This window comes from Frischella perrara (genome assembly GCF_000807275.1).
Classification (GTDB): Bacteria; Pseudomonadota; Gammaproteobacteria; order Enterobacterales; family Orbaceae; genus Frischella; species Frischella perrara.
Window position 1 is genome coordinate 2,191,519 of the sequence record NZ_CP009056.1, and the last position, 57,671, is coordinate 2,249,189.

Below are 57,671 nucleotides of genomic sequence, written 5' to 3' on the forward strand. Positions count from 1 at the left end.
GCAATCATTTATTCAAGAAGTGAATGGCTCAATTGACTCTCAATTTCAAAAAGATTGGGCGCAATCTGCCTATCAATATCGCTACCAATTAGTTGATCCCATCACGCTACACAGAATAGAAAGTGATAGTCAATTATCATGGATATTAAGTCAGCTCTATTCACCATTTAGTGGATTAACAACCAATGAACTTGTCCATGATCCATTACTTATTACGCGTTCCACCCAACTAAATCAACTTAGTCAAAAAAGTCATTTGACCGTCAAACATAATTGGCTTACCGCTGAGGATGAACATAATAATACATGGTATATGATTTATGCTGAATTAAAAGGTTCATCTTTTGATATGAATCAATCTCAGCATATTGTCGAACAATTAAACACATTAGCCGATTCACTGCAACGACAATGGTCAGACACGGAAATTATCAAGCGTGGTGTTTTATTTTATAGCCACGCAGCAAGTACTCAAGCTAAACAAGATATCACTACTATCGGTAGTCTATCCATTTTAGGTATTATTGCTTTAATCATTCTTATATTTCGCTCAATCCGCCCCATTTTATTAACGCTGCTCTCTATCACTATTGGTATTGTTTGTGGCGCGGTCGCTGTGTTGGCTATATTTGGTGAAATACATATCATTACGCTAGTAATGAGTACCAGTATTATCGGTATAGCTATTGACTATGCACTGCATTATTTAACGGAACGCCTGTTATATGGTAATCAAGAATCACCATGGCAAAGCCTTAATAAACTCATCAGCACCCTAGTTATTGCGTTAATAACCAGTTTGTTGGCTTATTTAATTTTGCTGTTTACTCCATTTCCGGGATTAAAACAATTAGCCACATTTGCTATTTTTGGTTTGATTGGGGCATTTTTAACTGTCGCATGTTGGTATCCTTTTTTAGTGCAGCGATTACCGACCAGACGAAATATTGCCGAACCTTTTTTCGCCAAATGGCTCGCGCTTTGGCAAACACGTAGTATGCAATTTTCAATGACTTTATTAGCCTTGCTTTTTATTAGTCTAGGTTTATCACAACTCAAAATTGATGATGATGTCGGTCAATTACAAGCTTTACCAACCGATCTCTATCACCAAGAACAAAAAATGATTGAGATCACCAAACAAACCAACGATCAAAAATGGTTTATCGTTTATGGACAAACTGCTGAACAAGCATTGCAACGTTTAGAGGCTTTTCTACCCTTTTTAAATCAAGCTAAAGAAAATGGATTGATGGACGACTATCAAACCATTAATTTACCTTCTCAACAGCAACAGCGATCTAATATTGCTAGCATAAAACAGCATGCTCCCGTGGTTATTGAGGGGTTGCAACGATTAGGCATTACACCGTCAGAACAGTTATTAACGATGACTGATGATAATTTAATGTCGCCAACTCAATGGCTTGCAAGTCCCCTTAGTCAAGGGCGGAAATTACTTTGGTTAAGTTTAGAAAACGAACAAAGTGCCATACTTATTCCAATTAGTAATATTCAAAATATCACTGAATTAAAAAAGCTAACCAATACATCACAAGGTGTACAGTGGTTAGATCGTAGACAAGATTTTAATGATATGTTTACGAGTTATCGACAACATTTGAGTCAATTACTTGCGATAGCTATTACAGTGATCTGCTTAAGTTTCATCTATCGCAATTGGAAATATGGCATAAGAATAGCTTTAAAAAGTACTTTACCTACCTTATTGTCAGTAGGAGCTTCATTGGCGATACTAGGATTAACACATCAATCTCTTAATCTGTTTTCAATGCTAGCTTTAATTTTAGTTATCGGTATCGGCATTGACTATACACTATTTTTGAGTAACGCTAAAAGTCAAACAACAGGGGCATTATTAGCGGTCTCAATGGCAGCTTTAACAACTTTACTCTCATTTGGTTTATTAGTGCTAAGCCATACCCACGCTATTGTTGGGTTCGGTTTGGTACTGACAGGGGGGATTTTTACGGCATTTTTATTTGCTCCGATCGGGCAACCACCTAATCAAATAAAGAAAATATCATCAACCTCGAAAAAATATAATAATTAGGTATAAACATGACAAAAATTCAAAACTTGCTAATAGGCTTTCTTATATTATTACTCTGCTCATGTATAAGTAAACCTAATAAATTAGAAACTTGGTTATCGAAAGGCGTTAAAGTCAATTTACCTGCCCCTCATTTAACCCAAACCTATCATGATCAACAATTACTGACTTTTAACTATAATGGTCAACAACATTCATTAATTGCAATGATTGACGCTGATAATCATTCACTCAATGTAATTGGTCTTTCAACCTTAGGTATTCGTCTATTTAAAATTGATTATCGTGATAATGAGATTAAAACAGAACAAAATATATTTATCAAAGAACTGCCACCTGCCTCACAAATTTTGTCAGATATCATGTTAAGCATCTATCCAGTTGAACAATGGCAAGCAGTTTTACCTATTGGTTGGAAGTTAATTGATGATAAACAACATCGAATTTTAGTGGATGATAAAAACCAAACTATTATCGAAATTAGTTATCTACCATCAACATCCTCACTTATTCGCAAACCTAATCATATTCACCACCATGTGTTTGGCTATCAAATTGCAATAGGTAGTATGGAGTAATCATTATGGTATATATTTCAGCATTAGGCGCAATTAATTCCTTAGGAAAAGATATTGACCAAATCCGTGAGACGTTAACGCATAACTATGATTCACCTCATTACTTAACCGAAGATAACCACTGGTTATTACATGAAAAAAGTTCATGGTTTGGCAAAGTTCATCATCCTTTACCAGAGCTACCCGATAATTTGGTAAAGTTTATAAGTCGCAATAACCGATTGCTTTACGCGAGTTATCTACAAATTGAATCAGAAATTCAATATGTTATTGAAAAATATGGTCGCCAACGAATCGCCGTGATTTTGGGAACCAGTACGTCCGGTATTCATGAGGGTGATTTAGCTGTTAAACATTATTTAACAACACAGCAATTACCCGACGGTTACTATTATAATCAACAGGAATTGGGTGATCCGGCTTGCTTTCTTGCAACATTACTCGATCTGCAAGGTCCTGCCTATACGATTTCAACCGCCTGTACTTCTAGCGCACGAGCAATTATTAGTGGAAAACGATTAATTGAAACAGGCATCGTTGATGCAGCCATTGTCGGAGGGGCAGATAGTTTAAGTCGTATGCCAATAAATGGCTTTGCTGCTCTAGAGTCAATTTCAGATAAACCGTGTATGCCCTTTGCTCAACACCGCAATGGTATCAACATAGGGGAAGCCGGTGCGCTGTTTTTACTCACTAAAGAATCAAACTGTGATATTGCCATATTAGGTATTGGAGAATCATCAGATGCATATCATATTTCAGCACCACATCCAGAAGGTATAGGAGCAGAAAAAGCCATGGCAATGGCTTTAGATAATGCTGGACTTAAGGCTAATGATATCGGTTATATTAATCTCCATGGCACAGCTACACCATTAAATGATCAAGCTGAAAGTAAAGCCGTATATCGACTTTTCCATCAATATAATACCGTTTGTAGTTCAACTAAACATCTTACTGGTCATACATTGGGAACAGCTGCGGCGACGGAATTAGTCATTAGCTATCTATTGTTAGAAAAAAATATACCACTACCACAACAAAGTTTCTTGCTTTCGCCATTCGATCCTAAATTGGATAAAATTGCCATCGTGACGCAAACAATGGAGCTTGAAAAACCCGTGATTATGTCAAATTCTTTTGCATTTGGTGGTAACAACGTCTCTTTAATTATAGGTAAGAAATAATGCAATACCAATTAGCAACAGACTATTTACCCCATGAAACACCCATGGTAATGCTCCAAGATGTTCATTTAGTAGATAATGAAAATTGTATTTGTAGCGTTCAAGTTAGTAATGAAAGTGTGTTAGCACCCTTTTTAAATAAGCAATCGGCATTACCTAATTATTATGCTATTGAGCTTATGGCTCAGACTATCGGTGTCTGGAACGGTTATCATGGACAAAAAACAAATCATAAAACACAATTAGGCATGTTATTAGGTGGTCGAGCAATTAAGTTGACAGTTTCTGAGTTCCCATTGGGTAGCTTATTGATCATTCATGCAAAATTAATATTACATGATAATAAATTAGCCAGTTTTGAATGTGAATTAAAAGTGGATGATATCTGCTTAGCTTCAGGTCGACTCAATGTCTATGAACCTGATGAATCAGAAATGGCAATGTTATTTGGCGAACACCGTTTAGGAGAAAAATAATGACAAAAACAGTTCTTATTACTGGAGCAAGTAAAGGAATAGGTAAAGCAATTGCTTGTCAACTGGCTCAAGATGGCTTTGATATAGTTATCCATTATCATAGCGACCAAAAAGGTGCTCAAGAAACCTTAAATACAATTGAAAAAAATGGTGGCAAAGGTCGTTTAATCTCTTTTGATGTAGCTAATCGTTTACAATGCCAACAAACTATTGAAGCTGATATTGAGCAACATGGAGCCTATTATGGTGTAATAAATAATGCGGGCATAATCCGTGATGGCGCCTTTCCAGCACTCACTGATAAAGATTGGTATGAAGTCATTCATACTGATTTAGACAGTTTTTATAATGTATTGCATCCATGTATTATGCCGATGATTGGACTACGCAATGGCGGGCGAATTATCGCTATCTCTTCGGTTTCTGGCATTGTTGGCAATCGTGGTCAAGTCAATTATAGTGCAGCTAAAGCTGGAATCATTGGCGCAACTAAAGCATTAGCATTAGAACTGGCTAAACGAAAAATAACCGTAAATTGCATTGCACCAGGTTTAATAGATACAGGAATTTTAGATATGGAGCCCATTGCATTACAAGAAGCAATGAAAATGATTCCATTAAGACGGATGGGCAATGTTGAGGAAGTCGCTGGATTAGCTAGTTATTTAATGTCCGACATTGCTAGTTATGTGACCCGTCAAGTCATTTCAATTAACGGAGGTATGGTATGAGTAAGCGTGTTGTTATAACTGGTATGGGAGGGATTACCGCATTTGGCAATGATTGGCAGACCATTCAAACTCGCTTAAAACAAGGTCAAAATGCAGTCAGATATATGCCTGAATGGGAAGTCTATGATGGTTTAAATACTAAACTCGGTGCCCCTATTGATGATTTCGTTTGTCCAGAACATTATACCCGAAAAAAAATACGTTCAATGGGGCGTGTATCATTAATGTCTACACGAGCAACTGAAATAGCTTTAGCACAATCGGGACTACTTGAGGAATCAGTACTTACAGATGGCAGAACTGGCATTGCTTTTGGTTCATCCACGGGTAGTACTCAACCCGTTGCAGCTTTTGCTACTATGCTAAATGAAAAACACACAAACAATATTACTGCTACTACCTATGTACAGATGATGCCACATACTACTGCGGTTAATACTGGACTATTTTTTGGTTTAAAAGGGCGTGTCATTACCACTTCAAGTGCCTGTACATCGGGTAGTCAGGCTATTGGCTATGCTTATGAAGCAATTAAATATGGCATGCAAACTGTCATGGTTGCCGGTGGCGCAGAAGAGTTATGCCCATCCGAAGCGGCTGTATTTGATACGTTATTTGCTACGAGTCAGAAAAATAGTGATCCTAAAAGTTCACCACGCCCTTTTGATAAAGATCGTGACGGATTGGTAATCGGTGAAGGAGCTGGAGCATTAATATTGGAAGAATATGAACATGCTAAGGCACGCGGTGCCAAAATTTATGGTGAAATCGTTGGCTTTATGACTAACTGTGATGCTAGCCATATTACGCAACCACGGAAAGAAACCATGAAAATATGCATTGAACAGGCCTTAACACAGGCGAATTTATCGCCGTCTGCTATTGGTTATATTAGTGCGCATGGGACTGCTACTGATCGTGGGGATATTGCGGAAAGTAATGCCACAGCTGAGATATTTGGTAATAAAACCCCTATTTCATCATTAAAAAGCTATTTTGGTCATACCTTAGGAGCATGTGGTGCACTAGAAGCGTGGTTATCAATTGAGATGATGCATAATGGATGGTTTAATCCAACCATTAATCTAAATAATCCTGATCCTTTGTGTGGTGAGCTAGATTACATCATGGGGAACGGTAGACAATTAGATGTAGAGTATATTCAAAGTAATAATTTTGCTTTTGGTGGTATCAATACCTCGATCATTATTAAACGAATCTAATCGACTTATATTTCTATAAATTGCTGTAAGTTAGGTATCAATAACGCTTCCTAACTTACAGTAATAACAATGAGTTATTATTATATTTATTGTATTTTCAAAATATACCTATAACAAAATATACCTATAAATAGTGACTACTTATTTCTACTTTAGGTAGTAAAGGTAGTAATGTTCCGTTTGGTATTATCAGAATCAACTATTTTCTAAGAATTATCATCCACTTGATTTTTCCAAATTGTTATTGGGTAATCTAATAACTGGGTTTCTTTAGGCTTTAATCGACCAATCTTACCGGCCTCTTGTATTGCTTCTGGCCATTTAAACTGCCAACACAAACATTCTGAAAGAAAATAACCGAAGCTAAGTAATGGTAAAATAAATATTAATGACGGTATCAGAATTAGATAGGATACCAACTTCGGCGTCTGATTAAATACATCAAATATTGGTTTAATCTGCTCCTGCCATCCACGAAAAGGTAGCGGTAAAGTTGTCGTCAGACGCGGTTTTGGCAATCCTGCTAACCCTGTTTCCATATAACGTCGAATAAATTCCCATTCATCACGATTATCTTGAGGTCGATTAGTATTCTTGCCAATACTAAAACCGTCAGAAAAAGGTAAACCCGTTTTATAAGATGGAAAATAAAAAATGTTAACGAATTGAGATTGTTCTTGATTGGAATGATGGCTATCAGTATTAATTGGCATAATATCCTTCCAACGAAAAACTACCGTTCCACCGCAATGTTTAGGCCTTTGAATAAAAACTTGTTGGGTAACGCGATTAAATCTGACGCGAATATGACGTAAAGTAAATAACTCAAACCGACAGATGTGCCGACAATAATAGATAAAGAAATAGCCAAAAATAATAAATAATAAGGAATAAAATGATACAAATAAAATAGCTGGGGCAAGATCACTTTCTTGATTAGTTACTATTCTAGCTATCATCTTAATTGCCAAATAAGCATAACTGCAAGGAATTAAGAAAAGGACTAAACCCAATAAGGTAATAATACCACGAAAATGTTCCCCTCTCCCCCCACGTATCTCTAAATAAGAATCATTATAGGCATAATAAGGACCAATAGGACGAGGATTATCACTTACTTTTATTTTAGTATAATTCCGGCGAAAATCACTGGGACGCAAATGTTTGGCAAGTTTAGGCATTTGCCACTTCCTGCGTATCGGTGCAGAAACTGAATCACCAAACCACATTAGCCATTCACTAATATACATTAGAGTTTATACCTCCTTCCAACTGAAATAGTTTATTAATTATTTTGCTTATCAAGCATTATAATTGTGCTGTCATCATGACCGGATATTTAGAATTATCGCTATCAGTTTGGTTAAAACTCAAATAATGCCATCATTAGTCGTGCTAACGTTAAATAATTTTGCTACTTATCCTACTTGGTTTAAATATCATGAAGACAGAAAAACGTTTTATATAGTGCATAATAGATGCAATTGGACAGAAAAAAAATAACAAATGTTGAAATCATTATCAATTATGATGATTAAACGAGCAAAATTATAAATCATCAATTTACTATGCTTTTTTCGTGTACAGAAAATATAGTGATTTAATATTTAACGCATAGCGGTTCATTTTGTTCTAACGCAAATTTATTTGATGAGACTAAAATGACCATTATTCAGTTGTTATTTTTGTTAAATTGAGATTTAAAAATTACGACTAGCATTCATAATAAATAATGTAACGATGGTTTTTATATTCTGTTAACAATTGTATATTATTGATTATTATAATAATTTGTAAGTATATTACATAATATGTAACAAATATAGATTTAACTTACAAATAATTATTATAAAAGTGTTCCATTTTTCACTGGGTTTGATTAAATACCTTTACAAAGGCATTGCAAAATAATATTGAGAAAGATGAGAAGATATATTTATACAAAATCGTTCATCATTGATAACTATGAAAAAATAATGACCGGTACTTCTTATTAAATAAAATAATAATTCAATATTTCAAGTATGAAGGATACGAAGGAATAATAAATTGCCTAGTAAATAATATCAACAGTGATCAAACAATAATAAAAAAATAAAAAAAATAATAAAATAACATGAAGACTTGAATAAAATAATAACAATATGCCCTATATAAGGGCTTAATTAAACACGTTGTCTTCGTGGGCTAAAATCCATGTGAGCTTTACCATCTGGTGTGAAATAAGTACCGTATTTTACCAAACCACCTTCTTTAAAATGACATATTAATTCATAGCTTAATACCATTTTGTCTTCATTTTTCAGTAAAACAATCTCAACATCGGACAAACGTGGTTCGTATTTGATTAATGCATTTTTCATCGCATGCATCAAATCATAAGCGGATGAAGGCAAGGCCTGATAAATCATAGACATATCAGGCAAACCATAATCAGGGATATGTTTAACAACCCCTGCTCGACTATTTAGAATCCGTTCAATATTATCCATCACACTAATAATCGTTTGCATTCTCTCATCAATTTCGTGAATCGCCATTCCGGAATGAAAATAACCAAATAATGAATCATATAATGAAGGCCCCATGGCTTAGTCCTCTGGAATTAATTCTAATGTAAACTTGTTAGCAATAATTTTTCGTGCACTGGTAATATTTAAATCACGACGCTTTAGTAATAATCGCCAATTATTTTTCTTTAAATCGGGTTCTTTAAATAATGCAACAATACCCAAATAATCGGCATCCTTATCATAAGGCGTATCAACTGAATAAGATGTATTAGGTTTTAGTACAATTTCTTTCAAAGCCAGTAAAGATGCACCGAGGGTCTCTTGATCACTATCTACCAAAGATGGATAAGTCGCAGATTCAAAACTCTTAGGATCTTTGAGTTGGTAAATACGAATCATAACTGGTGATGAATGATTGTTATCATCAGTATTAAGTTCCGCACGTGCAGTAAAGTCTAAATGTACTGTTCTGACATCCCACACAAAAATGGCTTTAGCAACATTTGCCGTTCCTTCTGTAACAGATTGCGCTGCTCCACAACCTGTTAAAATGATACTAAATAGACAGTAAATAATTGTTTTTAAATTTCTCATAGTTATTTCCTATTACTATATTATGCAGCTAGTCCTCGATAACGCCCAATATTGACTTTAATTTCTCTTGGTTTGGTATTTAATTGAATTAAAGAAGCGGTTTGACCTAGTCGAGCGGTTGAACCAATCAATTGTGTCCGAGGGAGGAAAGCACTTGAAATTGATAAAACCAAATGAGCCTCAACTTGATAACCTAAATAAACGCGTAATAATGTCATAATATCTTGATGCAATTGTCCGCCCGGCAATAAAGGTTCCACTAACTGAGCCTTACGTGGCTTTATGATAACTCTCACACTTTGGTTACATTCTCTAAATCGGCTCCCTAATACTGAATTACCGCTCAAGGACGTGTTTGCGTCACCTAACTTAGATCGATCCGGTACATTTACCCATACTGTATGAAACTCCTCTACGTCAACATCACAATCAGCAACTAATACTTTTATCACACCAACAATCCCACTTGCTGTGCGAGTTCGTTGTGTGACTAGACCTAATAAAGCTAAAAATCGCGAAACTGGTGTGCCGATTTGCTCATGCGTACCTTCAATACCTAAACCAGTTAAGCCAAGTAAACAGCGTGAAACGGGGTCTTTACCGCCATTTAAATAACTTGCTGGATAATGATATTTCAGCCAAATACGATAAAATTGCGTTAAAATTCGGTGGTTAAAAATATCTAAAAAATCAATAACAGCTTGATAACCATCTGCTTTACATACAATATCATCTAATAATACCGGTGGTAAGACTGAATCAACGCCATATAAACCAAGAAAACGTGTTCTTACTGTGATCGGACGTTTTAAATAGGGTTCTCGTTCAATGCATAATAGTTCACCAGCTGGAAAGCTCATCTCTTTTGAGGGAGCAAAACGTATCGGATCGTCTACCGGTGATTCAGTCGTACCCATTTTAAGTTCATAGTCAGTTATTTGTTCTAATAATTGACAAAATCGATAAAAATTAACTTTTGGTAGCTTGGCCTCAAGCTGTTGCATTAAAGCGCTGGTCGTGATGTCTTGCTGCTGTTCCATGTTACTTTTTCCCCTGTCGGTAATAAGACTAAAACCAATTTAGTGAATAAATTCATATCCGCATAAAGTGCAAAAAATTGATTTAATAACTCACCAAATAATCTTACATCCCCTTCACCAGTGAATTGGTAAGTATTAATGGTAACTTCAATCTCAATACCTCGTTGTAACAAGCCTTTTTCTATGCGTTTAATTTCACGGTGATTTACATCAACAATACCTTCTAATCGTCGACGATTAAGTTCATCATCTGTCCAATCATAAAGCGCTAACGTTCCACGTAATACCTCAGCATTCATCAAAGATAAATAGTTAGGCGCTAAATGCGATAATATTCGCCAATGAAAACGATCCTCTGTTGGTGGATAACACGGTAAAGTTAGTGCAGACAGATTCTTAACACTTTCTATATAGGCCTGAGCACTAGCTAAATGATTAATACTAGCGTTACGTAACGCCTTGCGCGGTAACATGCCATTAGTACCCGTTACCCGAAGCGACAAGGTTTCCTGCTCTAGATTTTCATTTTTATCCCAAATCTTGCCACCCAATATGAGCCAAGTATCATGTAAACCTGACGCTCCTTTACGGACGTGGGTGTGGTAATAACGTTCAGGTGCATCATGTCGTAACATCCCGCCACGATGTTTAAAACTGGTAAATGGAACATAATCATAACGACCATTACGCGTAATAGCTTCAACGTGTTCGATAGAGTAAATTTCAACATGTCCATCTTGACGCAATAAAGGTCTTAGTAAATATTCACTTTCTAATTGATTAACAACAATTGGATCGGCTTCAAGATCAAATAAGTTAATAACAGGTACACAGTGTAAACAGATATTGTGATGATCAAACGGCATATCGGAAGGCCAACTTTCACTTAATACGAGATCAATATCAACATAACGGCAGTGTTCCGGTAACTGTTTGACATCTAAGCCATGTAAATCAACGAACATGAATTTTTCACGGAAGGTAAAATACTCGAGTAATAATTGATAACCAGCAAATGCATTATCAGGTTTAAGCCATAATCGATCCTCATCAGCAAACCCAACGGGGGTAATATATCCTTTAAAAGCTAGCCGATTTTCTGGTTGATTTGAATAGCGGATATGCATTGAAGCAACTTGATGAGTAAAGGCAAAATGTAGTCGACTAGCAATTGGACCATCCGCATTAAAATATAACCGTAAACAGGAAAGATCTAATTGTTCAAAATCGGCTAATTCACCAAAACTAAAGCGCAGTGAAATTATACTTCGACCATCAGAACCAAACGTTCGCTTAGCTTGCGTTAGCTCAATCGGCTGTAAATTAACAGCTTGTGTTGTGCGATATTTACACTGAGTACCCGCAGCGCCGACAGATTCTGTTAACACCATTAATCCTGCATTTATATTTTCCTGACGGGATAACGTAGCACAATCTGGCTTTAATTGAACGATTGAAAGCGAAGGTATTAAACGTAAATAATGAGGCCAAAGTAGACTGACTAGACTTTCTGTCAATTCCGGTAAATCGTCATCAACCTTTTGCCGTAATCGCCCCATTAAAAAAGCGAAACCTTCAAATAACCGTTCAACATAAGGATCGCGATCACCAACCTTATCTAGGTTTAATTGTGAAGCCCTATCGGGATGAATTTTAGCAAATTCTTTACCCGCCTCGCGCAAATAGCGCATTTCCGATTCGTAATAACGCTGTATTAAATCATTCATTGTTTTTCTCTATCATCCGTAATGTTGTTGTTATTAAATATAGTCAGCACATTACTTATTATTAACCAATAACAGTAACAGAGCGTGCAGGATCAAGTTGAACTAAATCATGCTGTAATCGTTCAATTTCATTTAGTAATTGATTTCTATCACTGTCTTTATTTGGAATTTTCTGTTTTATTAATCTTATTAGATGTTGTTTAACATCAAAAATTAATGTAGGCTCCCATTCAAAAAGACTAAGATCACGTTGTTTTTTATCTAGCCCCATTAATAATTTATAAGCAATATCAGTTTTGCCTGATTGCTCAGCAATACGAGCTTGAGTATATTGCAACAGAAAATTTTGTTTTGGTAAACGGATCATTGGTAAATTTTGTAACCATACGAAAGCCTTTTCTAATCCATCACTTTGCGCTAATTCCAATGCTTGCTTTTCAATTTCATTCCAATCGTTATCACCGGAAACGGCAATCGGAACCAGACTGGTTTCTTCATCTAAATGGTGGATTTTAGCTTGCGTAGCGATCCAATGCAGTGTGTCATCATCAGCAAAGGGAATACCATTATCAAAGGTTAGCCGTTCAATACCCGGTAGCCTTTCTAAGAATAAACCAACATCGGTTAAGAAAATTTCAGACCAACGTTGAAAATAATCACCTTTTTTCTGTAGAGCTAAGACGGCTGCACGTTGTAAATCAAACCAAAAATGATTTGCGCCTTCCATAAACGCCGCTTCTACACGTTCAAATAACTCATCCCATTGCTGTTGTATTATCAAACGATTTATATTTTGACGTAATTCAGCTCTTGGCGAAGGTAATCGTGTTTTACCACGATGATCCATTGGTGGTAATTGATCAATGGTATCCCAACGTAATGCGCGCAATAAACGACCCGCTGCTAAATACCCACTTGGTTTTTCACGTAAATACGCAGCCATTCTTCTTGCTTGCTCAAGGAGATCGCGTTGCGAACGAATAGTGATGTCATCTTCTTTAGGAGTTGATACTAGCGTTCTTTCTTGTTCTGATACTGTGGGTTGTGAAATTGCCACTTGTGGCGTTGGTTGTGGTTGTTTAACGCTATTAGCGAAGAAACGGATTAGCGCATCCAGATCCGGAATTGATGATTGTTGATAAGGGTCTTCACTATTAAATAGCTTTTTGTTACATTCATCAATCAAATTCAATGCTGCAATAATGCGCGTTAGATTTTCTTCTGAAATGGGAAGTAATTTACTTAATGCATCGGTAAATTTAGCACTCGCTAACCATTCAATAGCATTTTTACGTATATTACTGCGTGATGGGTAAAGTGCTAATCCAAATTTATCAAGTAATCCTGCTAACAGTTCAAGACCATCGGCAAAGCCACTTGCACCATCGGTTTGTAATCGTGCCAAACAATAATAGGTCACCACCCGAATATCTTTACTACTTTGTTTTATGATTGTTTCACTGACATTAATGATCAGGGGGTAATCAATTCCCGATAATTTGGCGACTTCTTCTTTGATTTCTTGAAAGTTATCGTGATACGTTAAATCCTCACCAACGGGCTTTTCCGGGCTAATCGGTAATAACCATGTTGACCAGTTGTCATTAAGTCGTGATTCAATAGATTGCATAGCATCTTGTTTATTAAAAAAACGACTTATTAATTGACCTAGCATAATTATTCCTTACATCTTCTATTATTATTAATTTTTAATTAGCAATTGCCAGTTGCTATGCTTCATTTACCTTGGTGGTAATAGTATTTACATTATAGAGTTAACTGAACATTTTTAAATATGTAATTACCATTTAACCATATGCAATCACTACCAACCACCAACGTGATTTATTATCAAATACAGTAATAATAAACACTTATAGCGTTACTTTTATCGATTCTTCCGTATTACGAATATCAAATACATTTTTTGGTAAACTAAAATTACGTAATTTTAGTAACATTAATGGTCCTTCACCGGATTGACTACGTAAAATATATTTCAAATTTCTATCATTAGCCACTTTCCAAACCACTTCAAAACGTCCGGAATCTATTTGACGTATCATAGCTGATTCTAGTAGTCTAATCCATGCCCAATCGCCAGAATAGTATTCATATAACTGCTGTCCAGTTTCATCACTACTCCAACTTAATTGTGCATAAGGTGAATAACCATCGCCCGGCCAAGTAAAGCGTTGCCAAACTGGCATCTGGTTAAAATAATCCAGTTTTTGCTTATCAATGTAAAGTTCACTTCGCATCACATTACCACCGCTGCGCGCCATTAAGTCGAATGATATTTGAGCATCGCCACTAATCAGTAACAGATTTGATAATTGATTAAAAAGATTAAGCATTTCAATAAATTCTGGCGTGAAATTTAAACCTTGTGCATTTACAGGATTAATTACCCAATTTTCACCTTGTTTTTCCAATATTCCGCCTAATTCATTGCTGATAAACTTATCAATCATACCGGCATTAGGGCGTAAAAAGCGTGCTAACTCGGCTAATGAGGCATCGTTATCGCTATCTTTAAAAGGATAGCGACCGGCAAAGGCTTTTTCCCATTCATAAACAATTTGTGAATTCCAAGTTTCATTAAAACTACCTGCTGCCGGAGTTAAAATAACTTGCCAAGCTTGTTCAAGTGGTTGTTGGAATAAACTATAACCAAAACCTAACCATTCATCACCTAAATTAGCAGCTATTAAATTACCGTAATCTCGAGTTTCACTTAAATCAACCGACGTACCTTGGAACACGCTTTTAGCTAACAATTTAGCCATAGCTTGTGGATTTGCACTACTGGTAATATTTTGCAGTTTTAAACGCACTTGTGTCACGCGTAATAAGTACGTTTGTAAGCTCATACCATTATTATCCACTTCGCTGTTCATCAGATTAAGTACCACACCAAAGGTTGGAGTTAACGGTCCTGAGGCTTCTGCTTTAACATTTAATTTAGCTGGATCTCTTTCTTTAATTAGCTCTTTGGCTGAACGAACAATATTATCCGATAACCCTCCGCCACTATATGCAACTTCAGCATGATATTTAATGACATTCATTAAAGCAATTACTGGCGATTGCCTTACATCAGACATCAGTGTTAATTGCTCAATCACATCCGCAACATTATTAGCCTGTCGCCATTGAATATTATTTAAAAAAAGTAACCACGCCGAGCTATAATCACTAAAATATCGCTCGGTTAAATGTTGACGTAGTACATCCGGTGAAACGGATGAGGTCATTACTTTTGAACTATCACTTAGAACCCAGTCAATCTGTTCTTGCCGAGATTTTGCCGCACTGGCTATTTCATCTTTTATAAAATTCTCCCAGGCTTTACGTGTGAATACGCCTGGCACTTCTTCATTAGAACTAAATAACATGCGACTATCTATATCGCCCAACATTATCGTTAGGGTTTGATTTGCATAGTTTTGACTCGCACGCTGTAAAATAGCTTGATAAATAGTATTTTCCGCATTTTGAATACCAATTTGATTGATGAGAATTTGACGCACATCTTGGACAAGCTGTTTAGTTGGTTTTTGGGCTAATTCTGGATGATCTTGTATTGCCTTACCATAAAACTTCACCAATTCAGGCATCAATTTTTGCCATTGACTAGTTTGAATATTTGCAGGCGTACCCCACATACGGGTAGCGAAATCACCAAGATAGTTCACATCAATTTTATCAGGATTACTTAACATTAGATAAGCTTTTAAGACTTCATAGCTAGAATTGATGACCTCATTTCGTTTGGGATCACTCGGTGACATAGCGGTTAATCGAACTAAATAGCTTGATTGCCATTTAAAAAATGGTTTGGCTATATTACGTTCATTCGCCATCGTATAGTGAGACCATAATGCATTGAGTAATTTATCATTTTGATTTAAACCAAATTGATAACGAATAGGTGCTCCATGCTCCTTGCGATACATCAATTGTGACATTTTTAGCAATAAGGCATACTGTGCTTCTAATTGATCGCTATAACTCGCCACTGCTGATTGGTTAATATTATTAACCAGTCGTGTACTATCCATAATTAATTCTTGATTATGGTAATAAGAGGTTAATTGACCAACCCCAAAAATGCCCGTCACGAGTATAATCAAGGAACAAACCATCATTTCCCAAGCTACACCAATTCTTGATCCTGATTGTTTAACAGAATCATCACTAATCGTTTGCCATGTTGGCGTCATTAATAAATAATGCTCTGGTAAATAATTCTCTTCATCTTCTTTTATTTCTTGGGGGACGGGAGCAAATAAAAGACCGCGTGGTGAGTTAATTTTAGGTAGCGTTAACCATTTAGATAACCATTGCTTGATTCTAGCTTTATCACTGGTAACCAGATCTTGGCTTAATCTTAACAGAAAATCATGACCCAAATCTTGCATTACCTGTTGCATACCTTTTTCACAACACTCTTGTGCTAAATGGTCTAGCAACGGATCGACACTATCTAGATTAATTAATTTCAGATGATTGAAAAATAATCCTATGCTTTGCTCAATTCGTCCTTGTTGTTGCCATTCGCTTGCTCGAGTTGAAACTAAATAAATAGGTACTTGCCAACCTAACACTTTATTACGTTCCCTTATTTGCATGGCAATTTTTTCTAATCTGTACTGCTGTTGACGATTTAGTTGCAAATAGTTAGTAGGTAATAACCAAATAATGGCGTCCAGAGGTTTACGACGTAAACCAATAATCCGACCAAGGGAATTCTTAAGTGTTTTAAGCCAAGCTTTATCTATTTCATTCTCAGCGTTACCACCATATAGCATTAATGTTTGATCAGTGACTTGCCAATGGTCATTAATTAGATTAGGCAATAAGGTATCTACATCAGTAGATGTTCCCAGTACCAAACATTTGCGCACTTTTCTACGCCAGAATAAACCAAATTGAGCATAAAAATAGCGTTTTATTTCATTAAAAAAGATCTGATCCTTTTTGTTGTTATTTTTATCTTTAACTTTTTTGTCTTTCTTGATAAAGGATAAAAAATCTTTTTCCCCTAATTTTTTCCAACTTAACAGACCAACACTGTATAATATTAAAAATATAAGACAACCTAATGTTAAAAAAAGTAATGCGGTCACTCGTTGTATGAGCGTATCTAACCCAACGAGATCACCATGAAAATAAATGATAATTGCAAATAAAAGAAAAATGCAAAGAACAAAAAACAAAATTCCCCAATACCATTGTTTATTCATTTGTCGCTTCCTGATTATTATTAGGATTATTACTAACAGATTTAACAATCAGCATCTGTAAGCTATCAGTTTTATAAATTACTAATTGTGGTAATTGACTTTTTTTCGTCTGCTCAATCGCTGCTGAAAGAGCCAATGCTCCACTTGAATTCCCTGTATTGCCAAAAATGAGATTCAGATCAACGGTATTATTCACAGTAATGCTAAACTCAAGAGCATCAATTAATAATAATATTGCTACTTTTTCATCATAAGGTAATCCAGCGAACCATATGTATTCAAGATCTTGTTCTTGACAATCTCCCCACTCAAGGGCGGTTTTTAAAGCATATTCGATAGAATCTGAATCTTTAAATTTTTTAACGGGTCGATGAATTGCAATATGATTTTGTTCAGATGGTTTATCTGTATAATTTAATAAAAATAGTGAAATAAATTCACCACTATCAACTAATGGCTTTTCACGTAGTGTTATTTCACAATACAGCTGGTATTTTGATTCTCTTGAATCTAACCATTCATCAAGGAAAAATAAACCTTCATTTTTATTTGTGAAATAATAATTTGTAAAAATAGTGTTCTTATATGGTTCGAGAAGCTTTTCGATAATAGTTTGATGATCATTAACTTCAGTATTAACAGAAATGATTAAATTAACGTCATTACTAGGAATAATATCTTTCAAAGCATCTTTGAAATTTGAAAATATAAATGCGAAAGCTTGTCGTATTCTATCTTCTAATTCACCGCTAAAGCAGTCAATTCGTGTATATTTTATGGGTATATATTCCCCTTTAGGTAACTTAAATGTGAACAATTTATCAGCCATACCTAAAGTAGTGGAAATATCATTTATATTATTACAAATGTTTTCCACCATATAGATATGGTCAATTAAAGTAATATACTGTTGAGCCACATATATTAATTCTGCTTCCGTTTTATCGTGCTGTTCATTCCATGCTTGAACGTAAGAACAGCGCTGTTCATAAATAAATAGCCGGATACCATATACTAATCCAACAATCAAAATGGGGAAAACAATAATAAATACCCATGTTAAAGTTGAATATTTAATTGCCGTATCATTAAGAAAAACCAACAAAAATAAGACGATCAATATAATTAAAACAAAAGCAAAGATTGACCACTTCTTTTTACTTGGTGGTTTAGGATAAGGTAATTTATCAACTAATTCTCTTAAATCTATAGTCATTACCGTTTACCAAAAGATTGTATTGATGATATAAGGCTACACCCACACGCACATTTATGTCCTTCAAAGGCAATTGGGATACCATTATCAGTTATATTAGGATCGCCCTCTATAATTTGAGTGGGACCATGTTTATCTTTAGGGCAAGAGACCGTATCACCTACTCTTGCAACGCCTTTGCCTTGCACAATGATCGTTGTTGATGCGGTTAAAACACAACCGTTATGAGTTGTTTTATCGCCAAGTCTTATCACACCTTTCATTATTTTCACCCCTTCTTAATTTTAATTATTCTTGATTAGTACTAAATTAAGTACTTTCACATATTATTTAAGGATTATTTTTTTAATAGTTTATAATATCAATTGATACTAAATTCTATTATTAACATTCAATACTTTTAGATAATATCTTAATTCACAGGTCTTTCACTATTAATTGCGCAGCGCGCGGTGACATAATAAAATCCATCAAAAACTTCCGGTGTATATTCCAACCATAATTTATGTTTGGTTCGGGAAAACGTCATTTGCAAATCAGTCGGATATTCGTAACCTCGCACCACTTTAGAAAACCCTGTACCACCGTAACCATCGGTAAACACCGCCTCGGCAGGTCCTTGCGGATTGGCTTCTGGTGAATGACTATAGTAATCCGGATCAAACCAGTCATTAACCCATTCAAATTTGTTATACCCCATATCATATAACCCTAAGGGCGTTGCCGGAAAACTGCCTACGGGAAATGAATCAATACCACCTAAGCGACTTCTTTGCTGTTGTTGCTCATCTGACGGCACATTTCTGCCCGGCTCAAATAGTCCATTATCAGTTGGGTATAGCACGAATTGCCCTCGGTTTCGTGCTGCGTACTCCCATTGTGCTTCTGTCGGTAAACTGTAAGGTAAGCCTGTCTGCTCACCTAACCATTGGCAATACTCTTGTGCAGCTTCCCAAGGCAAAAAAGCGGGCGTTTCTGATTGTCGCGGTGATTCGGGAGTATTGGTGCTTATCTTTAGCCATTTTTTATTTTCAAACTTACTATTGAAACCATCCTGTCTATTTTCTGCAGTGATATGTTCAATAGGATAAGGATTACCTAAACCCTTAGACTTACGATATAACAAATAATCATGAAAGGTGATTTGATAGCGACTTAGTGAATAGCTCTTCAAACGCACTTTATGAATTGTGCGTACGCCATAATCTCCGATACCATAATATAAACCGCCGGTTTTTTCTTTATCTAAAGGACCAAAATCCCCCATCATAAATTCACCGCCTTCAATAAATACCATATCGCTCTTGCTACGTGTTATCAATTCAGCAATTTCAGACTGCAAGGCTGTGTTCTGACTCGTTACAGAATTATCCATTTGACTATCGCAACCCATTAATAACCCAAGACTACAGCCTAATATCAAACCTTTCTTGTTCATCCTCATTCCCGTCATGATTACTTATTTTAATTAAGCGGTTTGTCATGATTTACGGCGCAGCGCGCGGTGACATAATAAAGACCATCAAAAACTTCCGGTGTATATTCTAGCCATAATTTATGTTTGGTACGGGAAAACGTCATTTGCAAATCAGTCGGATATTCGTAACCTCGCACCACTTTAGAAAACCCCGTACCACCGAAACCATCGGTAAACACTGCTTCGGCAGGCCCTTGCGGATCGGCTTCCGGTGAATGACTATAGTAATCTGGATCAAACCAATCATTAACCCATTCAAATTTGTTAAATCCCATATCATATAACCCTAAGGGCGTTGCCGGAAAACTGCCCACTGGAAATGAATCAATACCACCCAAGTGCCTTCTTTCCTGCCGTTGCTCATACGACGGCAAATTTCTACCCGGTTCAAATTGTCCATTATCAGTTGGGTATAGCACGAATTTCCCTCGGTTTCGTGCTGCATACTCCCATTGTGCTTCTGTCGGTAAACTGTAAGGTAAGCCCGTCTGCTCACCTAACCATTGGCAATACTCTTGCGCAGCTTCCCAAGGCAAAAAAGCGGGCGTTTCTGATTGTCTCGGTGATTCGGGAGTATTGGTGCTAAACTTCACCCAATCTTTACTATCAACAGTGTTATCGAAACCACGCTTTCTATTTTCTGCAGTAATATGTTCAATAGGGTAAGGATTACCTAAGCCTTTGGATTGACGGTATAACAGATAATCATGAAAGGTGATTTGATAACGACTTAGTGAATAGCTCTTTAAACTGACTTTATGAATTGTGCGTACGCCATAATCTCCGATACCATAATATAAACCGCCGGTTTTCTCTTTATCCAAAGGACCAAAATCCCCCATCATAAATTCACCGCCTTCAATAAATACCATATCGGCCTTACTACGTGTTATCAATTCAGCAATTTCAGACTGCAAGGCTGTATCCTGACTTGTTACAGCGTTATCCGTTTTACTATCGCAACCCATTAATAACCCAAGACTACAGCCTAATATCAAACCTTTCTTGTTCATCCTCATTTCCGTCACGATTGATTATTTAATTAAGTGGTTTGTCATGGTTTACGGCGCAACGCGCGGTGACATAATAAAGACCATCAAAAACTTCCGGTGTATATTCCAACCATAATTTCTGTTTGGTTCGGAAAAATGTCATTATTAAATCCATCGGATATTCGTAACCTCGCACCACTTTAGAAAACCCTGTACCACCGTAACCATCAGTAAACACCGCCTCGGCAGGTCCTTGCGGATCGGCTTCCGGTGAATGGCTATAGTAATCCGGATCAAACCAGTCATTGACCCATTCAGATTTGTTAAATCCCATATCATATAACCCTAAGGGCGTTGCCGGAAAACTGCCTACGGGAAATGAATCAATACCACCCAAGTGCCTTCTTTGCTGCCGTTGCTCATATGACGGCACATTTCTACCCGGTTCAAATTGTCCATTATCAGTTGGGTATAGCACGAATTGCCCTCGATTACGTGCTGCGTACTCCCATTGTGCTTCTGTCGGTAAACTGTAAGGTAAACCTGTCTGTTCACCTAACCATTGACAATACTCTTGCGCAGCTTCCCAAGGCAAAAAAGCGGGCGTTTCTGATTGACGTGGTGATTCAGGAGTATTGGTGCTTAACTTTAGCCATTTTTTATTTTCAAACTTACTATTGAAACCATCCTGTCTATTTTGTGCAGTAATATGTTCAATAGGATAAGGATTGCCTAAGCCTTTGGACTTACGATATAACAAATAATCATGAAAGGTGATTTGATAACGGCTTAGTGAATAGCTTTTTAAACTGACTTTATGAATTGTGCGTACGCCATAATCTCCGATACCATAATATAAACCGCCGGTTTTTTCTTTATCCAAGGGGCCAAAATCCCCCATCATAAATTCACCGCCTTCAATAAATACCATATCGGCCTTGCTACGTGTTATCAATCCAGCAATTTCAGACTGCAAGGCGGTATCTTGACTTATTACAGTGTTATCGGACTGATTATCACAACCCATTAATAACCCAAGACTACAGCCTAATATCAAACCTTTTTTATTTATCATTTATTACCACCAACATGTTATTTTGTTAATGTTGTACAATGACCATCGCGTAAACGTTAATACATTACGGTACACGGTGATTATCTTCTCAGTATATTGGTTAAATCTGCCCGCCAAGGTAGATAGCCATCATTTACGGTTCGGAGTTGATATTCCGGACAGGTATTTAACATCACCGGACAGCCATAAGCCGGCTTTTTCGCAATGATGTCTTTAATGCTAGTTAATAACGCTTCAGACTGCTTTGAATTTTCTTGATTAATTAACTCTGCGTAATGCTGTTCATACTTTGAATTAAGATTAAAAAATCCTAATGATAAAAACTCCCGCAATTTTTGTTCATTTTCGGCGGCTACGGCATCTGATTTTGCTGCATCCAATTTCTCGGTATCAAGTTCAATGTTCTTCATTACTTGCACCCACTCTCTTTGCGTTTGAATGGTATGTAAAATCTTAATAATGGCTGCACTGCGCTTTGTATAAAAGATATTTGCAAATGATTGCTGTATATTATCAACCCAATTAATACTTGGTATCCACCATGATCTTTTTTTATCAAACGCATTGACCTGCATTAATAGCGCAATTAACATGCCTTTGGATTCTGGTGGTGAGATTAACAGTAATTCATCACCATTCAGTATATTTTCTGCGAGTTGGTTACGCTCTGTCACTTCCCCTAATTTTTCACCAAATGAAGAAACACATCGTATAAAAATATCTTTAATATTTTCCAGAGATTCAGCTAATAAATCATCAATAGACTTTTTAAAACCAATTACCAGTGTCATCATATATTTTAAATGTTCAAAAGTATCCAATGCTATAAATTCTAAATAACTATAATTAGACCAAAATAGTTGATGAGCAAACCAAGATAAAAACTGTTTTATTAATGTAAAATCAACAGCAAATTCGAGAGAACCTTTAGCTCCCACTCCACAACATAATGAAGCATGGCAACGAATAAGTATTTTACCATTAACAATTTTACAATATAATGAAAATCCCGCACCAATACCTGCCATTAAACCAACTTTAGGATTAGCGCTAGCAAAATCTTCAAATTCAAGTTGATTATTTAACTTCTTTCTTTCTTCTTCTGAATAAAAAGATAACGGTTTTAACCATTGTAACGCACCAACAACACCAATCTCGGCTCTAGCACCAGCAAAGGCTGAAGCATCCAATGATGTACCTTGTGCATCAGTATCTTTAATCTGTTGATTAATGCTATTACCCTGTTGATTTCGACTTTTAAAATTTTTATTTTTCTTACCGCCTTTATTGCCTGACAGTACCTGTCTTTTAACCCCATTTTGTTCCACAACTTGCACTGATAATTGAGCACATATACCAACTGAAGCGCCAATAAAACCCGAAAGATAAGCACCTAAACTTAATCTAAAATGTCCTATGGGATAGGATTGTACTCTTCCTTGGCTATCTAAACCTTTTAATTGCCATAGAATACCTAAACGATCAGGGATAAAAATACTGGCAGCAATAGATCCTGTCGCTAAAGCAACTTCTCCACTTAATTCACCTTTTAAGTTGATTCGACCCTTTAACAAATCAATATCACTTTCTATTTGAGCAGCATATGCATATCGCATAAATTGAGCACCACCGGATATGTTGAAAATTCCGATTTCCTCATCAATGCTTAATATATTTTCTAATTCTTCTGCCCATGGTTTAATAAGGTCCCCCAAAACATAGCCACTATCTCCAAAGAGAGGAATTTTAAGTAATTCGCTTTTAGCTTCAGGCGTTGTTAGCTGTTCTGTTAATTTTTTTAAGTTATATCTTTTATTACCATGCCTATCTTCTTCAATAATACTATCACTACCTTGCCTTGTACTTCCACTTTCTTGAGTGCTTGAGTTTAATTCTCTAATTTTGATTTTATTTGATCTGTCTTTTGAGATGACAACCTTGCGTAAGTAAGCAAAACGATTTGTTCTTATATTTCCCGATTTACTTGGATCCTTAATCATGACTGGTAATAACTCAACGATTTCGCTGAATGTAGTACCATCTACCATGGTCTCGTCTTCCCATTCACTTTTTAATTGATATTTTACATCTTCAAGCAATGTTAAACTTTGGAAAAATAAATCCACTAATTCATTGATAGAACCGAAATTTAAATCTACCGGTTTTTCAATGGCTTTTGAGATTTTTTGGGATTGGGCCAGAATTTCGTCTTTTAAATCATCATTGCTCTTTAACCCCTGTTTATTCATTTCAATGCGATTTAAAAGGTTGATTGATTCTGAATATAATTCTTCATATTGTCTACTTTTCTCAGAATAATAATGTAATAGTCGCCACTCATCTTCAAAAAGTTTTGGGTTTTCGGGAATAATAATCTCCTCAGTTTCTGGTGAAATGTAAACTTGAATCGGTTCACTTTCAATATCTACAATATCACTGTGCTCCTTGCTTAAAGAAACTTGGTCATTCATATTATTCCTCACTACTTTAGTAATTTTGTTATTATCTATTTATAGGTATTAATTTAAGCTATTTTTATATATTAATAACTAAAACTGTTGCTAAATGTTGAACATCAAATATAACTAAATTGCTATATTATTAAGCACTTATAAAATTCTTTGAAAGTGAACATTCTCCCCAGTACGATTATAAAAATCACACAGCGCTTCCTTGGTTTAATTGGTTTGCTGTCATTATTTATCCTTCGACGATAATTTTTACATTTTTCTTGCTCATACCGTAAACTCGTTCGGTGTAACCATTTTCATCACTGATGCCTCGAATAATTTCGCCGTCGCTAACCTCAATTCGATAAGGCACAAACGCTCTAGGTTCTTTTGTCCGCTCATCAATAATACGAAATTGCTGACTATATAAATTTGTATTCGCTAAATTTGACGATTTTAAACTTGCTGATCCTGACTGAGAGCCGGCTGATGAATACGACACAGAACCACTCTTATAAATAACACCACCTGGGCAACCAATTTCAACAGAGCCATTGGCTAATTTGATATAAGCACCCTGACATTTAATCGTAATTGCTTTTTGTGCCATAATTTCGATTTCATCATTCGTACTTACAATTGATATATTTTTCTTAGCCATGATATCCATTGCATTGGTTTGTGCTTGTAATTCTACTTTACCTTTTACCGCAAACAGTTTTATTCCTAACTTACTGGCAAATAACCCTATTGATTCACCTGCCGTTAATGCTATTTTTTTCATAACTGAAATATAACTATTTTGATTTGCAGTTAAGCGAATATTATCATTAGCACTGAATTGAATATCTTTAGGCGTCACAATTCCTACTCCAGCGGGTGCATCAAGTAACATGCCTGCTTGAGTTAGTCTATTGAGGCTGTCCTTTAAATCTTGTTGGGTTGATGTATCAATTGCATCAATTCCTGAGTTTTCAGCCGCTTGTGCCAAAACTTTCGCCACTTGTAGTGCTGATTCTAATTGTGCAACAGCTGCACGCATATCTAATTGCTCACCACTGGCTTTCGGTTTCGACTCCGTCGTGATATATAATCCCTTGCCGGCTCTGATCGCCCCCCATTCATCAGTACGTAATTCGAAACCCTCTCCCCGTTGCTCTTTATTTTGATTGACTAAATGACCAATATTAAGTTGGGTTTTGCCGTACTCTGTCGCTAACTTAATATGTTCTTGACCACGTTTATCATCCATCCGTAATTTGTTGTTAGCCGGTGTACGAATCACATTGCGGTGTTTATTTGCTGTTGCTACATGGTCTGGATGAGTACTGTTATGCATGGCATACGCGATATACGGACGATCAGGATTACCGTCAGTAAATGCAATAGCTACTTCTGTTCCATCAATTAAAGGAAAGTGAATCCCATAATGATCACCGGCGTAAGGCTTGGCTAATCTTACCCATAAACTCTCTTCACCATTAGGCCAAGACGCTAAATCAAAAGCGAATTTCACTCGATAACGACCTTGGATATCGATATAACCATAGGTGTCATTATCTGGACTGGTTATTTTCGCCGGTAACGTGCCACTAATAGTCGGAAACGGTAACGGTGCAGGACGGTAAGGTTTCAAGCGGTCAAAGACAATAGCGGTAAATTCAACTTCATAGGCAGCACTACGATCGGCATACCCATGAGTCGTTAAAATAATAATGCCGTTTTCTATATCCGCGAGATCACAATTTTCTATTGAAAGCTGATGACCCGGAGCTAATGTGTAATCATTGCTTTTACCGTGAATAATTCGCTGATGACTTATCGCATGTTGGTGACGAATCGTAGCATACCATTCACCACTTTCCACCATTTCATCCTGTTCATCGGCAGTCTGGTTTCGATAATGTTCGCCATAACGATAATCGTGTCCCCGCGTTGTAGTATCATTTGCAGCACGATTGACTTGCGATTGCATATTAGCCTGTGCTTTGCGATAGTTATAATCATTCACACCTACCGACTGTATCACGGTCTGACTATGAGATTGTAATCCCCAGACACTATGACGACCACTATCCCCCATACCACTAGGCGTTCGCCCAATGACTACACCATGATTAGCAAGCCCCTGCTCGTCATCACTCATCACAATGACATCACAATTATGCTTTGGATGGCTTTCAAAACGTAACCAAATGCCCACATCTGCCAATAATCGTAAAATAAATGCTAAGTCACTCTCTTGCCATTGTGTAATAAGTTCGCGGTTAGGATAGTTATTTTTTAACGCTAAACGATAGTCTACGCCGGTAAAACCATGCCGACGTAATACCGATTCCACAACACTCACTACACTCTGATTTTGATAAATCGCACTATTATGGCTATTCGCGAGTAAAGCAAGTCTTGGTACCAGTATTACCTGATAACGTGCTTCTTCTTGATTAACCGATAGCTGACTGAATCCTGTAACGACACCATAAAGAGTACGTGCAGATGGTGGTGTTTCTAGTGAGCTAACTGACTGCACGATATTCTTTACTGTCGGCGGCAGAAAAGAAAAAGAGGCAGGTTGACTAAGAATTTGATCCACTGATAAAGCACGATTAGGACTTGTGAACGTTATACAATAACGCCAAGGCTGATTCAACTGCTCTTGAATATCAACTGATAAGACTGATATAGATTCAAGTTGATTAAGCCCATCAAGTTTAAGTGAATAACGGTTTTGTTGAACTAATTTAGTCATTGTATCAATTGTGTTATTAACTATTTTTCCGACATTAACCATTGCCTCTCCATTATCCTGTTGCTTTAATATTTCCTGTATATTTCTTATACTCTGTGAATTTTCTTAGTCACTCTTCCCTACAATGATGAACTATTTTGTCGGTTTCTCTGTTTCAGTGGTTTTTTTCTTTACTACCTTTGCTGTTTTCTCTTTGGGTTTGGATTTGCTCTTAGCCGTTTTCTTCTTAGTTGGTTGTGAATCATCAACCCACTCTAAGACAATGCCCTCATCTTCAAGAAAATCAAGCGATAACGTTTTATTCTGCTGCTGAATATTGTTACTTTGTAGTAACAGATTAGATACGACCGGTAAAATCTGCTGATTCAAGATGCTATCAATATTACGCGCACCTGTATCAGGCAGTAGACATGCATTGACTAATTGTTCATAAAGCGCTTCACCAACGTTGAATTGAATGTGGTAATGTTGGTTAAGTCGTTTCGCTACTTTTGCTAATTTCATTTCAACAATTTGGCGCATTGCCTCACGATTTAATGGCGTGAAAACAATTGTTTGGAAACGCGCTAATAATGCCGGTTGGAAATGTTCACGAATAAATGGACGTAATAGTTCTTGTTGAGTCGCAACCGGTGCATCTGGCATCTCTTCAAAAAGAGCCATTAGCTGATCACTACCTAAATTAGATGTCATTAAAATAAGAGTATTACGGAAATCTATTTCACGCCCTTCACCATCACGCATAAAGCCACGATCAAAGACTTGATAGAATAGATTAAGTACATCTCTATGTGCCTTTTCAACTTCATCTAATAAAACGACGCTATAAGGTCTTTTTCTTACGGCTTCTGTTAATACACCGCCTTGCCCATAACCGACATAACCTGGAGGTGATCCTTTAAGCTGTGATACCGTATGTGCTTCCTGATATTCTGACATATTAATCGTAACGAGTGATTGTTCGCCACCAAATAGCGTATCAGCCAATGCAAGAGCGCATTCTGTTTTACCAACGCCAGAAGGACCAACTAGTAAAAATACTCCTATTGGTGCATCTTCCGAAGTTAACCCAGTTTTCGCTGCACGAATTCGTCTAGCTAATTCAGCAAGTGCAACATCTTGACCTACTACACGTTTTCTTAGATCGTCTTCAATATGTAATAAGTGGCTTTGTTCATCTTTTAACAGACTTTCAAGCGGTACACCTGTCCAATCTGCAATAACCGTTGATACTGTTCGACTATCAACATCTAACGATAAAAGTGGTGTATTACCTTGTAAGGCATGCAATTTTGCCTGTGTTTCTTTAATTTGCTTAATCCATTTTTTATCATCACGATCATCTTTAGTACGCAAAGTGATTAATTCTTGTATTAAAGATTTTTCTTGCTCAAATTGTTTTTTCGCATTTGCAAGATCGGCCTCTAATAATTGGACTTTGGTCGTGATTTCATCAACCCGTTTTTGTAAATCATCATCGACAAAAGATTGATCGGTAATGAGTGCTGCTTGTTCTATTTTTAGAGAAGTTATTTTTGCTTCTAGAAGTGTTATTGATTCAGGTATCGTATCTAAACTCATTCGTACACGAGCTGAAGCCGTATCAAGTAAATCAACCGCTTTATCTGGTAATTGGCGACCACTTATATAACGGCGTGATAGCGTAACGGCTGTCGTTACCGCTTCATCCAGAATATGCACACCATGATGTTTAGCATAACGTGATTTTAAACCACGTAACATAATGCAGGCATTTTCATCATTTGGTTCATCCACTTTGACCATTTGGAAACGACGCTCTAAAGCTGCATCTTTTTCAAAATACTGTTTGTACTCTGACCATGTTGTAGCAGCAATGGTACGTAATTCCCCTCTTGCTAAGGCGGGTTTAAGTAAATTGGCAGCATCTGCACCACCAGCCGAATTCCCAGCACCAATAATGGTATGTGCCTCATCAATAAAAAGTAATATTGGTGAAGGTGATTGTTGCACAGCGTCTATCACATTCTTTAAGCGTTGTTCAAATTCACCTTTAACACCTGCTCCTGCTTGTAGCAGACCTAAATCCAATGTCATGATCGTGACATCTTTTAAACTGGTTGGTACGTTACCTTCGGCAATTCTTAGCGCTAATCCTTCAACTAACGCAGTTTTACCTACACCGGGTTCACCAACTAAAATAGGGTTGTTTTTTCGGCGACGTGACAGAATATCGATCATTTGTCGAATTTCACTATCACGCCCAAATACAGGATCGATTTTTTCAGAACGGGCTTTTTCTGTCACATTTTCACAAAAACGATTAAGCGCCGCTTGGTGATGTTTTTGTTGTTCAATCACTGATTTATCGTTTTGAATCACATCTAATTGATTTTTTTGATCGTTGTTAGAAGCAATCACTTTTTCGACATCTTCTGACGCTTGTTGAGAACTAAATAGTTGTGCCTGAAACGTTTCATCAGAACTTTTATCTAACACAGGTCTTAAGCGTTTTAATGCGATGACAGATAGGCTGAGTAGTTGCCATGCATCTTGCGCTTTTAAACTCTGTGGCGATTCTTGTAATGCTTGTAATAAGTGTATGGAGCGAATTTGCTCTTCATGATCTTCAAGTGATGCTTTCAACCAAGCTGCCTGTAGTAAATTTATCAATGAATTGGATAGGCTTGGTTTTTGATTAATAGTATGTGGTAATGAATCCAGATAACTGAGTAAACCTTGCCAAAGCTCATCCATATTAAATTGATAATGCCGAGCGATAATTGTAATGTCACTATTACCCTGCTCAAGTAGTTTTAGTAACCAATGCTCTAATGTGATCTCTGAATGCGCTCTTGTTTCACAAAGTCCTGCTGCAGATTCTAATGCTCTAGCACAGTATGGATTGAGTCTTCGTAATAATGTGGAAGGATCAGTTATCATTGTTATTCCTTTTCTCAACGCTAAAAATATAAGTGTTATTGTTTAATTTATTTATTTGTAAAATTTCTAATGATTTATATATTCATGATTTTTTGATGGGTAACTATTAATAGCTTTTAAGTAAGTATACTTAAATTGAATTTCAGATATTACTTACCAGTTATTACTCTTAAATCTATTCGAAATGTATGTAATAAATAAATATTAAAATGAAATCAATGTATGGTGATAGCAATCATTTTCAGATGCCATCACATAGTGATGACATCTGTTGGCAAATCAAATTAGCTTCTACTTTCTACCCAGCTATCTGAGTGAATAATATTGCCATCTTTGAAAGTCCAAGTGATTTTTTCATAACGAAGTTCAACACGCTCTAAGTGATTGTATTGTTCCTTTGTTGGATCTTTGATATTGTGCATTTCAGGTTTAACTGAAACGATTTTTACACCTTCCATGAAGGTATTAAAATATTCAACTTCCTGACCTGCATTATCAATTTGGTACCACTTAATTTCAACTGATTTTAGGTTTTGACCGGTAGTTACTGCTTTGTAAAGGTAAGGAGATGAAGAATCTACTTCTTTTACAAATTCAAGAGCTTTATGAACACGGGTACCAGTTAATTTACCGGTATTACCGTCGGTTGGGATGTAGACTTTATGATCAAATTCTACAACTTCAACACTTCCTTCACGTCCCTCTACTGTAACTGAACCTTTAATTTCAGAACCGCCATCATCTTTTAAAAACATATATGCTGGTACTGCCATTGTTTTAACTCCTTATTGTTATTGATTATTGGTATTACTATATTTTAATTTAATTCTCATCTATCAACTGACACGTTGTTATTTGAGGAACTAAATTAATTTCCACACGTCGATTTTGTGAACGATTTTCTAATGTATCATTACTCACCAACGGTTTTTTTGCGCCATAGCCTTGTATAGCGAAACAGGTTTCAGGGATATCACTGGTTTTAATAATCCAATCCCTAACTGCCGCAGCACGATCTAAAGATAGCTGCTGGTTTTTATTTGCATCACCAGTGGAATCAGTGTGTCCAGAAATTAATATTAACCAACCAACATCATTATTTAATTTGATTTGTGTTTTAATTTCCATCAATGCATTAATTAATACCTTAGTCGATTCTGGTTTTAATGTTGCTTTTCCACTTTCAAAGAGTGATAAACTGTCTAATCGTATCACTGGATATTCTTTTATAACGATTTCTTTTTCTTTAACGATAATTGTTTCTGGTTCAGGTTTTGGCTCTGGTGGCGGTGGTGGTGGAACATAACGCCCAATTGCCTGATTAAGCGGTTCTAATAAGTTATATCCATGATAAAGCCCTAAACCTAGTCTTACCGGAATGCCTTGGGTATAGTGATCATTTAGTAGATCACGATCGGCCTTTAAAATTTCTAACGCTTTATATTTTTCATCATAACTATCCGTAGCGATTAAATCATAGTTATGAATATCATTATCAATTTGCTGTGCTAATTTAATATTATTCCAATAAGACGCACCTAAACCTGCCATGAAAAATACCGATGTGATCATGATCATATTGCATATAGCTTTTCTTAACGGTGAATAAGGGTAAGCTATTGGCATATATTTCACTAACTGATCAGGTGGCGTAAGAATTTCCTGTAGTGAATGATGATTAGGAATTGTTAATGTCGTCAGTTTATTGATTTGATGATTGAATAAGTTATCACTCAAAACTTGTGAATTTAAGGGATAAATAGCAACGCCTTCTGGTTCACATTTTGCAATGGTCTGTTTGCTATTTGTTAATACACTAAGTATGTGTGTATTTATCCATTTTTCGTACTCTCGTAGCATTGCTCTAATGCTTAGACGTTGTTGTCGTTCTTTTGAACCCAACTTTTTATCATTAACCCAGTTATCAACCGGTGATAGATATTCGTCCATGATATAAAGTTGTCGAGAGATGATTTGATACCAATTAACAGGTAATGTTCCCTCATCATGGTAGTGAATGTTATTTAGACCAATATGAACTGATACATATACGGGTAAACGATATTTAGCAATTCGGCATGTATCGACCCAAGACTGTCTGAATGATTGTAATTTTGCCGTATATAAGCCTTGTTTATTTTCTAATTCAGGTGTCGTTGCTAACAATAATCCAATTCGCCCTAACATATCTGGCCAACGAGCCACAAGTGAATCAAATACTATTGGTAATTCAGAATATTCTTCCACATACACCCAAACCGCATCGGAAGATACGATGATATTCGACTCTGCTAAGGTAAGATCTTCGGGGAAGAATTGTTTTGCACAATTACCAGTAACTAATAAAATAGGCAAACGATAACGTTGTCTCGCAGGTAATAATGAGAGCTTTTGTGCTAGGAAATTAATATTTTTAGTACAAGCATTTAACCTTTTACGATAACGTAATTGGTAATAAAATAACACACTTGCAATACTTAAAATTAATATTAAACCAATGATCTTCCAACCAATTGAAATTGGAAAGAAAACTAAAACTAAAATTAAGCTAAGAACGGCACTATAAATAATCTGTAAACGCCATGGATAATCGTTCATTATTAACCCTCTTATCCTTAATTATATTAATGGCTTGATAAGATCATTGAGTCTGTCATCTAAAAAGAAATAAAGACCAATGACGAATCCAATTGAAAGTAATGTAAACAGCATAAGCAATGTTTTACGACCTAAATATCGAAAACTCTTATTCTGAACAATAATGGCGTGTTCAAGTTCAGGTTCGTGATTATGCAATGCTTCCCTTAAAGCAATAATTAAATGTTCTCGTTCCATTTGCGGTTGTCCTAAATAACAACCTTGAAATCCGAGTCCCAATATGCGATCGAAACAATTTAGAATTAAATATTCTTTTTTATCTGCACGTAACCGACTGCGAATCTTTTCAAATAAATCGTGTCCCGCATTATTGGTGTTAAAAAATACCACTTGTAACGGCGCACCAAGCCATTCATCATAATTTTGAGGATGAGTATTGTCCCTGCTACAGAGCAATACCGTTTCATCTAGTAGTGCACATAGTGCATAACTGATATCATCAATAACATCTTGGCTATATTGTGCGACATGAAGTTGCTCTCGTAATGTCAGCACCTGCTGTTTACATTGTTTATAGAGATTACTAACAGATGAAATAGCCGAACCTTCTTTTAGTTGTATAACGGTTAGGACGCTATCTCTTAGTAATTCATCAATCATTATATTTTGTTGTTCTGTCGTCATGATGCAATTCCTATGAACGTAGTACCGCAAAAAGTTCTAATGAAATATCTGGTATCGATCTTGGGACATAAAATTCACAACATCTAGCTAACAACATAGCCTTGGCGGAATCGTGAGAAAGATCTAACGCAAAATATTGATTTTCCAGTCGCATAGGAATAGCTGCTGGAACATGGCTCAAGGCTTTTATCGGTATTCCTGATAATGCAGAATGTATAATTTGTCTTACATCATCTGGTGCACCTGCTTTACATAAAATTGGGAATTGCGATTGAAGTTGATGACCCGGCATACTTGATCGTACAGATAAATAAAAATCAGCATCTTCCACTAGGCGACCATCGTGTAAACGACCTATCCAGAAGGTGTCTTTATCATGTACCAAATCAATTTTGATAACACGAGAAGGTAAACTTTCTTCTAATAAATTACGTACTAATTCAAAAAGAGGTGGAAATACCGCATTTAAATTATCATGTTGATAAGCTGGTATACCATCGACATCATTCGCGAGGGAAAACGTTAATAGCGCTCCAGTAAAAGCTACCAATTTTTGATATAGATTTTCTGGATGAATAGTTGGATTATCACGTAAAAATTTTAATTGTGGCTCAAAACTATTTAAAGAATTGAGTAGCCAAAATAATGATACATCAGCAACTGCAAACTCAGCCATTTGCTGATTTCTTTCATGTCGCATCCCCATCAAACGTTGACGTTTAGCCTTGACCTGAATACATAACAACTCAAGCTCTTTAAGAAGCGGGCTATTTTGGGGTTCTAAATTTAATAATGGTGGAATATATTGATTATCTAACACAAAATGACCATTGAGATCACGTTTTAGTATTGCAATTGGACAAGTTAAATATTCACTATGATCTTCAAAATCAAATAAAAAACTTAACGCACAGCGTTCTACCGCTATGGTTTCTTGACCATTTCCAAGTAAATCAGGTACTTCAACCCATTCTTGGCGATAACGCGTCGGTCTTTCTACTCGTTCATCATCTAGGATGCAATTTTCACCATTTTTATGCAATACCGGCAGTCCAATATAGACTTTGACTTCCTCAACCGAAACAGGAACTTCTGTAGCAAGATCTCTGACCGTTGGAATATTATCCGATACGTCAGTATCTACCAGTACGCCATCTGTGAAACGTAAACTAAGCGTTTCAATACTGAGACGATCGACTAGTAACATTTGCTGATCAATTTGCAAACGCTCAATTCCCCATGGGTTAGCAAGATAGAGTTTTGCTAGATGCTGTTTGCAATATGATTCCCACATTGTTTGTTGTTGAAATTGTTCAGGTGTTAAAAATACCCCTTCATTCCATAGCGGGCGATATATTTTCATTGCTTTATTAAGCTCCACTTAAAAGATCTCTTTTTTAGCATAAAACTAAAAAATAAATCTAATTAATCATGATAAACCATGGTACAAACAACTTATTATTACGTTGTCCGAGAATAAAATTACCATATATCTAAAGTCTATTTTTATACTAAAAAGACACTCAACATGTTTAAAACAGTGATGTACTTTTATTACGATAACTCAAACAACTGACTCGTAATTTAAGTCAGTTGTTTGGCTGTTTTCGTTCACGTTATAATTTAAATAACATAGACTTAAATGCTTAGGCTTTTGCTTTAGGCATTTGCGATACCATTGATAAATTGATATCCATTCCTTCAATTTGAAAATGTGGAACCAAGAATGTTTTTACTCTAAAGAATCCTGGATTATCCTCAATATCTTCAACAATTACTTGTGCTTGACGTAGTGGATGCGAAGCCTGAACTTCATCACTTGGATCAGTCATTTCAGTTACTAAATTATTGATCCACTTATTAAGTTCTAGCTCTAAGACTCGGCGATCTTTAGTCGCACCGATATTTTCACGTTGAATAACTTTTAGGTAATGTGCAATACGTGAAAGTAGGAAAATATAAGGTAAACGTGAGTTAATACGGCTATTTGCAGTTGCTTCTTTTGTTTCGTATTGTGCTGGTTTCTGAGTAGAGTTAGCAGAGAAAAAGCAAGCATAGTCACGATTTTTATAGAATGATAGTGGTATAAAGCCTAAGTTTGCAAATTCAAATTCACGTGTTTCTGGAATCAATACTTCTGTTGGAATTTTCATTTGATTGCCTGTACCTAAATCATATAAATGAATAGGAAGATCTTCAACTAAACCACCAGCTTGCGGACCACGAATTTGAACACACCAACCATTACTTATAAAACTTTGTACCATGTTGGCTGCAAATGCGAATGATGCATTAGCCCATAAATAACGATCATGATCTGGACCTTTTACGTCTTCAATATAATTGAAACTACGAACGGGAACTGTTTCTGGACCATAAGGTAAACGAGCTAATACGCGTGGAAGAGTCAGACCGATATAACGTGAGTCATCGGTTTCTCTAAAACTATTCCATTTAGTATATTCTGCACGATCGAAATAGTTAGCAATATCTTTGATCGCCGCCACTTCTTCCATATTTTCTTTACCAAAGAATTTAGGCCCTACTGAAGCTAAAAATGGCATATGAGCTGCTGCTGCAACCTTAGATACATTACGTAACAACGCAATATCTTGCGGACCACGATCAAATTCATAGTTAGAAATAGTTACGCCTAAAGGTTCGCCCCCTGGGGTATCATATTCTTGGATATAAGTATGACGATAGAAACCAGTTTGGTTAATTTCTGGCGCGTCTTCAAAATCTTGCCGTAAATCATCTTTCGAAACGTCTAACAATTCAATTTTTACATTACGACGGAAATCAGTGCGGTCAACTAAGAATTTTAATCCTCTCCATGTTGATTCAATTTCTTGGAACTCAGGATGATGCATGATTGCATCTAATTGTCGACTCAACTTTTGATCAATTTGACTGATATGATAATCTAAAAGATGTTTATCTAATTTTTCAATTTTTTGCGAAGAATCTTGGATTAATTTTAATAAGATATTGACCGCCATTGTGACACGTTCATCTGGCGAAGATTCTGATAAGGTATCATTATCTTCGTATTTGTCCATATCTTGTGCTTTCGCAACAGGATTTAAGTTGATTTTATTAAATAAAGATTGATATACACTATTGGCATCTTGTGTAACTGTTTGAGCTGACTGATTTGCTTTTTGTTCTGACATAGTTTTATTCCTTAATTTAATCAAACTCCGATTATTCCACTTAAATAAATTAATTAACTTAGTTATCTGTTTTTCGATTAGTTAAATAATTTAACAAAGAACAACGAGCCTTATTCTTGGGTGCTTTGTGCAACGATATTTTTTAGCTCTGCGCGAAGTTCATCGGACAATTGTTCATCTTTGACAATTTTTTCCAACTCATGACGAAATGTCGCATTATCCATCAAGTTAGATTTCAGATCTCTTAATAGATTTCGCATAGCAAGCAATGAACGTAATTGAGGAATTTTTTTAGCTACTTGTTCAGGAGTAAAATCACTCATTGATTGGAAATCAAGTTTAACATTAACTTCCGAACCGTCATCAGCCATAGTATTAGGAACTGAAATAGTAGCTTGAGGATTTAACTCTTTTAATACCGCATCAAAGTTATTTTTGTTAATGGACACTTTTTGTTTTTCAGCAAGTGGTCTATGGTCTTTACCGTGGCTGTAATCACCCATAGCTAGAATTTTTAGTGGAAGTTCAACTTTCTTCTGAGCCCCGCCAGTATGTAGATCTAATTGAATGTTAACGCGAGAGGCTGGCACTTCATTTTGATAGCTGTTTGACATATCTATTCCTCATGATTTATAAAATTGTTTAGATTACGCAACGTATATCCTAGTGAGTCTATAGAACATAGAAAGTCAGAACAACTGTACTAACGTGTAATAAAATGATTATGTTTTTATCTAATTTTATAAAAACTTATTATTTTCTATTCAATTAATGATAAAATAAAGTGCAAAATTATTATAAAAACCATTTTGGAATTTAAACTTATTTGTCTAAAAAACACCCACATCTTTAGCGATAAGGAAAGCTTTTTTTGCATTACTTACCTCAAGCTTACGATTAATTCTACTCATGTGGAATTTTACTGTTCTTTCAGCAATACCAAGTGATTCAGCAATGTCTTTATATATAAGCCCATCACAACCTAATTTTAAAACCTGTTTTTCTTTTGATGAAAGTAATAAATGGATTTTATTTCGATAATATTCAGATTGTTTCTTTTGGCTTAAATACAAATCAAAGAGGTCAATTAGTAGAATTAATAATTCTGCTTTTTTTGACTCCAAAAATTCAATTGTTATTTGGGTATCGTCATCACAAGTGATATTCAATAAAGCTAAATTTCCTAACGCATCATGAACAGCAAAAGTATAACCATCATGAATACCATATTTTTTGGCTAATTTGAAAAAGAGATTATCTTCAGTGTCAATACTTTGCATTAAATAATGCCATGAGAATGGTTTGACTGTAATGCGAGCATAATTGACGATGGGATCGGTATTATATAATTTTTTATTTTGATAAATATTTAACCATTTTTGTGGGTAAGTAGAAATAATATCGGGTGGAAAAACTAAATTGCGATCGAAAAATAAATATTGATAATACTTAATATTAAATTCTGCTAATTTTGTATTTAATTCATTTTGAAAATTTGTATTCAATTTGACATCCTTTTTTATTATTTTAAGCCAAAATAGATCTCTAATTTTTAATAATTTTATGTATGATTTATTTTCAAAGAATGATTGATATTGTTTTTATTAAAGAGATAGTTGTAAAAAATTTTATATATTTTCAGTTATCATAATACTTTAAAAACTAATAAAAAACACGTTTAATCAATTAAACGTGTTTTTTGGTTATTGAAATTTAAATTTCTAAATAGTCTAAAATGCCTTCTGCAGCTTTACGACCTTCAGCAATAGCCGTGACAACTAAGTCAGAACCACGCACTGCGTCACCACCAGCAAACACTTTTGGATTTGAAGTTTGATAACCGTGATCTTGCGGGGCAATAATTCTTCCTTTATCATCCAGATTGATATTATGTTCAGCAAGCCACGGCATACTATGTGGTTTAAAACCGAAAGCGATAATAACCGCATCGGCTGGTAAAATGAATTCAGAATCTTTAATTACCACAGCAGTACGGCGTCCGTTTATATCTGGTTCACCAAGTTCGGTTTTCACCATTTTAATGCCTGTCACTTTTCCTTGATCGTCCACTTCAATGCTAAGAGGTTGTACATTGAATAAGAATGAAGCGCCTTCTTCTCTGGCATTTTTAACTTCACGTTTCGATCCCGGCATGTTTGCCTCATCACGTCGGTAGGCACAGGTAACTTCTGTTGCGCCTTGACGAATTGATGTACGTACACAGTCCATAGCCGTGTCACCGCCACCAAGAACAATGACACGTTTATTTTTCATATCGACATATGGACTGCCTTCTGATTGCTGGTGTTGCATAATATGTTTAGTATTGGCTATTAAGAATGGTAAAGCTTCATATACCCCTTGCGCATCTTCATTCACTAGTCCACCACGCATTGATTGATATGTACCTGTACCAATAAATACAGCATCAAATTCATCAAGAATGGATTTTAAGGAAATATCTTTACCAACTTCAGTATTTAAACGAAATTCAATGCCCATTTCGCTGAATATTTTGCGACGATTAACTAAAACTGATTTGTCTAATTTAAAAGCTGGGATACCAAAAGTTAATAACCCTCCAATCTCTGGATGACGATCGAAAACAACGGGTTTAATCCCATTACGTACTAATACATCAGCACAAGCTAGCCCTGCCGGACCTGCACCAATAATTGCTACACGTTCGCCACTCATTTCTACGTTATTAACGGTTGGTCGCCAACCTAATTTGAACGCCTCATCAGTTATATAACGTTCAATATTACCAATAGTAACAGCGCCAAATTCCGAACTTAGCGTACAAGACCCCTCGCATAAACGATCTTGTGGACAAACTCGTCCACAAATTTCAGGTAAACTGTTAGTTTGATGACAAAGTTCTGCCGCCTCTAGTATTTGTCCTTCATTCACTAATTTTAACCAGTTAGGAATGTAATTATGGACTGGGCATTTCCATTCACAATAAGGGTTACCACAAGCTAGGCAACGCTCTGCTTGGGCGGTAGCTTGTGATGGGGAGAATCCTTCATAAATTTCAACAAATTCGATTTTTCTAAGGTTTAACGATTTTTTGGGTGGATCAACACGTTGTAAATCGATAAATTGATAAACATTTCGACTCATTTTTTATTCTCCTTATTGCACCTGTACTCGTAATTCATCCACCGAACGACTACGATGCCCGAGTAACGCTTTAACATCACTTGATTTTGGTTTAACTAAAACAAATTGTTGTACATATTTTTGCCAGTTTTCCAAAATTGTCTCAGCGCGTGATGAATGAGTCAATTGGGCATGCTCCATAATTAAACCACGTAAATGTTCCTCTAAAATGGAGTAGTTGGCAACCTCAAGTTTTTCAACTAAATCTTTATTCATTCGTTGATCAAATTCACCATCTTCATCCAGAATATAGGCAAATCCTCCCGTCATACCGGCACCAAAATTAACGCCTGTTTTACCCAACACGCAAACTATGCCACTCGTCATATATTCACAACCATTATCACCAATTCCTTCAACAACACTGATTGCACCTGAATTACGCACTGCAAAACGTTCGCCAGCCTTACCTGCTGCAAATAACTTACCGCCTGTAGCGCCATATAAACAAGTATTACCAATAATCGTAGCTTCATGACTTAAGAATGCAGAGCCAATCGGTGGTAAAATAACGATTCTTCCACCTGCCATACCTTTTCCAACATAGTCATTAGCGTCGCCAGTTAAAGTTAGCTCGACGCCACTTGCGTTCCAGACCCCGAAACTCTGTCCAGCAGTACCATTGAAATTCAATTTTATCGGTTGTTCAGTCAAACTTTGGTCACCATATTTTTGGGCTATATAACCCGATAATGTCGCACCGACTGAACGATCGGTATTTTGAATATCAAAATGAAAGGTTTTCGATTGTTTATTATCGACCGCATCTTTCGCCTGCTGCATAATTTGATGATTTAATTTACCCTGATCAAAAGGTGTATTTATTTCCGTGTGATGCACGGCACATCCAGCTAGCGGTGTCGCAGCAATTAATAAATCTGATAAATTAAGTTTGTTTTGTTTAGCGGTTATACCATCCAATTCCTCAAGTAAATCAGTTCGACCAATTAAATCTGTAATTTTACTTACACCAAGTTGCGCCATAATTTCGCGTGTTTCTTGTGCAATAAATCGGAAATAATTCATCGCTTTTTCAGGTAAGCCATGATAATGATCTTGACGTAGTTTTTCATCCTGAGTCGCCACGCCAGTTGCACAGTTGTTTAGGTGACAAATACGTAAATATTTACAGCCTAAGGCTACCATTGGTCCTGTACCAAAACCAAAACTCTCTGCCCCTAAAATGGCTGCTTTAATAATATCTAATCCAGTTTTTAATCCACCATCTACCTGTAAACGAATTTTGTGACGTAGACCGTTAGCAACAAGTGCTTGTTGGGTTTCAACTAATCCTAATTCCCAAGGCGAACCTGCATATTTTACTGATGTTAATGGGCTTGCCCCGGTACCTCCATCATAACCAGAAATCGTTATCATATCAGCATAAGCCTTAGCAACACCTGTTGCAATGGTTCCCACGCCTGGTTCAGAAACTAACTTAACGGAAATCATGGCTTTTGGATTGATTTGCTTCAAATCAAAAATAAGTTGTGCTAAATCTTCGATTGAATAAATATCGTGATGTGGAGGTGGCGAAATTAATGTGACACCTGGTACTGAGAAACGTAATTTAGCTATATAAGGCGTTACTTTATCACCCGGTAACTGTCCACCTTCTCCCGGTTTTGCTCCTTGAGCAACTTTTATTTGAATCACATCCGCACTCATTAGATATCCTGGCGTTACGCCAAAACGACCAGAAGCGACCTGCTTAATACGAGAAACTTTATTCGTATTGTAACGTGCAGGATCTTCGCCGCCTTCACCAGAGTTAGAATAACCCCCTAATGTATTCATCGCTTGTGCTAGTGATTCGTGCGCTTCAGGACTTAATGCACCAATTGACATCGCAGCTGAATCAAAACGTTTAAATAAAGCTTCACAAGGTTCAACTTGATCAAGTGAGATAGCCTTTTCTTGATCTATTTTCAATTTTAATAAATCACGAAAAGTTGCTACAGGTCTATTATTAACCTCTTTCGCATATTGCTTGTAATCATCATAATTGCCGTTATTGACTGCTTTTTGCAACTTCTGAACTACATCAGGATTATAAGCATGATATTCTCCACCATGGATATATTTGAGTAATCCGCCTTGTTCTAAAGGTTTGCGTTTTAACCAAGCACGTTTTGAAAGATTAAAGAGATCTTGTTGGAAATCCTCAAAGTTTGCTCCACTAATTCGACTTGTTACACCAGCAAAACAAGCCTTAACGACATCCTCATGAAGACCTACTGCTTCAAATAATTTAGCACAACGATAAGAAGCAATAGTGGATATCCCCATTTTCGACATTATTTTGTATAGTCCCTTATTAATGCCATTTCGATAATTCAACATTACACTACGATAATTTTTATTAATCGTACCATGGTCGATCATTTGAGCTAATGTTTCATAGACTAAGTAAGGATAAACGGCTGTCGCGCCAAAACCGATTAACACTGCAAATTGGTGTGGGTCACGGCAACTAGCAGTTTCAACAATGATGTTTGCATCACAACGTAAATTTTGTTCAACTAGACGTTGTTGAACCGCGCCGACTGCCATTGGGGCTGGTATCGGTAAACGATCTGCGGCAATATTTTTATCTGATAAAACTAATAAAACTGCACCTGCTCGGACTTTGTTTTCTGCATCGCCACAAAGCTGCTCAATAGCATCACTTAAACTACCATCTATTTCATAAGTAATATCTAACACATCTGTTTGATAATATTTTGATTCCAGAGTCGTTAATTGTTGGAAATCAGAATATAACAATACAGGTGATTTAAACGATACGCGATGTGCTTGGCCTTCTGCTTCCGCAAACACATTCATTTCTCGACCAATACTGGTTGCCAACGACATAACATGTGCTTCACGTAGCGGATCGATAGGTGGATTCGTTACTTGCGCGAATTTTTGGCGGAAATAATCATAAATTATTCGTGGACGGCTGGAAAGTACCGCAAATGGTGTATCATCACCCATTGAACCGGTCGCTTCATAGCCATTTTCACCTAATACACGTAACACTTGATCCAGTTCTTCAAAAGAATAACCAAATTGTTTCTGGTAAGTAGCTAATGTAACATCATCAAAATTTCTTTGGCCAAGATGTTCGTCAGGCAAATCTTCATAAGGGGTGAGTCGTTTAACATTTTTACTCATCCAAACTTTATAAGGATGACGTTTTTGTAAATCGTTATCTGTTTCTTCCGATTGTAGGATGCGTCCTTTTTCTGTATCGATTACCATAAGTTCGCCAGGTCCTACTCGACCTTTTTTCACCACTTCATCTGGCTGATAGTCCCAAATACCAATCTCGGAGGCACAAGTAATGAGTCCATCTGAGGTTATGACATAACGAGCAGGTCGCAGCCCATTACGATCTAGACAACAAGCAGCATAACGACCGTCAGAAAGAACAATTCCCGCCGGACCATCCCAAGGTTCCATATGCATTGAGTTAAAGTCAAAGAATGCACGCAGATCTTCGTTCATATCAGGATTGTTTTGCCATGCTGGCGGAACAAGTAAGCGCATTGCCCGCACAATATCCATTCCACCCACTAAAAAAAGTTCTAACATGTTATCTAATGAACTAGAATCTGAACCTGTTACATTTACAAAAGGTGCTGCATCTTGTAAATCTGGGATGAGTGGGGTTTTAAATTTATATGAACGTGCTTTTGCCCATTGGCGATTGCCTTCAATCGTATTAATTTCACCGTTATGTGCTAAATGACGAAATGGTTGAGCCAATGGCCATTTTGGTAGTGTATTAGTTGAAAAACGTTGGTGGAAAAGACAGATTGACGTTTCCATACGTAAATCAGCTAAATCAAGGTAGAATCGAGGTAAATCTTTAGGCATACATAAGCCTTTGTATATATTGACCTGATTTGAAAAACTGCAAACATAAAACGTTTGATCGTTAACACGTTTTTCAATACGACGTCGTACCATAAATAAACGTCGTTCTAAGTCAATAGTACTCCAACCCGCCGGTGCATTGATGAAGACTTGTTCTATTCTAGGTAGTGAAGATAATGCAATTTCACCTAAAACACTAATATCAATCGGCACATTTCGCCAACCAACTAATGACAGTGTTTCTTTTAATAATTCTTCTTCAATAATTTCGCGACTAATTTGTGCTTCATGTTCATCTTGACTGAGAAATAACATTCCAACAGCATAATTGGTAGCTAAACGCCAGCCAGCTTCTTGTGCAACTAATCGAAAAAACCGATCTGGTTTTTGTAGTAATAAACCACAACCGTCACCGGTCTTACCGTCAGATAAAATAGCACCACGGTGTTGCATTCTCGCCAAACCATGAATTGCTGTACGCACCACTTTGTGACTTTGTTTGCCTTCTATGTGGGCAATTAACCCAAAACCACAATTGTCTTTATCATGATGCTGATCATATAACATATATCATTGCCTCTTAATCATTTTAATTTTGTGATCGCCTGTTAGTAGCACTGGATTCAATGCACTGATACCGCGATGTTGAATCAGAAATTAACAGTAAAAAATAGCTCCGGTCAAATAAATTCTACTTATAAGTCAAGATTTTAATAAGGTCTAAGTGGGTATTAATGGAATTAATGACTTTTTGACATATTAGATATGCAATTTTAATAAAAATTGACACTGTTTCAAATTAAAACACTTTTTATTTGAATTTAAAATTAGACCTTGCGAAAAAGACTAATTCAGCTAGTATGTGCTCAAATTTTATAGTTAGAAACATTAATTACCCTATTTTTATGCAATTACATTTAGTCGTTAACACTTTTGGTGCAGATCTTGCCCGTCGCTACGGCGAAAAAATTTACAAATTGACATTACATGGTGGTTTTAGCTGCCCTAATCGTGATGGTGAATTAGGTAAAGGCGGTTGTACATTTTGTAATGTTGCATCCATTATTGACGAATCAATTCAAGTTAAGTCTATTTCAGAACAATTAACGCTTCAAGCAGAACAAATGAAAAAATCGAAGCGTTATTTAGCCTATTTCCAAGCCTATACCAGTACTTACGCCGAAGTTACAACGCTAAAGATGATGTATGAAGAAGCGCTTAAAAATGCTGATATTGTTGGGTTGTGTGTCGGCACTCGTCCAGATTGTGTGCCAGATGCTGCTTTAGATCTTTTAGCTAGCTATCAGGATCAAGGTTATGAAGTTTGGTTGGAATTAGGTTTACAAACTTCAAATAATAAAACCTTGCATGAGATTAATCGCGGTCATAGTTATGAAGATTATCATTTAACAACTCAAAAAGCTCGAAAATTAGGAATTAAGGTCTGTACCCATTTGATTGTGGGATTACCTAAAGAAACGAAGCAGGATTGCTTTAATACCTTAAATCAGGTGTTAGATACCGGCGTAGATGGACTAAAATTGCACCCGTTACATATTGTTGAAGGCAGTATTATGGCAAAAGCTTGGCGAGCGGGTCGACAATCGGTATTAAGTTTAGATGAATACGTGGACATTGCTGGAGATCTTATTCGCCACACACCTAAAGCGATCTTGTTCCATCGTATCTCAGCCAATGCCCGAAAACCAACTTTACTTGCACCTGATTGGTGCGCTAATCATTGGCAATCAATGAATGCAGTTGATCACAATTTACGCCAATTCGGTGTTCAAGGCAGTGCTATAGGGGATAGTTACTGTTATATATCATCTAATTAATGTTGCTTATGTAATATACAGCGCAAATCCTCACCTACCATGACTACCGATTTAAATTGGAATTGAGGGGCATTAGCGAGTAAGTTTAGCGTCGGCAAAACGGCTAGATTTTGTGCATTATGCCCTAACAATTTGGGTGCATAATAAATAATTAATTCATCAACTAGATTTTGCTCGATGAGTGCCCCCGCTAAGTGAGCTCCAGCTTCAATCCAAATAGAATTAAGTTGTTTCTTACCACATTCTTCAAATAACCAATTTAAATCAATATGATCTTTACCCTTGTTATCAAGTAGCAAATGGCAATTCGCGTGAGGTAATTTACGGGGAAATTTTGTTGCTAACCAAATCTCACCGTATTGTTGAAATAGATTTTCATTACCACTAAGTTGGTTTTGACTATCAATAATTATTCGTATTGGTTGCCGTAATAGCGTTTGAGGATATATTGCTCTTATTTCTGGTGGTAATTCATCATAGCGGACTGTCAAACTAGCGTCATCACGGGTAACAGTTTTATGGGTACTTAAAATAGCACTCGCTTGAGCTCGAAACACTTGGACATCTTGTCGCGCCTTCTCAGACGTTATCCATTTGCTTTCGCCCGATGCCATAGCAATTTTACCATCTAACGATGCAGCAAGTTTCAATTGGATGTAAGGCATTCCTGTACGCATCCGTTTAAAAAAAGCGCGATTTAGATGTTCAGCCATATCAGCACAAAGCCCTACTTCCACTATTATGCCTGCATGACGCAAGCGCGCTATACCTTGTCCAGATACTTGTGGATTAGGATCTTGCATTGCTACGACCACTCGCCTAATTCCTGCCTGAATTAATGCATCAGCACAAGGTGGAGTTCTACCAAAATGGCTACATGGCTCAAGTGTGACATAGGCAGTGGCATTGATTGCCAATTCACCTGCTTGCTGTAAAGCATAGACTTCGGCATGAGGTTGCCCGGCTTTTTGATGATAACCTGTGCCAACAATATTATTATCTTTAACAATGACACAACCAACACAAGGATTCGGCGCTGTAGTAAAGCGACCTCGTTCAGCCAAATTGATAGCCAATGTCATAAACTCAAGATCGCGATCGCTAAAAAATGAAGAATAATTCATGACTGTTTCTATTGTAATTTCGCTATTTCTTTACTAAATTGTTCAATATCATCAAAACTGAAATAAACAGAAGCAAAGCGAATATAAGCCACTTTATCTAAGTTCTTCAATTCTTCAATGACAAAATCACCAATTAATTTTGTTGGAACCTCACGTTCACCCGTTGCCCGTAATTTAGATTTGATACGCATTACTGCATCCTCAATTGCATCAGAACTCACAGGTCGTTTTTCGAGTGCTCGTTTCATTCCATTACGTAATTTTTCATCGTTAAAAGGTTCACGTACTTTATTACTTTTTATTACATTAGGCATGATAAGTTCAGCAACTTCAAACGTCGTAAACCGTTCATTACAGACGCTACATTGTCTTCTGCGCCGAACTTCACATCCATCACGAACTAAACGCGAATCGATCACCTTGCTATCATCAGCATTACAAAATGGACAATGCATTCTTGTTCTCCGTTATTATGCCTTCTTCCATAATACAATAGCTTAGATAACAATTTTTAACAATAGTTTGTACAATAGGTTGTGACCTAGATTAGATTTATATAACAACTCGATAATAAAAAGGGGAATTGCTAAACATTTCCCCTTTAAATCTCAATTTACCAATCCAGTTTTTGTAAGAAATCTTTTAACTTTGTGAAATCATCAGGCATGACATGTGAAAGTAGTGGCATATCTGCACGATCAGCTAATTCTTTTGGTAAGTTTATTGATTTACCGAGAATGTTTTCAACGACTTCTTTGAATTTAGCTGGGTGAGCAGTTCCTAAAAATAGTCCATATTCACCTGCTTGTAATTGATCTCTTAAAACACGATAGGCGATTGCACCATGAGGTTCAGAAAGGTAACCTTTTTTATCAAGTTCACGCACTGTTTCGCTAGCAACTTCATCAGATACACTACCATGACCAAGCGATTTTAGTACCCAGCCTTCTCTTTTATAGATTTCTTCAATCCGAGGCCAGTTGTTTGGTTGACTAACATCCATTGCATTAGAGATGGTTGCTACAGTTTTATGCGGTTCCCATTTACCAGTTTCTAAATATCTAGGCACAGTATCATTAGCATTAGTAGCTGCAATAAAGCGTTTAATTGGTAATCCCATAGCTTTGGCAAGCAATCCAGCGGTTAGATCTCCAAAATTACCACTAGGTACAGAAATAACTAATTGTTCACGTTGTTTTGCAGTTAATTGTGCAAATGCTTCAAAATAATAACAAATTTGTGCTAATAACCGACTGATATTAATGGAATTAGCTGAATTTAATCCAATTTGTTTTTTTAGCTCTGCATCATCAAATGATTTTTTAACTAGTGCTTGGCAAGCATCAAAATCACTTTGAATTGCAATCGTGTGAATATTATCACCTAAGGTACAAAAGAGTTTTTCCTGCAATGGACTAATTTTACCTTGCGGATATAAGATAACGACGCGAATATTCGGTAAATGATAAAAAGCATGTGCGACTGCTGCTCCTGTATCACCGGAAGTTGCCGTTAAGATCGTGATTTGTTTATCAGAAGCTACTTGTACAAGCGCTTGAGCCATAAAACGACCACCAAAGTCTTTAAATGCTAAAGTAGGACCATGATATAGCTCCAGTGAACCAATATCCGACTCTACCGCTTTTACAGGTGCTGGAAATTGGAATGCGTTGTTTACTAAACGTAATACATCATCATAACTGATTTCATCACCAATAAAAGCCGATAAGATTTTTGCGCTACGTGTTGTAAAATCAAGCTTCAATAAAGACTTAATTTCATCAGCGGTAAATTTCGGTAGCTCTTGAGGAAAAAATAATCCTTGCCCTTTACCTAAACCTTGTTGTACAGCTTGTGAAAAACTGACCTGTTCCGAATGATCTTTTAAATTGTATAGTTTCATATTTATGTTCCGATTTTACCTATTTATTCAGTGGTATCTTTTTCGAACTACTGAGTTATATATTACTGTCACAATGTAAAACTAAATCACTCTGGCTCCCTGCGGATCAATTTTACAAATGTGGGTAAAGCCTTCATCATTTTGTAAATAATGCGCTTTTAACCAAAGTTCAACTTGCTGTGCGATAACTAAGTCATCAGTTACAACATAAATTGTAGGACCTGAACCTGAGATACCTGAGGCTAAAGCTCCTAATTGTTTTACCGATTGTTGGGTTGCATCAAAATTTGGCAAGAATTTTTTACGATAAGGCTCGGCGATATTATCGTATAACATCGCAGCAGCTAATTGTGGTTGCTGAGTGTAACAAGCATGGACAAATCCACCCACATATCGACCATGTGCAACGCAATCTTGTTTTTTATATTGTGCAGGTAATATGGCTCTGGCTTCGGCGGTTGAGACTTTAATGCCAGGATAAGCCATTACCCAGTACCATTGATCAAAATGAGGAATAGACTGACTGATAATTCCCACTTCATCTATGATAAGTTGCATACCACCTAAATAACATGGGGCGATATTATCATAATGGACACTTCCTGAAATGCGTCCTTCTAATTCTCCCATCATGTAAAGTAATTGATTTTCATTAAAAGGTTTATCGAAGTATTCATTTAAAGCCACTAATGCACCAACAACCGAGCAGGCGCTCGATCCTAAACCGGAACCTATTGGCATATTTTTTTCTAACGTCATGGCTACAGGCATTTCTTTATCCATTTCTTGACAAAAACGTTGCCAACATTGATAAACGATATTGAGCTTTGGATCTTTAGGCAGCTTTTTAGCAAAAGCACCTTTATTACTTAGATGAAATTTTTCAGCCGATTCAATGGTAATACAATCGCCCAACATCTTACCGCTAATGGGACTAATTGCAGCACCAAGAATATCGAAACCAACACTGATGTTCGCCATTGATGCTGGCGCATAGACTTTAATCTTTTTACTCATTTAACCACCAATTTTGCTTGAAGTTGTGCGTAAAATATCCGCAAATACCCCTGCTGCTGTTACATCATTACCTGCCCCGTATCCGCGTAAAACTAATGGAATAGGTTGATAATAACGTGTATAAAAAGCTAATGCATTTTCACCATTTTTTATTTTATAAAGTGGATCGTCGCTATCAACCGCTTGAATTTTAACACTACATTGTCCATTTTCAATACTACCAACATAACGTAAAACCTTGCCTAACTTTGTTGCTTCTGCTACGCGGGTTTTAAATTGCTCATCAAGTTCGGGTAATTTCTCCATAAAAGTTTTAACGTCACCTTGTGAATACGATTCTGGAAGTACTGACTCTACTTTTATTTGTTCCAATTCTAGTTTTAATCCTGATTCACGAGCTAAAATTAACAGCTTTCTTGCCACGTCTGTTCCAGATAAATCGTCTCTCGGATCTGGTTCCGTAAAACCTTTTTCTTTAGCCAATTTAGTTGCTTCAGATAATGACATACCTTCATCAAGTTTACCAAATATAAACGATAATGAACCGGATAAAATTCCTGAAAAACGGATCAATTCATCACCGGCATTAAAGAGATTTTGTAAGTTTTCTATTACCGGTAATCCAGCGCCAACATTGGTGTCGTACTGGAATTTACGTTTACTTTTAGCTGCTTCATGACGTAGGCGTAAATAGTAGTCCATAGAACTGGTATTAGCTTTTTTATTTGGTGTAACAACATGAAAACCGTTAGCTAGAAAATCAGCATACTTATCTGCAACATCTCCGCTGGAAGTACAATCGACTAAGATAGGATTAAGTAAACGATTATCTTTCGCAAAATCAATAATTTTATCTAATGTATACGTTTCCTTACTCTGTTTTATTTGCTCACGCCAATCAGTGAGATCGATACCATCTCGATTTAAAATGCAGTGTTTTGAATTAATTAAACCGCAAACTCGTAAATCAATCTGTTTATTTTTAAGCCAATGTTGTTGACGAGCTATTTGATCAAGCAATGTACCGCCTACGCCACCTACTCCGACAACAAACACATCCAAAATTTGATCGGTACCAAATAACATTTGATGTGCAACACGTACCCCTATGACAGCCACATCATTATCTACCACAACAGAAATGGAGCGTTCTGATGAACCTTGGGCGATAGCAACAATGTTAATATTGGCTCTAGCGAGTGCAGTAAAGAAATTAGCCGATAAACCACGTAGTGTCCGCATGCCATCACCAACAACCGATATAATGGCTAATTTTTCTTTTATTTCAATCGGTTCAAGTAAGCCATCTTTTAATTCTAAATAAAATTCATCACTTAATGCCTCTTGTGCACGATATAATTCTTCATGGTGAACACAAAAACTGATGCTATATTCAGATGAGGATTGAGTAATTAATACGACTGAAATACCGGCATAAGACATCGCAGAAAACACACGCGCTGACATGCCTACCATTCCTTTTAATCCTGGTCCAGAGACATTTATCATTGCCATGTTATTTAAATTAGTAATACCTTTAACTGGCGTTGATAAGTCCACGGAATTTGAACCAATGAGGGTACCCGGCGCATCAGGATTATTAGTATTTTTAATTAAACAGGGAATTTGGAATTGAGCAATCGGTAGGATAGTACGTGGATGTAATACTTTGGCACCAAAATATGAAAGTTCCATCGCTTCTTGATATGACAGTGTTTTAAGCAATCTAGCATCTGGAACTAAACGTGGATCACAAGTGTATACTCCATCAACGTCTGTCCATATTTCACAACTATTCGCCCGTAGACAAGCGGCTAAAACTGATGCTGAATAGTCAGAACCATTACGCCCTAGTACCACTAATTCACCTTTTTCGTTTCCTGCGGTGAAACCAGGCATTAGAATGATATCATTTTTTGCAATATTCATGGCTTGAATACGCTGGGTTGATTCATTAATATCTACTGTTGATTCAAGATAACCGCCATCAGCAAGTAAAGCTTCAACTGGATTAATCACAGTAACGCTATGTCCTCTCGCGGTCAAAAAAGCCTTCATAATGGCGATTGATAACTTTTCCCCCCGACAAATGATTGAGGCATTAATACTATCAGGACATTGACCTAATAAACGGATGCCATGTAAGAGCTGTTTAAGTAAACTAAGTTCATTTCGGGTGAATAATTTTAACTCTTCATAAGCAAAATTAGGTTGCGCCTCGAATAATCCACTTAGTAAGTCATCAAAAATTTTCTCTACTTCATAGGTATTACTATCAATATTAAGACCTGCAACAGTTTTATCTACCATAGCAACTAAATGATTAGTAATTTTTGCAGGTGCAGATAAAACGGTGGCCGTTTGCTCCTGTTTCGAATTATTTTCAATTATTTCAGCAACACGAAGAAAACGCTGCGCATTAGCTACGGAAGTTCCGCCAAATTTTAAGACTTTCATATCGCACCTTTTTATTTTTCCACTAAATGGGTATTTGTTAAAAAATTATTTGATTATGCCTTATTGCATAATATTAACTCTCTGCTTTGCCTTGTGTTATAACGCCAGTAAAAATAGACAATTATTATTAAAACGCACTAACCAACTAATTTAGATATAAAAAAACCCGCTTTCTGGCGGGTTGTTAGGTTTTTCTTAAGGAAAAATCAACCCGCTCCGTTACTAATGGTGCCAGAGGTAATAATAATCATGTTAATTATCATTGTGGTTATCATTTTCCAAAACCTGCTTTTAAATCTTATAAGTTGAAAAAAAAACAGCCCGACATTTAAAGTCAGGCTGTAGATTAAAATACTTTTTTGCTATTCTCGTATTCGTTTATGACACGATTTAATGCTTGATATAAATACGCTCCATCCGCTTTTTTCAATGCTTCATCCAATATCTTAAGATAAGACAACATTAATTTTTGATTATCTTCAGCAAATTGCGGGGAAACTTCCTGATCTTCATATAACATGACATAAGTGCGAGCAAAACCAAAAATTAGGAAATACACTGAAGCATTATTAGGATCTTCATGAATTAACTTTTGCATTGCCTTTCGCAATTTAACATAAGAATCTGTACCAGGAAGGCTATCAGCAAATGTATTAACTACCTCAGTAAATGTCATTATTCATAAACCCCAATTTATTTTTTTATGACAAAAGAATATCAATCACTGAACATAAGTGCAAGTGGATTTTATTACTATAATGTCATTTTTTATGACCATCTATAATTTATGATTACTAAAGTATTCAGTAAAAATTAATAGCCAACCAAATTAAGAATAATCAGCTACACTGCAATGTTAATAAATCCGATTCAGAATAAGAAATCAAAATATCTTTAATATATAGGTTTTATGATTAAGCTTATACTGAATTTTAATTAACAAGTTATTATATTATTACATGTTTTTTATGACTTTTAATCCACCTGATGCTTGGGCTGTTGGCATAATTTCAATATTATTGACATTAAAATGCTTGGGAGAATTTACCAACCATGAGACAGTATTAGCAATATCCTCAGGCTTAATAAATTCCACACCTTGATAGACCGCGGCGGCTTGTTTACCATTACCATGGAATCGAACATTAGAAAATTCCGTATTTCCACATAATCCCGGCTCAATATTGGTAACTCTTATTTTTTTACCTAACAAATCGGTCCGTAAATTGGCACTAAATTGTTTAACAAATGCTTTGGTGGCACCATAAACATTACCACCTTGATAAGCATAGTTACCCGCAGTTGATCCTAGATTGATTATATAACCGCTATTACGTTTAACCATTTCAGGCAAAATAATACGTGTTAAATGCATCAATCCGATAATGTTAGTATTAACCATTATTTCCCAATCAGCATAATTTGCTTCATAGGCAGGTTCCATTCCTAAAGCTAAACCTGCATTATTAATTAAAATATCAATTGGCTTGAATTTGTCAGGTAAACTTAATAATAAATTTTCAACTGCATCCTTTTTAGTGACATCTAATTGGAATGGAAGAAAATTATCGTCGAGTTGTCTAGCAAGTTCAGACAACTTATCTACCCGTCTAGCAGCACCGATGACCTTGTACCCATCTGCAATCAATTTTTGGCAAATCGCTTTGCCAAATCCTGAAGATGCCCCTGTAACTAATACCGTATTCATAATCACACCACCAATAAAATTATGCTTATAGTGGATTAATTATATGCTGATAATAAAATGAATTAAACCAATTACATCAAAATGGGTCTCATCATTATTAATAAGAAATTTACTGTTTTACCATTACTCATAAATAAAATTATTGGTAATTATTGACGTGTTGGCTTGAACAGTATTTTCATAATAAATAATATTTGGCGACCAATTAATTCTAATTTAAGCTATTCATATTTAATATTTGAAGTATGGGAGTAATTTATGGCTATCGTTTATGTGGCCTTAGGTGCCAATTTAGGCGATCCGTTACAACAGGCTGAAAATGCAATTGCAGCTATTGAGCAAATACCGCAAACTAGTGTTATCAAAATCTCACCGTTTTATCGCAGTAAGCCTCTTGGTCCACAAGATCAACCTGACTATTTGAATGCTGTAATTAAAATTATTTCTGAATTATCGCCCTTAGCACTTCTGAAAGCTCTACAAACAATAGAATTAAATCTTGGGAGAGTAAGAAAAGCAAATCGTTGGGGACCTAGAACGCTAGATTTAGATATTCTGTTATATGATAACCAAGTGATCCAGAGCGAAGAATTAACTATTCCACATTATGATATGTATAATCGCGAATTTGTTCTTTATCCATTATTTGATATTGCGCCCGATCTGATTTTGCCAAATCAAGTTCCTTTAAAAATACTAATTAACAAAGTGCCAATTAATAATATGACGTTTTGGTGAAACTAGATAGGTTTAATTATATTCAATAAGATTAACCTATTGATTTTATTGATAATTATTTACATCCATCGTTTTTTATCTTTCTCCTCCTGACAAGAATGAGTTATGACAATATTTTTTCATCATTTTAACAATTAATTGATTGCTATTAATCTAGACAAACTAATTTTTATTTTTAGTAAAAATAGTTAAAAACGATTTGATAAAGCAAAAATTGTTGATATAGTTTAGCGTTTTAAATTTCTTATGTAGGAGATCGGGATGACAAAGGAACCAAAAATCAATACTTCTTCCTTAAGTCTATTAGCTATGGCGGGTCTAACGCCTTATCAAGAAGCTAAAGATGAAGAGTATATGAATCCAAAGCAACTGAAGCATTTTCGTCTTATTCTTGAAACTTGGTTAAAACAACTTCGTGGTGAAATGGGTAAAACCGTTACTCATATGCAAGATGAGGCTGCTAATTTCCCTGATCCCGCTGATAGAGCAACGCAAGAAGAGGAATTCAGTCTAGAGCTTAGAGCGCGTGACCGGGAACGTAAATTGATAAAGAAAATCGAAAAAACCTTATTAAAAATTGAGAATGACGATTTCGGTTTCTGTGATTCTTGTGGTGTTGAAATCGGCATTAAACGTTTAGAGGCAAGACCAACAGCTGATCTTTGTATTGACTGTAAAACGCTTGCTGAATTACGTGAAAAGCAAATGGGAATATAATATTATTCCGTCAATATAATATTGGCGGATAATCTTATAAACATATTTAATATATTTATGTGTTGGCTATGAGTAATGTTGGCCGTTTTGCACCATCCCCATCAGGGTTATTACATTTTGGCTCATTGATTACTGCACTTGCTAGTTATCTACAAGCAAAATCTAATAATGGGGAATGGTTAGTAAGAATCGAAGATATTGATCCCCCACGCGAAGTGGTTGGCGCAGCACAAAAAATTCTGTTTACTCTTGAACAATTTGGGTTACATTGGGACAGAGATGTTCTTTATCAATCAAATCGCTTGACGATATATCAAGATATTATTAATACTCTTTTAAAAAACAAATTAGCTTATTATTGTAACTGTACCCGCCAGCGTATTCATGGTTTAATTAATCATACATATGATAACCATTGCCGTCATTTGCAATTATCAACAACAACGCAGCAACCAATGGCGGTAAGAATCAAACAGACGTCATCAATTGATAGTTTTATTGATGGGATTCGAGGAAAACAAACTATCATGTCAAATGATGCATCTGAAGATTTTATTATTTATCGAAAAGATGGATTAATTGCTTATAATTTAGCAGTGGTAATAGATGATCATTATCAAGGTGTGACCGAAATTGTCAGAGGTGCAGATTTACTTTCTGTGACGTTTAAACAACTTTCTCTATATCAGTTGTTTAATTTTACCGTGCCACATTATTATCATTTACCATTAGCCTTGAATTCTGATCGACGAAAATTATCAAAACAAAATCATGCACAACCTATTTCCACCAATAATGTTCGTCAACTCACTGTAGATGCCTTACGTTTTTTAGGTCAATCAATCCCAGATAATTGGCAAGATGCATCTCAAGAGCAATTATTACAATGGGCGATAGACCACTGGCAAATTAAGGATATACCAAAAAACGATAAACTCATTTCTTCATTATAATTAAACAATTAAATTAATTATTGTGAATTTAATTTAGCTGATCATGGCTAATAATATTAAGAGTTAGTGTTTACTAACCTCCTATACTAGCAAGATTATTATTAATGCCGGTTTGATGCTGATGAAGATAATGGGTAGGTGGTTTTATTTTTAATGTTGTTAGAATCCGTTGCTTTAATAGATTAGATTGTGATTCATGTTGAAGTAAATCTCGTAAATCAACAGCACTATCACCAAATAAACAATAATGTAATTTCCCCATTGACGAAACTCTTAATCTATTACAATTATTACAAAAATTCTTGCTATAAGGCATAATCAAACCAATTTTACCCATAAAATCGTCATGATGATAAACTTTAGCAGGACCAGCTAATGGCTTAGAAGGTAACAATTGCCAACCTTGTTCAATTAATTGCTGTTCCATAGCGCTTCCTGAACAATGGTATTTTCGAAAATGTTCACTCCCTTCTCCTGTTTCCATTAGTTCAATAAATCGCAATTCAATTGGATAATATTTAATCCAATTAAGAAATGGTGTTAAATTATCATTAATTCCTTTCATTAACACCGTGTTAACTTTGACCTTATTCATACCGATACTGAGTGATTTATCGATACCATCAATAATATGTTGTAACTTATTTTCCCCTGTTATCATTTGAAAAATATGCGGTACAAAACTATCAATGCTGACATTTAAAGAAGTTAACCCTGCTTTTTTCCATTCTGGTATGTGTTTTAACAAACGACTACCGTTAGTAGTCAATGCAATTTCCACAATTGACTTATTTTGTGATATCAATGAAAGAATATCGGTAAAATCGCGCCTTAATGTGGGTTCACCACCTGTTAATCGTATTTTTCTCACTCCTAAATCACTAAATGTCTTAACTAGGTGATCGATTTCTTTTAGAGACAAGAACTTGTGATGGCCATTGGTAGCATAACCTTCAGGTAAACAATATTGACAACGAAAATTACACAATTCGGTTAGCGACAAACGTAAATATTGAAACCGCCGCTGATAATTATCAATTAATAATGAATCAGCCAAAGAATTTTGCATCAAAAACACCTTTCCAAATAGGTAACAAAAATAGAAATATTGGCACTTCAATGATCATAACGTGAAACGCAGTTTATCAATCGAATTTATTAATGAATATTTGACGTTTTTTATTTTGGTTCAACCTTACCATAGACGAGTTAGTTATGATAGCGAATATTCAAATATTGTTATCATATTTGAATGATAATCACTCAATTATCAATATTTAAAATGCGCTAAATTGCGATAATCTTTGTATATTTGTAATAAAATAATAGGGTTTAATAACGTTTTCATGTAGTATACCCATAGGCAATAGCATAAACATTTTAATTTTCTTGCTATCCATGCCTGAAATGATAATAATATATCTGGAATAATTTTCTTATAATGCGGCAATGGCAT

At 36.0% G+C, this 57,671-nt stretch carries 42 protein-coding genes (1 of these 42 running past the window's edge); 10 read left to right on the top strand and 32 right to left on the bottom strand.

Annotated elements, in window-relative coordinates; translation table 11 throughout:
- The 6 genes in view from FPB0191_RS09535 to FPB0191_RS09560 are tightly spaced (at most 8 nt apart) and all read left to right on the top strand, a layout consistent with a single transcriptional unit that may run on beyond the window.
- On the top strand, positions 1–2,074 hold the 3' portion of the coding sequence (locus tag FPB0191_RS09535; protein ID WP_162485178.1) for an MMPL family transporter. It extends 251 nt beyond the left edge of the window; 2,074 of the gene's 2,325 nt are visible here — the last part of the coding sequence; the start codon falls outside the window, past its left edge; its stop codon occupies positions 2,072–2,074.
- An 8-nt stretch (positions 2,075–2,082) separates the two neighbouring features.
- On the top strand, positions 2,083–2,652 hold the full coding sequence (locus FPB0191_RS09540; protein ID WP_039105643.1) for a DUF3261 domain-containing protein: 570 nt from the start codon (positions 2,083–2,085) through the stop codon (positions 2,650–2,652).
- A 5-nt stretch (positions 2,653–2,657) separates the two neighbouring features.
- On the top strand, positions 2,658–3,839 hold the full coding sequence (locus FPB0191_RS09545) for a beta-ketoacyl-[acyl-carrier-protein] synthase family protein (RefSeq protein WP_039105645.1): 1,182 nt from the start codon (positions 2,658–2,660) through the stop codon (positions 3,837–3,839).
- Positions 3,839–4,315: a hotdog family protein gene (locus FPB0191_RS09550; RefSeq protein WP_039105647.1), complete on the top strand. Its 477-nt coding sequence runs from the start codon at positions 3,839–3,841 to the stop codon at positions 4,313–4,315. The genes FPB0191_RS09545 and FPB0191_RS09550 overlap by 1 nt, the downstream gene beginning before the upstream one ends.
- The gene (locus FPB0191_RS09555; protein WP_039105649.1) at positions 4,315–5,046 is read left to right on the top strand and encodes a 3-ketoacyl-ACP reductase FabG2; all 732 of its coding nucleotides are present in this window, start codon (positions 4,315–4,317) and stop codon (positions 5,044–5,046) included. Before FPB0191_RS09550 ends, FPB0191_RS09555 begins: the two co-directional genes overlap by 1 nt.
- Entirely contained in the window at positions 5,043–6,269 is a 1,227-nt protein-coding gene (locus FPB0191_RS09560; RefSeq protein ID WP_039105651.1) for a beta-ketoacyl-ACP synthase, read from the top strand. Before FPB0191_RS09555 ends, FPB0191_RS09560 begins: the two co-directional genes overlap by 4 nt.
- Positions 6,270–6,475: 206 nt before the next feature.
- Here the strand turns inward: FPB0191_RS09560 and FPB0191_RS09565 are convergent, their stop codons facing one another.
- The 24 genes from FPB0191_RS09565 to gltB form a co-directional block, all read right to left on the bottom strand.
- Positions 6,476–7,519, bottom strand: a complete 1,044-nt coding sequence (locus tag FPB0191_RS09565; RefSeq protein ID WP_039105652.1) for a DUF6708 domain-containing protein — start codon at positions 7,517–7,519, stop codon at positions 6,476–6,478.
- Between the two features lie 915 nt (positions 7,520–8,434).
- The gene (gene tssE / locus FPB0191_RS09570; protein WP_039105654.1) at positions 8,435–8,857 is read right to left on the bottom strand and encodes a type VI secretion system baseplate subunit TssE; all 423 of its coding nucleotides are present in this window, start codon (positions 8,855–8,857) and stop codon (positions 8,435–8,437) included.
- 3 nt (positions 8,858–8,860) lie between these two features.
- Complete coding sequence (tssJ, locus tag FPB0191_RS09575; protein ID WP_039105656.1) at positions 8,861–9,376, bottom strand: type VI secretion system lipoprotein TssJ; 516 nt, start codon at positions 9,374–9,376, stop codon at positions 8,861–8,863.
- Positions 9,377–9,396: 20 nt separating this feature from the next.
- Positions 9,397–10,416 (bottom strand): type VI secretion system baseplate subunit TssG, encoded by a 1,020-nt coding sequence (tssG, locus tag FPB0191_RS09580; protein WP_052236922.1) that lies wholly within the window; start codon positions 10,414–10,416, stop codon positions 9,397–9,399.
- Positions 10,380–12,143 (bottom strand): type VI secretion system baseplate subunit TssF, encoded by a 1,764-nt coding sequence (gene tssF / locus FPB0191_RS09585; protein WP_039105658.1) that lies wholly within the window; start codon positions 12,141–12,143, stop codon positions 10,380–10,382. Before tssF ends, tssG begins: the two co-directional genes overlap by 37 nt.
- A gap of 61 nt (positions 12,144–12,204) precedes the next feature.
- Positions 12,205–13,818, bottom strand: coding sequence for a type VI secretion system protein TssA (gene tssA, locus FPB0191_RS09590; RefSeq protein WP_039105660.1), 1,614 nt, complete (start codon positions 13,816–13,818; stop codon positions 12,205–12,207).
- Between the two features lie 199 nt (positions 13,819–14,017).
- Complete coding sequence (locus tag FPB0191_RS09595; protein WP_052236923.1) at positions 14,018–17,392, bottom strand: ImcF-related family protein; 3,375 nt, start codon at positions 17,390–17,392, stop codon at positions 14,018–14,020.
- Positions 17,385–18,608 carry a hypothetical protein gene (locus FPB0191_RS09600; RefSeq protein WP_039105662.1) on the bottom strand — a complete coding sequence of 408 codons (1,224 nt, stop codon included), beginning with the start codon at positions 18,606–18,608 and terminating at the stop codon, positions 17,385–17,387. The genes FPB0191_RS09595 and FPB0191_RS09600 overlap by 8 nt, the downstream gene beginning before the upstream one ends.
- A complete protein-coding gene (locus FPB0191_RS09605) occupies positions 18,608–18,871 on the bottom strand; it encodes a PAAR domain-containing protein (RefSeq protein ID WP_039105663.1) in 264 nt (87 codons plus the stop codon). The genes FPB0191_RS09600 and FPB0191_RS09605 overlap by 1 nt, the downstream gene beginning before the upstream one ends.
- Before the next feature lie 149 nt (positions 18,872–19,020).
- Complete coding sequence (locus FPB0191_RS09610) at positions 19,021–20,046, bottom strand: formylglycine-generating enzyme family protein (RefSeq protein ID WP_052236924.1); 1,026 nt, start codon at positions 20,044–20,046, stop codon at positions 19,021–19,023.
- A 26-nt stretch (positions 20,047–20,072) separates the two neighbouring features.
- Positions 20,073–21,098: a formylglycine-generating enzyme family protein gene (locus FPB0191_RS09615; RefSeq protein ID WP_052236925.1), complete on the bottom strand. Its 1,026-nt coding sequence runs from the start codon at positions 21,096–21,098 to the stop codon at positions 20,073–20,075.
- A gap of 25 nt (positions 21,099–21,123) precedes the next feature.
- Positions 21,124–22,152: a formylglycine-generating enzyme family protein gene (locus FPB0191_RS09620; RefSeq protein WP_052236926.1), complete on the bottom strand. Its 1,029-nt coding sequence runs from the start codon at positions 22,150–22,152 to the stop codon at positions 21,124–21,126.
- An 80-nt stretch (positions 22,153–22,232) separates the two neighbouring features.
- A complete protein-coding gene (locus FPB0191_RS09625; protein ID WP_039105665.1) occupies positions 22,233–24,623 on the bottom strand; it encodes a hypothetical protein in 2,391 nt (796 codons plus the stop codon).
- A 229-nt stretch (positions 24,624–24,852) separates the two neighbouring features.
- Positions 24,853–27,393 carry a type VI secretion system Vgr family protein gene (locus tag FPB0191_RS09630; RefSeq protein ID WP_052236927.1) on the bottom strand — a complete coding sequence of 847 codons (2,541 nt, stop codon included), beginning with the start codon at positions 27,391–27,393 and terminating at the stop codon, positions 24,853–24,855.
- A gap of 90 nt (positions 27,394–27,483) precedes the next feature.
- Entirely contained in the window at positions 27,484–30,273 is a 2,790-nt protein-coding gene (gene tssH / locus FPB0191_RS09635) for a type VI secretion system ATPase TssH (RefSeq protein WP_082018306.1), read from the bottom strand.
- Positions 30,274–30,557: 284 nt separating this feature from the next.
- On the bottom strand, positions 30,558–31,046 hold the full coding sequence (locus tag FPB0191_RS09640) for an Hcp family type VI secretion system effector (protein ID WP_039105668.1): 489 nt from the start codon (positions 31,044–31,046) through the stop codon (positions 30,558–30,560).
- 49 nt (positions 31,047–31,095) lie between these two features.
- Positions 31,096–32,871 (bottom strand): OmpA family protein, encoded by a 1,776-nt coding sequence (locus tag FPB0191_RS11785; RefSeq protein WP_052236928.1) that lies wholly within the window; start codon positions 32,869–32,871, stop codon positions 31,096–31,098.
- Between the two features lie 21 nt (positions 32,872–32,892).
- Entirely contained in the window at positions 32,893–33,555 is a 663-nt protein-coding gene (locus FPB0191_RS09650) for a DotU family type IV/VI secretion system protein (protein ID WP_052236929.1), read from the bottom strand.
- A 10-nt stretch (positions 33,556–33,565) separates the two neighbouring features.
- Positions 33,566–34,918: a type VI secretion system baseplate subunit TssK gene (gene tssK / locus FPB0191_RS09655; RefSeq protein ID WP_039107023.1), complete on the bottom strand. Its 1,353-nt coding sequence runs from the start codon at positions 34,916–34,918 to the stop codon at positions 33,566–33,568.
- A gap of 283 nt (positions 34,919–35,201) precedes the next feature.
- Positions 35,202–36,731, bottom strand: coding sequence for a type VI secretion system contractile sheath large subunit (gene tssC, locus FPB0191_RS09660; RefSeq protein WP_039105670.1), 1,530 nt, complete (start codon positions 36,729–36,731; stop codon positions 35,202–35,204).
- Positions 36,732–36,841: 110 nt separating this feature from the next.
- Complete coding sequence (tssB, locus tag FPB0191_RS09665) at positions 36,842–37,345, bottom strand: type VI secretion system contractile sheath small subunit (protein ID WP_039105671.1); 504 nt, start codon at positions 37,343–37,345, stop codon at positions 36,842–36,844.
- A gap of 216 nt (positions 37,346–37,561) precedes the next feature.
- Complete coding sequence (locus FPB0191_RS09670; RefSeq protein WP_039105673.1) at positions 37,562–38,236, bottom strand: helix-turn-helix transcriptional regulator; 675 nt, start codon at positions 38,234–38,236, stop codon at positions 37,562–37,564.
- A gap of 208 nt (positions 38,237–38,444) precedes the next feature.
- A complete protein-coding gene (locus FPB0191_RS09675) occupies positions 38,445–39,857 on the bottom strand; it encodes an FAD-dependent oxidoreductase (protein WP_039105675.1) in 1,413 nt (470 codons plus the stop codon).
- Between the two features lie 12 nt (positions 39,858–39,869).
- Positions 39,870–44,327 carry a glutamate synthase large subunit gene (gene gltB, locus FPB0191_RS09680; RefSeq protein WP_039105676.1) on the bottom strand — a complete coding sequence of 1,486 codons (4,458 nt, stop codon included), beginning with the start codon at positions 44,325–44,327 and terminating at the stop codon, positions 39,870–39,872.
- A gap of 338 nt (positions 44,328–44,665) precedes the next feature.
- Between gltB and mnmL the strand changes: the two genes are divergently transcribed.
- Positions 44,666–45,598: a tRNA modification radical SAM protein MnmL/YtqA gene (mnmL, locus tag FPB0191_RS09685; RefSeq protein WP_039105677.1), complete on the top strand. Its 933-nt coding sequence runs from the start codon at positions 44,666–44,668 to the stop codon at positions 45,596–45,598.
- Here the strand turns inward: mnmL and ribD are convergent.
- The 7 genes from ribD to FPB0191_RS09720 form a co-directional block, all read right to left on the bottom strand.
- Complete coding sequence (ribD, locus tag FPB0191_RS09690) at positions 45,595–46,722, bottom strand: bifunctional diaminohydroxyphosphoribosylaminopyrimidine deaminase/5-amino-6-(5-phosphoribosylamino)uracil reductase RibD (RefSeq protein ID WP_039105678.1); 1,128 nt, start codon at positions 46,720–46,722, stop codon at positions 45,595–45,597. The genes mnmL and ribD overlap by 4 nt on opposite strands.
- A gap of 8 nt (positions 46,723–46,730) precedes the next feature.
- The gene (nrdR, locus tag FPB0191_RS09695; RefSeq protein WP_039105679.1) at positions 46,731–47,177 is read right to left on the bottom strand and encodes a transcriptional regulator NrdR; all 447 of its coding nucleotides are present in this window, start codon (positions 47,175–47,177) and stop codon (positions 46,731–46,733) included.
- Between the two features lie 158 nt (positions 47,178–47,335).
- Positions 47,336–48,625, bottom strand: a complete 1,290-nt coding sequence (thrC, locus tag FPB0191_RS09700; protein ID WP_039105680.1) for a threonine synthase — start codon at positions 48,623–48,625, stop codon at positions 47,336–47,338.
- An 81-nt stretch (positions 48,626–48,706) separates the two neighbouring features.
- Positions 48,707–49,642 carry a homoserine kinase gene (gene thrB, locus FPB0191_RS09705; protein ID WP_039105681.1) on the bottom strand — a complete coding sequence of 312 codons (936 nt, stop codon included), beginning with the start codon at positions 49,640–49,642 and terminating at the stop codon, positions 48,707–48,709.
- A complete protein-coding gene (gene thrA, locus FPB0191_RS09710) occupies positions 49,643–52,099 on the bottom strand; it encodes a bifunctional aspartate kinase/homoserine dehydrogenase I (RefSeq protein WP_039105682.1) in 2,457 nt (818 codons plus the stop codon).
- Positions 52,100–52,445: 346 nt separating this feature from the next.
- Positions 52,446–52,775 carry a hypothetical protein gene (locus tag FPB0191_RS09715; RefSeq protein WP_039105683.1) on the bottom strand — a complete coding sequence of 110 codons (330 nt, stop codon included), beginning with the start codon at positions 52,773–52,775 and terminating at the stop codon, positions 52,446–52,448.
- A gap of 279 nt (positions 52,776–53,054) precedes the next feature.
- On the bottom strand, positions 53,055–53,807 hold the full coding sequence (locus FPB0191_RS09720) for an SDR family NAD(P)-dependent oxidoreductase (protein ID WP_039105684.1): 753 nt from the start codon (positions 53,805–53,807) through the stop codon (positions 53,055–53,057).
- Positions 53,808–54,065: 258 nt separating this feature from the next.
- Here FPB0191_RS09720 and folK point away from each other — a divergent pair, with 258 nt between their 5' ends.
- The 3 genes from folK (at position 54,066) to gluQRS (ending at position 56,215) form a co-directional block, all read left to right on the top strand.
- On the top strand, positions 54,066–54,545 hold the full coding sequence (gene folK, locus FPB0191_RS09725) for a 2-amino-4-hydroxy-6-hydroxymethyldihydropteridine diphosphokinase (RefSeq protein ID WP_039105685.1): 480 nt from the start codon (positions 54,066–54,068) through the stop codon (positions 54,543–54,545).
- A 261-nt stretch (positions 54,546–54,806) separates the two neighbouring features.
- Positions 54,807–55,262: an RNA polymerase-binding protein DksA gene (gene dksA, locus FPB0191_RS09730; protein WP_039105686.1), complete on the top strand. Its 456-nt coding sequence runs from the start codon at positions 54,807–54,809 to the stop codon at positions 55,260–55,262.
- Positions 55,263–55,330: 68 nt separating this feature from the next.
- Entirely contained in the window at positions 55,331–56,215 is an 885-nt protein-coding gene (gene gluQRS, locus FPB0191_RS09735; RefSeq protein ID WP_039105687.1) for a tRNA glutamyl-Q(34) synthetase GluQRS, read from the top strand.
- A gap of 73 nt (positions 56,216–56,288) precedes the next feature.
- Here the strand turns inward: gluQRS and moaA are convergent, their stop codons facing one another.
- Positions 56,289–57,284 carry a GTP 3',8-cyclase MoaA gene (gene moaA / locus FPB0191_RS09740; protein WP_039105688.1) on the bottom strand — a complete coding sequence of 332 codons (996 nt, stop codon included), beginning with the start codon at positions 57,282–57,284 and terminating at the stop codon, positions 56,289–56,291.
- Between the last annotated feature and the right edge of the window lie 387 nt (positions 57,285–57,671).

What these genes read in the sequence shown, in the direction of transcription:
- FPB0191_RS11785 (WP_052236928.1), bottom strand. Translation starts at nt 32,871, where the DNA reads ATGAACGATTATCCATGGCGTTTACAGATTATTTATAGTGCCGTTCTT.
- thrB (WP_039105681.1), bottom strand. Translation starts at nt 49,642, where the DNA reads ATGAGTAAAAAGATTAAAGTCTATGCGCCAGCATCAATGGCGAACATC.
- gltB (WP_039105676.1), bottom strand. Translation starts at nt 44,327, where the DNA reads ATGTTATATGATCAGCATCATGATAAAGACAATTGTGGTTTTGGGTTA.
- FPB0191_RS09610 (WP_052236924.1), bottom strand. Translation starts at nt 20,046, where the DNA reads ATGAACAAGAAAGGTTTGATATTAGGCTGTAGTCTTGGGTTATTAATG.
- FPB0191_RS09620 (WP_052236926.1), bottom strand. Translation starts at nt 22,152, where the DNA reads ATGATAAATAAAAAAGGTTTGATATTAGGCTGTAGTCTTGGGTTATTA.
- tssE (WP_039105654.1), bottom strand. Translation starts at nt 8,857, where the DNA reads ATGGGGCCTTCATTATATGATTCATTATTTGGTTATTTTCATTCCGGA.
- tssC (WP_039105670.1), bottom strand. Translation starts at nt 36,731, where the DNA reads ATGTCAGAACAAAAAGCAAATCAGTCAGCTCAAACAGTTACACAAGAT.
- FPB0191_RS09555 (WP_039105649.1), top strand. Translation starts at nt 4,315, where the DNA reads ATGACAAAAACAGTTCTTATTACTGGAGCAAGTAAAGGAATAGGTAAA.
- FPB0191_RS09595 (WP_052236923.1), bottom strand. Translation starts at nt 17,392, where the DNA reads ATGAATAAACAATGGTATTGGGGAATTTTGTTTTTTGTTCTTTGCATT.
- FPB0191_RS09630 (WP_052236927.1), bottom strand. Translation starts at nt 27,393, where the DNA reads ATGGTTAATGTCGGAAAAATAGTTAATAACACAATTGATACAATGACT.
- folK (WP_039105685.1), top strand. Translation starts at nt 54,066, where the DNA reads ATGGCTATCGTTTATGTGGCCTTAGGTGCCAATTTAGGCGATCCGTTA.
- FPB0191_RS09550 (WP_039105647.1), top strand. Translation starts at nt 3,839, where the DNA reads ATGCAATACCAATTAGCAACAGACTATTTACCCCATGAAACACCCATG.
- gluQRS (WP_039105687.1), top strand. Translation starts at nt 55,331, where the DNA reads ATGAGTAATGTTGGCCGTTTTGCACCATCCCCATCAGGGTTATTACAT.
- moaA (WP_039105688.1), bottom strand. Translation starts at nt 57,284, where the DNA reads ATGCAAAATTCTTTGGCTGATTCATTATTAATTGATAATTATCAGCGG.
- tssK (WP_039107023.1), bottom strand. Translation starts at nt 34,918, where the DNA reads ATGAAAATATATCGCCCGCTATGGAATGAAGGGGTATTTTTAACACCT.
- thrC (WP_039105680.1), bottom strand. Translation starts at nt 48,625, where the DNA reads ATGAAACTATACAATTTAAAAGATCATTCGGAACAGGTCAGTTTTTCA.
- FPB0191_RS09565 (WP_039105652.1), bottom strand. Translation starts at nt 7,519, where the DNA reads ATGTATATTAGTGAATGGCTAATGTGGTTTGGTGATTCAGTTTCTGCA.
- FPB0191_RS09545 (WP_039105645.1), top strand. Translation starts at nt 2,658, where the DNA reads ATGGTATATATTTCAGCATTAGGCGCAATTAATTCCTTAGGAAAAGAT.
- FPB0191_RS09605 (WP_039105663.1), bottom strand. Translation starts at nt 18,871, where the DNA reads ATGAAAGGTGTGATAAGACTTGGCGATAAAACAACTCATAACGGTTGT.
- thrA (WP_039105682.1), bottom strand. Translation starts at nt 52,099, where the DNA reads ATGAAAGTCTTAAAATTTGGCGGAACTTCCGTAGCTAATGCGCAGCGT.
- dksA (WP_039105686.1), top strand. Translation starts at nt 54,807, where the DNA reads ATGACAAAGGAACCAAAAATCAATACTTCTTCCTTAAGTCTATTAGCT.
- FPB0191_RS09675 (WP_039105675.1), bottom strand. Translation starts at nt 39,857, where the DNA reads ATGAGTCGAAATGTTTATCAATTTATCGATTTACAACGTGTTGATCCA.
- ribD (WP_039105678.1), bottom strand. Translation starts at nt 46,722, where the DNA reads ATGAATTATTCTTCATTTTTTAGCGATCGCGATCTTGAGTTTATGACA.
- nrdR (WP_039105679.1), bottom strand. Translation starts at nt 47,177, where the DNA reads ATGCATTGTCCATTTTGTAATGCTGATGATAGCAAGGTGATCGATTCG.
- FPB0191_RS09715 (WP_039105683.1), bottom strand. Translation starts at nt 52,775, where the DNA reads ATGACATTTACTGAGGTAGTTAATACATTTGCTGATAGCCTTCCTGGT.
- FPB0191_RS09650 (WP_052236929.1), bottom strand. Translation starts at nt 33,555, where the DNA reads ATGACGACAGAACAACAAAATATAATGATTGATGAATTACTAAGAGAT.
- tssB (WP_039105671.1), bottom strand. Translation starts at nt 37,345, where the DNA reads ATGTCAAACAGCTATCAAAATGAAGTGCCAGCCTCTCGCGTTAACATT.
- FPB0191_RS09600 (WP_039105662.1), bottom strand. Translation starts at nt 18,608, where the DNA reads ATGACTATAGATTTAAGAGAATTAGTTGATAAATTACCTTATCCTAAA.
- FPB0191_RS09625 (WP_039105665.1), bottom strand. Translation starts at nt 24,623, where the DNA reads ATGAATGACCAAGTTTCTTTAAGCAAGGAGCACAGTGATATTGTAGAT.
- mnmL (WP_039105677.1), top strand. Translation starts at nt 44,666, where the DNA reads ATGCAATTACATTTAGTCGTTAACACTTTTGGTGCAGATCTTGCCCGT.
- tssJ (WP_039105656.1), bottom strand. Translation starts at nt 9,376, where the DNA reads ATGAGAAATTTAAAAACAATTATTTACTGTCTATTTAGTATCATTTTA.
- FPB0191_RS09540 (WP_039105643.1), top strand. Translation starts at nt 2,083, where the DNA reads ATGACAAAAATTCAAAACTTGCTAATAGGCTTTCTTATATTATTACTC.
- tssG (WP_052236922.1), bottom strand. Translation starts at nt 10,416, where the DNA reads ATGGAACAGCAGCAAGACATCACGACCAGCGCTTTAATGCAACAGCTT.
- tssA (WP_039105660.1), bottom strand. Translation starts at nt 13,818, where the DNA reads ATGCTAGGTCAATTAATAAGTCGTTTTTTTAATAAACAAGATGCTATG.
- FPB0191_RS09720 (WP_039105684.1), bottom strand. Translation starts at nt 53,807, where the DNA reads ATGAATACGGTATTAGTTACAGGGGCATCTTCAGGATTTGGCAAAGCG.
- FPB0191_RS09560 (WP_039105651.1), top strand. Translation starts at nt 5,043, where the DNA reads ATGAGTAAGCGTGTTGTTATAACTGGTATGGGAGGGATTACCGCATTT.
- FPB0191_RS09615 (WP_052236925.1), bottom strand. Translation starts at nt 21,098, where the DNA reads ATGAACAAGAAAGGTTTGATATTAGGCTGTAGTCTTGGGTTATTAATG.
- tssH (WP_082018306.1), bottom strand. Translation starts at nt 30,273, where the DNA reads ATGATAACTGATCCTTCCACATTATTACGAAGACTCAATCCATACTGT.
- tssF (WP_039105658.1), bottom strand. Translation starts at nt 12,143, where the DNA reads ATGAATGATTTAATACAGCGTTATTACGAATCGGAAATGCGCTATTTG.
- FPB0191_RS09640 (WP_039105668.1), bottom strand. Translation starts at nt 31,046, where the DNA reads ATGGCAGTACCAGCATATATGTTTTTAAAAGATGATGGCGGTTCTGAA.